We start from the raw sequence: 54,924 nt of genomic DNA on the forward strand, positions 1-54,924 counted from the left end.
CGTGGACCGGGAGAGCGCCGCCCTCGCGGCCCTGGAGCAGGCGGCCCGCTGGCTGCGCGCCGGCCTGGCGGATGCCGCGCTGGTCCTGGGAGCAGATGGCCTCTTCCCCCTGCTCCTCGACATCTGCTGCGGCGCCCGCCTGCTGGCCCGCCACGGCCATCCCGAGATCGGCTCCGGCCGGGGCTTCCTGCCGGGCGAAGGGGCCCAGGCCTTCCTGCTGGAGCGGCGCGACCGGGCCGAGGCCCGGGGCGCCCGCCCCCGGGCCGTCCTGCGGGCCCTGGCCTCGCGATCCACGCCGGGGGACGGGATCGAGGCCCGGGCCCGCGCCTTGGCCGAGGCATCGACACAGGCCCTCGGTGAGGCCGCTCCGACGCGCTGGATCGGCGGCAGCAACGGCCTGGGCCGGCTCGACGACCTCGAGGCCCGCCTGGCCGCCGCCCATCCGGACTGGCCCGCGGCCCGCTTCCCCAAGGCCCTCTGGGGCGAGTTCGGCGGCTCCGGCGGCCAGCTGCTGGCGGCGGCCCTGCTGGAGCCTGCGGACCGCGCCCTCGTCACCGCCCCCGCCAGTTCGGGCGCCCAGTTCGCGGCGCTGCTCGAAGGCGTTAGGCTGGAACGACGATGACCCAGCGCGACCAGATCAGCATCGGCAGCCAATCCATCCTCTGGGTGGCGGGTGTGGGCGTGGGCCTGGTCACCCTGGCCTTCGTCCTGGGTGTGCAGGTTGGCAAGCAGGGCGCCGCCCTGCGCCGCCCCGCCCAGAAAGGCGTGGAGGAGGAGCTCAGAGACCTTCCCGAGCCGCTGGTGGATCAGCTCAAGATCTTCGAGGGCGACAGTCCGGACAAGTTCGTGGCGGCCCCGCGGGTGGACGCCACGGCTCCCAAGCCGGAGCCCAAGGCTGAGCCCAGGTCCGAGGCCGCGCCAAGCGCGAGCGGCGCCTGGACCCTCCAGCTCGTGTCCACCTCCGATGCGGCCGAGGCCAAGCGTGTAGCCGACAAGGCCAAGGCCGCTGGCTTCGCCACCACCACCCTCAAGGACAAGGGCCATCTGAAGGTGCGCCTCGCCAAATCGGCGGACCGCGCCGCCATCGACAAGACCGCCGAGAAGCTCAAGAAGGCGGGCTTCAAGCCCTTCGCGGTGAAGGCGGAGTAGCCCCTCACAGCTTGGGCCCTCAGGGTTTGGGATAGACCCGGATCCCCACCCATTTTTTAAGGATCACCTTGCCCGGCGCGAAGCCGCGGGGCTTGCTGATGTCGGCGATGCGGGCGAGATGGACCTCCACCTTGCCGCCGTCCCGGGCCTTGCTGTGGTAGGCGGCCAGCTCGGCGGCGCGCTCCAGCACGTGACGCGGCAGTTCGCTCAGCTTGTCGGGATTGCGGATGACCACGTGGCTGCCGGGCACGCTGGCCACGTGCAGCCAGAAGTCCGTGTTGTCGGCCACCTTGAAGGTGAGCTGGTCATTCTCCGCATCGCCCTTGCCGATGAGCACCTCGAAGCCGTCCACCATGACGCTGCGGAAGGCAGTGCCCTTGCCATCCTTGCGTTTCACCTCCGCTCCGCCCATCCGCTTCGTCCCCTTGCCCTTCGCCGAATCTTTCGCGTTCCCCTTCGCACCCAGTTGTCGCGCGAGGGGCGGCTCCGGCGCAAGTCCCGCGGCCTCGGCTTCCAACCGCTTCGCCCAGGCGGCCCGCTCGCGGGCCAACTCCGCCTCCAGTTCCCGCACCCGCGCCAAACCCCGCTCCGCCTTCTTGGCCGCGGCGAACCAGGCTTGGGCAGCGTCTTCGGCGAGGCGTCCTTCCGGCAGAGACACGCGCGTCCCGTCCAGCAGCACGGCCTCGCCCGTGGCCCCCTTGAGGCGGTAGAGCTCTGCCGCCAGGCGCTGGGCCTGGACCTTGAGGGGCAACACGGCCTCGTGCTTCGCCCGGTCCCGGGCCAGGGCCTGGGCCAGGCGGTCCATGCGCGCGACCTCCGCCAGGCGCTTCCGCTCCGCCGCGGCCTTCGCGGGAGCCAGAATCAGCGCCTCGGCACGTCCCTCGGACCAGGCGTGATGCCGCTCCAGCAGGCCCCCATCGCCCTCCAGGACCTCGGGGATCTCCCCCGCCAGGGCCCGTTCCAGGTCCGCGCCCCAGCGCTCCCGCCAGCGACGGAGCGGGGGCGGATCCTCGGAGGGCGCCGGCGCCGCAGCGGGGAAGGGCGAGCCAAGCCCCAAGCGGGGGATCTGGGTGTCCAGGCCGTCCGCCCGGATGCCGGCCCGGCCGGGGATGGCCTGGAAGGCCAGGCGCACGGTCTCCAGGCGGCCCGTGATGGCTCGTCGTTGGAAGACGAGGCCCAGCCAGCGTTCCCGGGGATCCCCCTCCACGGCCTTCAGCCTCGCCCCCTGGAGCCAGGGGCCCCAGAGCTTCCCGCTGTCCTTCGGGGCCTCGGCCTGAAGGCGCGCCCAAGCGGGATGGCCCGTGTCCAGCAGCCAGAGTTCGGGCCTGGGCTGGAGCAGCAGCACCCAGCCCTCGGCGGCCTTCCGGCCCGCCCAGCGCAGGCCCAGGGCCCGGTTCGAGGCCCAGACGGCCTCGACGGGGAGCTCGCTCCGTTCCCGGAGCCAGGTCCGGCCCAGGGCCAGGATCAGGGGTGCATCCACGGACTCACCTTTCTCTGTTCTTTCCACCCGACGGTGGCCATCATGGGGCAGCCTCCCCCTCCAGCATCCCATGCCTGGCCCCCGGGAAGGTCCCTACCTCCGCCCTCATCCGGCTTTCCCCCACCACCTGACGCTGGACCCATGACGATTGCCGCTGCCAAGGCCACCAAGACCCTCCAGGTGCTCCTGGTGGACGACAATCCCATCCAGCTGAGCCTCCTGCATCACCTTTTCCAGCGGCACGGACACACCACCCTGGAAGCCAAGAACGGCGCCGAGGCCCTCATCGTCCTCGCCACCGAATGCCCGGACGTGGTGGTGAGCGACTGCGTCATGCCCCTGCTGGATGGCTACCAGCTCTGCCGCCTGCTGAAGGACGACCGGGCCACGCGCAACCTGCCCGTGCTCCTGCTGACGGCCCAGGGCGTGGGTCTGGCGCGCTTCTGGGCCAAGACCTGCGGCGCGGACCGCTTCCTCGTGAAGGGGCGGGACCTCGACCATGTGGTGGAGGCGGCCACCTCCCTGGTGGAGCAGACCGACCGGCTGCGGCCCCTTCCCGGCACCCCCCGGCTCGCCCAGGAGAACTTCGGCGTGGACGCCATCCAGCGCCGCCTGGCCATGGCCCTGGAGCAGCGCGTGGTGGAGACGGCGCTGCGCGACTCCATCTCCCGCCTCTACACCGTGGAGCACGACACGCTGCGGCTCATCCGCGGGTTCATCGAGATCCTCCAGGAGCTCGTGCTGCCCGGGGCCATCCTCGTCTCCTACATGGGCGAAGAGGGCACGGTCTGCCACGGCGCCCACGGCACGTCGGCCAGCGAGGAGGACCGCCGGGCCCTCGAGACCGCCCTCCTACAGCTCTCGCCCTCCGGGGTCCCGGCCGAGTGCCGCTGGCACCCCGTGGATGACGGGGACGAGCGCCGCCGCACCCTCCGGGACCCGGTGATGCGCGTGATGCCCGCCCTCATGCCCGGCTACCCGGCCGTGGGCGCCCTGGGCTTCTTCGCCGAGCGCCGCTCCGTCGAGGAGTACGAGCGGCTGTTCGAGATCGCCAACGAGGAGCTGGGCCGCCTCCTCACCCTGGAGGACTCCCGCCTCCGCCTCTACCACCAGGCCATCCGCGACCCGCTGACGGGCCTGTTCAACCGGCGCCACATCCTCGACATGCTCAAGATCGAGGTGGATCAGTGCGGCCGCTTCGGACAGAGCCTGTCCGTGATGCTCATCGATCTGGACCACTTCAAGGCCGTGAACGACCGCTTCGGACACGCCACGGGCGACCAGGTGCTCAGCGTCATGGCCCAGCGCATGTCCTTCGCCCTGCGCAAGGTGGACCAGCTGGGCCGTATCGGCGGCGAGGAGTTCCTGGCCTATGGGCCCCAGACCGAGCTGGAGGGCATCCGCGCCCTGGCGGAACGGCTCCGCGAGCAGGTGGTCCTCGAGCCCCTGCCGGGCCTTCCCAAGAACGACCGCGTGACGTTGAGCGTCGGCCTGGCCACCTGGGAGGGTCCCGCGGACAGCCTGGAGCGCCTGCTGGCCCGGGCCGACAAGGCCCTGTACAGGGCCAAGGCCGAGGGCCGGGACCGCGTCATCGGCTGACCTGCCGGGAAGATCGGGCCGCTTGACAGGGCCGGAACCGCCATTCCATGATTCCATACGCTTCCGTATGGAGATCTCATGGCCGAGCTTCCGCAGGATCAGTCCGCCTCACCGGATCTCACCGAGCGGGTGGCCCGCCTGGAGGCCCAGGTGGCCTGGCTCCTCCAGCGCCAGCAGGCGCCCGCGCCTCCGCCCGCCGCGCCCAGGCCCCGCAAGGTGCCCGCCGCCGCGCCCCGGAAGCCGATTTCCCCGGTGGTCTGGATCGCCGGCGCGGCGGCTTCCCTCTTCCTCGTGGGGGCCACGTTCTTCTTCCACTGGGCCATCCAGCAGGGGTGGCTCGGGGCCGAGCTGCGCTTCGCCCTTGGGCTGCTGGTCGGCGCCGCCATCGCTGGCACCGCGGGGAGACTCATCCTCGGCGAGGGGCGCCGCCTGGGTGTGGCCCTGCTCCTGGCGGGCCTGGGTACCTTGCAGTTCACCTTCCGGGCCGGGGCCATGGCCTACCACTTCTACCCCGCCACCCTGGGCCTGGTGGCCGCGGCCCTGGTCACGCTGGTGGCCGGCGGCCTGGCGGCCCGGGGCCGCAGCGGCGGCGCCCTGACCGTGGCCCTGGTCTCCGGCCTCGCCGCGCCGCTGGTCTTCAGCCAGGGCGGGCACCACGAGGTGGCCCTGGCGGTCTACCTGGCCGTGCTCATGGCCGCGGCGCTGGCGGTGCCCTACCTCGCCAAGGCCGGGGAGGCCTGGCACGGCGCCCGCTGGACGGCGCTCATCGGCACCTGGCTCCTGCTGCTCCCCGCCTGCACCGAGGTGCTGAAGGCCGATGCCCCAGCGCTGGCGGGCCTGCTGGCCCTCCATCTGGCCCTGGCCGGAGGCTGGGCCTGGCTGCCGGGACGGGAGGAGAAGCCGGGCACGCCGACCGTGCTCTGGCTGGTCGCCTCGATCCTGGCCACCACGTACGGCGGCCTGGTGTGGAAGCGTCTGGACCTCGCGCCCGAGGCCTTCGCCGCGCCGGTGCTCATCCTCGCCGCCCTGAACCTGGCCCTCGTGAAGCCACTGCGCCGGCGCCTGGGCGGGCGCCAGGCGGACTGGGGGCTGCTGGCCTTGGCGGCGGGGCATCTAGCCCTGGCGGTGCCCGTGGCCCTGGCCTGGCGCTGGGTGGGCCCACTCTGGGGCGTCTTCGCCCTGGGTCTGGCCTGGGCCTCCCGGAAGGCCGAGGAGGGCGAGTTCGCGCAGGAGGCCACCGCCCTGCGCTGGCTGGCAGCGGGGATGGCGCTGCTCACCACCTTCCGCTGGGCGTTCCACGGGCTGGACAGCCTGTTCTTCCATGGCAGCGGATCGGTGCCCTTCCTCCATGCCGCCTTCGTCGAAGGCGCCCTGGCCTCCGCCGCCTGGTTCCTGCTCACGCGGCGCGGCGGCCCCCTGGGCTTGGTCTCGTTCCTCGCTCTGGAGGTGACGGCCAACGTGACCCTGGCCTTCGAGGCGGCCCGGCTGGTGCAGTGGCTCCAGACCCCCGCCCCGGCCGCCTGGGGGCCCTCCCGCGCCGCCTCCATCGCCATGACGCTGGTGTGGGCCCTGTCCGGTGCCTGGCAGTGGATGCGCGGCCTGGGCCAGCGCGACACGGCCCGCCGCGCCCTCCTCGCCGCCGGCTACGCCTGGATGGGGATCGCCAGCTTCAAGCTCATCGTGTCGGATCTCGACCGCGCCGACACCCCCCTGCGCGCCCTGGCCTTCCTGGGGGTGGGCGCCATCGGCATGGCGGCCGCCATCCTCGCCCACCGGCACCATCCCGAGGGGAACGCATGACCTCCATCCGACGAATCGCTCCCCTGGGCCTCCTCCTGCTCGGCCTCGCCTGCGCCCGCGAGGACGCCGCAGCCCTGCGCCAGCGGCCCATCCCGGCGCCGGCCGCCAGCGGGTGGGCGCGCCTGCCCCTGGACGCGGATGCCCAGCGCCAGTTGAAGGGCGCCTGGATCGGCGATGCGGAGGGGCGGAGCGTCCCCTTCCTGGAGGCCCGCGAAGGTCTCTGGGAATCCCGCACCCTGGCCCTGGACCACCTGCTGACCGGGCGGGACGCCGAAGGCCGCCCCACGGCCGAATTCTCGCTGAAGCTCCCTGATGGTTGGCGGGTGGGCGAGCGGGAGACGCTGGAGCTCGACTTCGACCTCGACGGACATGCCCCCTGGGTGGCCCAGGTGAGGGCCGAGCGGCGACGCGAGGACGAGGGCGACGGCGGCGCCTTCATCGCCTACGATGCGCCCGTCGCCACGCACCTCTACGACCTGTCGCCCTCGGGCCACCGGCAGACGCTCCACCTCCCCTGGGACGGCCAGCGCTATCGCCTGGCGCTGGTGGCCACGCAGGGGGAAGCCCCGCGCATCCGCGGCCTCTCGGTGCGGGCGGAGACCCGGCCCGAAGCCCTGGAAGCGGAGCTGGCCCTCGAGGGCGCCCTCGCCCCGGAGCCGGGCCGGCCGCGAACCTGGCGGCTGACGCTGCCCGACACGGAGCGCATCGTGGGGCTCGACCTGGTGCTGGCGCCGCCGGCCGCGCCCCTCGCGCCGGACGTCCGGGTGGGAGAGCATGCCGAGACGGAGCGGCCCGGGATGGCGCAGACGATGGCGCAGACCTGGACCGGCACCGACCTCGTCTGGAACCTCCCGGCCCTGGGCACGCGCTCCAGCCGCATCGCCCTCGCGCCGACGCTGGCGAAGACGGTCACCCTGACCCTGCCCGACGGCGCCACGCCCCAGCAGGTGCGGGCCCTGGTGCGGCGGCAGACCCTGATCTTCCCCGTGGAGGCGGGACAGGCCTACGTCCTCCACCTGGGGGGCGCGGCCAAGCCCGCCCCCGGCAGCCTGGGCGCCCTGCCCTCCCTGCAGGTCCTGACCGCCGCCGCCCCCCTGACCCTCGGCGCCAGCGAGCCCGATCCCCAGGGCCTTCCCCGCCGGGTCGGCGCTGACGAGCGCGCCCGGCCCTGGATGCCCTGGGTGGCGGGGGTCGCGGTGCTGGTCCTGGCGGCCGTCGCCTGGAAGCTGCTGAAGGAGAGCCCCGCCGCATGACGCTCCGCGCCCTCCTGCCCGCGGCCCTCGCGCTGGCGGGGTTCGCGTGCCGCTCGCCCCTGGCCGACCTGCGGCCGGAACCCGGCGGGCCGGCGCTGGCCCTGGCGGTCCACGTCGAAGACCACAGCCGGAAGCTCGCCCGCCTGAAAGAGCCCGACGGAGAGGCCGACACGCCCGAGTCGCGCAGGGCCGCCCTCGAAGCCCAGCGCGCGGCCTTCGAGGCCGACCTGCGCGCCGAGGCCGCGGCCCGGAGCCTGCGCCTGGATCCTGCCTCGGACCTGCGCCTGGACCTGACCATCACCAGCCTGGGCGAGGTGCGGACCAAGTACATCGCCTGGGGCATCGCCAGCGGCGTGGGATGGGGCGTGGGGGTGGGCGTGCTGGCCCACGACCCGCGGCTGGCCGTGGGCCTCGGGGCCTACGAGCTGCTCGAGGAGAGCGCCTTCTGGATCGGCGGCTCGGTGCTCATGGGCCGCTGGTCCAGCCCCGCGGTGGTGGAGGCGAAGCTCCTCCGCGCCGACGCCGGGAAGCCGCTCTGGGAGGAGACCTACTACGTGCTGTGGGCCCGCCGGGAGCTGGGGGCCCTGGCCCCGGCCGAGCAGGCGAAGCGGGAGCGCCAGCTCCAGGCCTCCCTCCGCAAGATCGAAGGGAAGCTCTTCCACGACCTCGAGGCCATTCCCGGCTTTCCCCGCCCCGTCAGCCCTCCGCGGCCCCGGGAGTCGCCGGCCGCAGCTGCACCAGCGCCACCGCCCCCAGGATGATCGCCATGCCCAGGACCTGGCGCCGGCCGAAGGGCTCATGGAGGATGAGGCTCCCCAGCAGCACCGCCACCACCGGGTTCAGGTAGGCATAGGTGCCCATCTTCGCCGGCGGCCAGGCCTTGGCTAGGTAGACGTAGGCGGAGAAGGCCAGCATGGAGCCGAACAGGGCCAGGTAGACGGCGGCCCCCACGGCCTTGTGGGTGAGCGGTCCCCGCAGGAACCCGCCGGTGAGGGGCGCCACCGTGAGCCCGATGACCGCGGCGGTGGCCATCTGGATGCCCACGTTGGTGAGCAGCCCGCCGCCGTGGACGAAGTGCTTGCCGTGCAGCGTGCCCCAGGACCAGATGATGGGCGCCGCCACCAGGGCCGCCAACCCGCCCGCGTGAACGCGCGTGCCGCCCGAAGGCCACACCAGTACGCAGACACCGGCCAGCCCCAGCAGGAGCCCCATCCAGCCCTTGGGGCCCAGCGGCTGCTTCGCCATGGAGAAGACCGCCAGCCACAGGGGCACCAGGGCCGCCAGCACCGCCGCCAGGCCCGAGGAGACGTGCAGCTCGGCCCAGGAGACCAGCGCGTTGGAGCCTCCCAGCAGCAGGGCCCCCACGATCATGAGGTGGCCCACTTCCCGGGCCGGGGGCCAGGGCTCCCGCCGCAGCCGCCCCACCGCCAGGGCCAGCACCGACGCGAGGGAGAAGCGCGCCGCCACCAGACCATAGGGCGTGAAGGACTCCAGGCCCAGCGCGATGGCGAAGTAGGTGGAGCCCCACACCACGGCCACGGTGAGGTAGGCGAGCCAGGCGAGCATCAGGGCGTGCCCATGCCCGCTTCGCGCTCCACGCGGCAGACCCGCAGGTGGAAGGATCCGTACCACCGCTCCCGGCCCAGGCGCTGGGCCACGGCATGCTCGGCATGCGCCTTCCACGCGGCGATGGAGGCCTCGTCCTTCCAGTAGGACACGGTGATGCCGAAGCCCTCGGCATCCCGGGCGCTCTCCACGCCGAGGAAGCCGGGCTGCGCGCGGGCCAGTTCCACCATGCGGTCGGCCATGGCCCCGTAGCCCTGGTCCCCCGGGGTGCGCTGGCTGCTGAAGATGACGGCGAGGTAGGGCGGCTCGGGGGTTCGCGCGATCACTTCTTGGCCTTCTTCCCCGCGGTGTCGCCCGCCGGGAAGGGACTGGGACCGGCCTTCTCCCAGTGGGTCTCCAGCACGATGGTGGTGCGCGTGGTCACCATGGGACCCAGCGCGCGGATGCGGCGCAGGCGCTCGGCGATGCCCGCCGGCGTGTCCGCCACGACCTTCAGCATGAGGGCGTCCTCGCCGGCCACCGTGTGGGCCTCCAGGATGTCCGGCTCATCCTCCAGCGCCTTGATGAAGCGCTGCTCGATGGCCTCGTTGTTGTCCTTGTAGCGCACCGCCACGAAGGCCACGTTGGGCTTGTTCACGGCCGCCGGCGCCACGCGGGCGGCGTAACCCGCCAGGATGCCGTCGGCTTCCAGGCGCTTCACGCGGTCGATGATGGTGGGGCGGCTCACGCCGAGCCGCTCCGCCAGTTCCGCGTGGCTCATGCGGCCTTCCTGCTGGAGCAGGGCCACCAGGCGCCGGTTCAGATCGTCTTCCATCAACGTCTTCGCCATGCTGGACTCCGGAAATGGGGTTGATGAGAATCATTGAACACTGTGCTAGAAGGTTCGGCAATACGGATGACAACCCGTAAATGGCCCAGGTCGAGGTAAAATGCAGGCAGAGGTGCACATGGACTTCGCCCGACCCTTCACCGGCCAGAGCTTCTTCCTGATCGCGGGGCCCTGCGTCATCGAAAGCCGGGAGCATGCCCACCTGATGGCGTCGAGCCTGAGGGACCTGGCGGAGGCCCGGGGCATCCCCTTCATCTACAAGTCCAGCTTCGACAAGGCCAACCGCACCAGCCGGGACAGCCATCGGGGGCCGGGCATGGAGGAGGGCCTGGACATCCTGGCGGAGATCCGCAGCCGCTACGGCGTGCCCGTGCTCACGGACGTCCACGAGAGCAGCCAGTGCGGCCCCGCGGCCCAGGCCGTGGACGTGCTCCAGATCCCCGCCTTCCTCTGCCGCCAGACGGACCTGCTCCTGGCCGCCGCGGCCACGGGCCGCACCGTGAACCTGAAGAAGGGCCAGTTCCTCGCCCCCTGGGACCTCCAGCACGGCGTGGAGAAGTTGCAGTCCGTGCCCGGCCACGGCCCCGTGTGGGTGACCGAGCGCGGCTCCAGCTTCGGCTACGGCAACCTGGTGGTGGACTTCCAGAGCTTCCCGCACCTGCGCAAGACCGGCTGTCCCGTGATCTTCGACGCCACCCACAGCGTGCAGAAGCCTGGCGCCCTGGGCAAAGCCACCGGCGGCGCGCGGGAGATGATCCCCACCCTGGCCCGGGCCGCGGCCACGGCGGTGGACGGCTTTTTCTTCGAGGTGCACGACTGCCCGGAGAAGGCCTTCAGCGATGGCCCGAACGCCATGCGCCTGGAGCAGTTCGGCGCCCTGCTCGATGAGCTGCTGGTCCTGTGGAGGGCTGGCCGCGCCGCGGCGCAGCTCGATCCCGCCGGCAAGTGAGGGTCGCGATGCCGGAGGCGATCAAGGCCGGGCGCGCCCTGGAGCTGCGTCCTCTGTGCCTGCGCGACGCGCGCCCCTTGTTCGCGCTCGTGGACGCCAACCGGGACCGCCTGCGCCACTGGCTTCCCTGGCCCGACGACAACCGCAGCGTGCAGGATTCCCGCGCCTACATCCTGAGGGTGCGGGCTCAGGCGCGCGCGGGCACGGCCCTGCCCTTCGGCCTCTGGTGGAAGGATGACCTGGTGGGCGTGGCGGGTTTCGTGTGGCTCGATCCGGCCAATCGCAGCGGAGGCATCGGCTACTGGCTGGCCCGGGAGGCCGAGGGCCACGGCCTGATGACCGCCGCCGTGTCGGCCCTGGCCCGCCACGGCTTCTACACCCTCAAGCTCAACCGCGTGGAGATCCGGGCCGGCGTCCGCAACCGCCGCAGTCGCGCCATTCCCGAGCGCCTGGGCTTCCGCCACGAAGGCACCCTGCGCCAGGCCGAACGCCTCGTGGGCCGCTACGTGGATCATGCGGTGTACGGGATGCTGGCTGAGGAATGGCAGACCCGATAAGAGTGCCTAACCCGCCTGCGCCCCTGGCAGTAACCGGGACATGCGCCGCTGGATCCCTCTCCTCATCCTTTCCGCCCTCCCGCTGGAGGCCCAGACGGCCATGGTGTCGGTGATCCGCCAACCCAAAGCCACCGCCGCGGAATTCACCGTTCCCATCACCGACCTCCAGGTGCGGGACCAGGGCGATTTTGCGCACTTCCACCTGGGCGTCGGCCTCGGGGCCCGGCACTGGGACGACGGCGACACCAGCCTGCGGTTCGTCATGGACGCCAACGCCACCGCCAACGCGGTCTTCGTGGGATTCGGCGCCATCGTGGAGGTCCCGCCCGGCGAGGGCGCCTTCCTCGGCCCCCGACTCCGCGTGGGCTGGGCCTTCCACCCGGCCTGGGCCCTCAGCCTCGAAGGCGAGCACCTGGAGCGACCCTTCACCGACGGGATCACGCCCCGCCGGCGGAGCGCCCTGGGGCTGGCCCTCACCGCCCGATTTTGAATTCCGGCCCGGCCTTCAGCGGAGCCGGAAAGGCATCGTCAGGCGGAACCGGGCATACTGCGGCACCCCGTTGAGTTTGGCCGGCTCGAACCGCCAGGCCAGAGCGTAGCCGATGGCGGTGAACAGCAGGGGCACCGGCCCTTCCCGCGCCTCGGCCCGGACGGGCTCGCCCTGCGGATCGATGATCAGGTCCAGCACCACCGTGCCCTGCACGCGGGCCAGCTTCGCCGCGGTCGGGTACGGCGGCGCGGGCGGCTGGCGCTTCACGCGGATCTGGCTGAAGTCGAAGTCCACCACGCCCCCGGCCTTTTGCGCGGGCGCGGCGGAGGCGGGAGCGGGTGTCGATGGTTTCGCGGCCGCCTTGACCTCCCGGATCGGGGCCGGAGGCGCCAGGACCTCGTCCAGGCCCTGCCTGAGCACACCGGCGACCAGGTCCTGGAGGCCAGCATCGCCCTTCTGCCCAATCACCCGGTTGAAGAAGGCGATGTGGGGCGGTTTTCCGGGCTCGTTCTCGGCCAGGTCCCGGTCCTCCCAGAGCGAGCAACGCGCTCGGACCTGGCAGATGGCCAGGCCCTCCGCCCGGACGACCTGGATCTGCAGCCCAAGGTGGAAGGCGTCCTGCGGTCCCGCTTCCAAGGGCGCCACCCGGGTCAGGCCACTATGGTCCAAGAAGCGCCCGAGCTCAGCCTCCAGGCGGTCGGTCTCGAGGACGGCCGGTCCTTCCGTCGAGTTCTGCGCCACCTCCACCACCACCTTGGATGGCGGCGCCGAGGGGTGGGCCGCGCCTGGCGCGGCGCCGAGATGGAAGGGCACCCGCAGGTCACATTGCACCCGTGCGGGTGTCCCGTCGACGAGGACGGGCTGGAAGGTCCAGGCCTGGAGGTAGGCCGCCGCGGCCTCGCGAAGCAGCCTGGGGCCCTCCAGGGCCTCGGCCCGCTCCACCCATCCGGAGCGCGAGATGGTCAGCCGCAGCAGAACCTCACCCTCCAGGTTCGAGAAGCGGGCCAGGGGAGGGTACGGGGGCGAACCGGCCCGTTTCCGGACCACGAGACGCTGGAAGTCATAGGGCACCGGGTCCGTGGTCGCGGCGGGAGGCGCCGTCAGGGTGCCCGGGCCCGCCGGCGCAGGCTGGGCCAGGGCCGGGAGGAAGGGGCTGAGACAGACCAGGAGACCGGCGGCGGAGCGCATGGGAACCTCGGGAACGTCGGGCCAGGATAGGAGGCTCGGCGGAGGCCTACTCCACGCCCGCCGCGTAGGTGAGGTTCAGCAGGGCCATGGCCCGCGTGACCTTGCCCACACTGTTCTTCGTGGTGTCCGTGTAGAGGATGCCGCGGCGGTCCAGGGCCTCGTAGTCGAAGTTGCCGTCGCCGCTGAGGTCGAAGCAGAGGGCGCCGTCCTTGATCCAGTCCGTGCGGATCTGGTAGCCGGGGGCCGGCACGGCGCTCACGATGACGTCGGCCATGCGGACGAAGCCCTCGAGGTGGGTCGGGTTGGTGGCGGCATGGCAGAGGATGGGCGTGCCCTTGAGGTTGGCCACCATGGCCGTGAGGGGACGGCCGATGCGCAGGCTGTCGTTGATGACGAGCACGGTCTTACCGGCCATCCAGCCGTCGCCAAAGCCGCGCTTGAGGGTCTTCACGATGGCCCGGGCGGTGCAGGGCGTCATGCAGCGGTGTTGGGAACCGTCATCCAGGCGCTTCCGGTACTTGGTGAGGAAGCCGATGTTGATGGCGTGCAGGCCCTCGATGTCCTTGCCGGGGTCCACCAGGTCCATCACCTCGTCATCCTTGATCTCGGGGTAGCGCAGGGGATAGAAGATGAACACGCCGTGGGTCTTGTCGTCCTGGTTCAGGCGGGCGAGGAGCTTCACGAGCTGCATGCCGTTTTCCACCCGCAGGTCCGCCGCGTTGATGCCCAGGTCCTCGCAATCCTTCATGAGCCAGCGCTGGTAGGTGACGCTGCCAGGGTCGCTGCTGCCGAGGATCACGCCGAGGCCCGGGGAGAACCCGAGCTTCTTCACGTTCGAGCGCACCAGGTCCAGGTAGTGCCGGGCGGTCTCCTGGCAGTCGAGCTTCCCCGTGAGCGTGGTGGGCATGCGGCACCTCAACCCCTAGTTTAACAATCCGGCGGGCCAACCACCCTATCCTGGTCCCATGCGCGCCTCCCGACCCGACCCCGGTGAACTCCAGCGGCGGCTGCGCGCCGCCTACCCCGATGCCCGCTGCGCCCTGGACCACCGTGACCCCTACCAGCTGGTGGTGGCCACCATCCTCAGCGCCCAGTGCACGGACGCCCGGGTGAACCTCACCACGCCGGCCCTCTTCGCCCGCTACCCCGATGCGGCCAGCCTCGCGGCGGCGCGCACTGAGGAGCTGGAGGGCCTCATCAAGTCCACGGGCTTCTTCCGCAACAAGGCGAAGAACCTCATCGGACTCGGACAGGCGCTGATGGCGAAACATGGCGGCCGCGTGCCTTCGGATCCGGCCGAGCTGGGCGCCCTGCCCGGCGTGGGCCAGAAGACCGCCAACGTCGTCCTGGCCAACGCCTTCGGCGTGCCCGCCCTGGCCGTGGACACCCACATCTTCCGCGTGGCGCGCCGCCTGGGCCTGTCGAAGGCCGCCACGCCCGAGAAGGTGGAGGCGGACCTCTGCCGCCTCTTCCCCCGGGAGGACTGGATTGAGCTGCACCACCAGCTCATCTTCCACGGCCGCCGCACCTGCGATGCCCGCCGCCCGGACTGCGCCGCCTGCCCCCTGCTGGACCTCTGCCCCACGGGGCTGGGGCAGATGAAGGATCCGCACCTGGGGGTGAGGCTGACGGTAGATCCTGGGCCGAGCGCGCTGCGCCCTGCGGTGCCCCTGCCCCGATCAGGAGGCGCCAGGCAGGATCATCAGGCTCTGCCTGAAGAGCCTGCGGGGGCCCGGGGGGACATCGCGAGCGACGCGAGCAGGCGGTCCCCCCGGAGCATGTCTGGCCCCCAGCGCATCGTCAGTCTGGTGCCCTCGGTGACGGAGCTGCTGGTCCAGTGGGGCCTGGCGGCGCGGCTGGCGGGGCGCACGCGGTACTGCATCGAGCCGAGGTGGATCCGCAACACAGTGCCGGCCGTGGGCGGCACCAAGAACCCGGATCTGGACCGCATCCGCGATCTGGCGCCGGACCTGGTGATCCTCGAGCGGGACGAGAACCCGAAGGAGGTCGCGGATGCCCTCACGACCCTGGGCATCCCCTGGATGGCCCTGGAGATCCGGACCGTGAAGGACTGCGTGCGCGCCCTGCGCCAACTGGGGGAGCGCCTCGGCGCCGTCGAGGCCGCCGAGGCCCGCGCCTCGGCGCTGGAGGCCACGCTGAAGGGACGCCGCCGCAAGGGCCCCCGCACCCTGGCCCTCATCTGGAAGGATCCCTGGATGAGCGCTGGGCCCGACACCTACGTGGGCGATCTCCTTCGGTCGGGGGGCCTGGCGCCCGTCGGTCCGGACCGCTATCCGACGCTGACCGACGACGATCTGGAGGCCCTCGCGCCCGAGCTGATCCTCCTCCCCACCGAGCCCTACCGCTTCAACCGCCGCCATCAGGCCGAGCTGCAGCGGCGCTTCCCGGGAGCGGAGGTGCGCGTGGTGGATGGCCAGGCCCTCACCTGGTACCTCAGCCGGACGGAGCAGGGCCTCGACCTGGTGCGGAGCTTCCGATAGGGTGGTGGGCAATCCCCGCCGAGAGGTGTCCCGTGTCGCGTCCTCCGCTGTGCAGCCTTCTCCTGACCCTCTCCAGCCTCTCCCTGGGCGCCCAGGGCGTGTTCAACAACGCCAACAGCCCCAGCGACCCCACCTGCCCGAGGATCATGCAGGAGAAGACGGAGCTGAACCACAAGAGCCAGTACGGCCGCAACGGGGCGGACGCCTCCGCGGTCCGCTACTCGCAGCGGGGGGATCAGTTCTTCCCTCCGGCGGAGCGGAAGGATGTCTCCGCCTTCGCCGCCTACGACGAGAAGAACAGGGGCGTCTCCATCGCCAGCCTCAAGGGCAAGGTGGTGCTGGTCGGCCTCTGGAGCAAGAACTGCGACCCCTCCGCCAAGATGCTCCAGGAATTCGCCAGCCTCTATCCCAAGAAAGGCCAGTACGGCTTCGAGATCCTGGCGGTCAACTTCGATGAGAACCAGCAGGACAGCGGCATCGAGGGCGGGTGGCGGGCCATCAACAAGTTCATGAACCGGAACCGTCAGTTCTTTGAGAGCAGCCACATGCCCGTCTTCACGCCGGGCCTCGGCAAGGAGGGTCCCTCCAACTTCATGGACATGGTCTACTCCGTACCCGTGCTGTTCGTGGTGGACCGCCAAGGGAAGCTGGCCGAGCTGCACATCGGCTACCAGGACGGCTTCGTGGGCCAGGCCGTGATGCGGGCCCTGCGGGAGCGGGTCGCCCCCCCGACTCCGACTCCGGCCCCAGCCCCGGCTCCAGCGACGGCCCCACCGGCGGAACCGGGTAAGCCCGCCCAGCCTTGACCTCGTGAATCGAGGTATTCTGTCCGGCGAGCCTGACCGCCCGCCGGAGGATCCATGCCGCTACCCCTGATCTCCCTGATGATGGCCCTGCCCGCGCTCCAGGCACCCGCGCCAGTGGCCACGCCCATGCCCGCGCCGGTGCCCGGGCCCCAGGCCGTGCTGGAGGCCGCCCGGGTGAAGGCCAAGTCCGTGATGGAGGCCCGCGCCGCCTTCATGAAGGCCGGCGGCAACACCAAGGACTTCCGTGGCGACTGCGCGAAGGAACTGGCGGACCTGGACGCGCGCCTGGCCGTCGAAAAGGCCCCCGAGCTGCGCCAGGCCCTGCTGGTGAGCAAGCTGTTCCACCTGCAGCTGGCCAAGGCCGAGCCCACCCCCGCCCTCCTGGCCCAGGTGAAGCAGGAGGTCCCACCCACGGCGGCCGCCTGGACCCTGGACCCCGGCCTGCTCACCGCCCGCGCCGAGGCCGATCCCAAGGGCTGGAACGCCTACGTGGCCGAGGCCCGCGCGAAGCACGCCGACGCCGAGCTGCGCCGCACCCTGCTGTTCGAGCACTTCTGGGAGCGCCTGGACGCCAAGGACGAGGCCGCCTGGAAACCCGCCTACGAGACCTTGCAGAAGGACTTCGCCGGCAGCCGCCAGGCCAAGCAGGCCCAGGGCATCCTCGAGGGCGAGCTGAAGACGGGCCTGGGGCGCCCGGCGCCGGCCTTCAGCCTCAAGGCCCTGGGCGATCCGAAAACCACCTACACACTGGACACCTTCAAGGGCAAGTACGTGCTCATCGACTTCTGGGCCACCTGGTGCCCGCCCTGCCGCGCGGAGATGCCCTCCATGCACGCCGCCTGGGCCAGGTTCAAGACGAAGCCCTTCGAGATCCTCTCGCTCTCCTTCGACCGCCGCGTGGAGCACATCGCGCCCTTCCGGAAGCAGGCCGCCACGCCCATGCCCTGGAAGCACGCCTTCATCGAGGGCGGCTTCCAGAACCCCGTGGCCGACGCCTACGGCGTGAAGGGCATCCCCAAGCCCCTGCTCATCGGCCCCGACGGCAAGATTGTCGCCAGCGGCGCCCAGCTCCGCGGCGAGAACCTGGAGAAGACACTGGAATCCTTCCTGGGGAAGTGAGGGCGGCGGTCAACCCCGCTTGGGGATTTGCACATTGATGATCCCTGGGTTATGTTCCCTGCATCTGGAGGTCCAGAGCCCGGGGGATCCCATGGCCACGCCTTCGCCAGCCCGCACCGCCGCCGTATCGGGCGGGGCGCTCATCCTGCTCCTGGCCCTCCCGCTCCACGGGCAGGAACCGGCCCTGAGGCCCGACTGGGAGGGGTTCGTCGGACTCTCCCTCGTCTGGGCGGACTACAAGCCCGCCTTCCCTGTCGCCGGGGCGCCGGATTCCCGCACCACGGCCGGCTTCGCGCTGTACGGAGGGGGACGCTGGCGCCGGACCTGGGGGTTCGAGGTGGACCAGACCTACTACGGAGACTTCACGGTGATCGCCGGTGGGGTTCCGGAGGACCGGGACGTCGGCACCACCAGCCTCACGGGGATGGCCTGGCTTCCCCTCGGCTCCGCGTCTGCCTACGCCCGCGCCGGCGTGGCCTACTGGACCGCCACCCGGGGCGAGGGCTACGTCTTCCTGACGGATTCGGGTGAGACCACCACCTCGGGCTTCACCCCCCACCTCGGCGTCGGCGTCGAGGTGCCGCTCGGGAGGCAGTGGCTCCTGCGCCTGGACGGGAGCCTGTTCCCCCGGGTGCTGTCCCATCGCCTCGTCCGCGTGAGCGCGGGCGCGGCCTGGCGCTTCTAGGCGAGGCCGCCGTCCCTCACTTTCCTTCCAGCCAGGCTTTCATGGCCTCGGGTTTCTGGAAGCCCAGGATGCGGCGCAGCTCCCGGCCCTCCGCGTCCAGCAGGAGCACGGTCGGATAGCTGCGGATCTGCAGCTTCGCGGCCAGGTCCTTGCGCTTGGCATCGGTGTCGATGCGAATGGGCACGGCGTTCGCGGCGATCCACTGCTTCAGCGCGGCGTCGGGCCAGGTCTTCTCGTCCAGTTCCTTGCACTGGGCGCACCACTCGGCGTAGATGTCCACCAGCACGACCTTGTGCTCGGCCTTGGCCTTCGCCAGTGCCCCTTCGAGATCCTGCTCCATCCAGCCGGCGTGCTCGTCCGTCACGGCCGCCACGCCGCCCTTGGGCAACAGGTCCACCTTGAGGTAGGTCTCCACGGTGCGCACGCCCAGCAGCAGGGCCAGCGCCAGCATCAGCAGCGCCAGGCCCTTGCGCAGCTGGCCCACCAGGCCCGCGGCCGCCTCGAAGGCGCCGAAGACCGCCGCGCCCGCGAGCATCACCACGGTCCACATGGCGAAGTTGGCCCAGTCCGGCACCACGAGCCGCACGTTCCAGGCCGCGAAGCCCAGCACCACCAGGCCCATGCCCTGCTTGAACCGCGTCAGCCAGTCGCCGCTCTTGGGCAGGGCCGCCGAGAAGGTGCCCACGGCCAGGAACAGCACGCCCATGCCCAGAGCGAAGATAAAGAGCTGGAGGCCGCCCAGGAAGACGTCCCCCCGCTGGGCGATGCCCACCAGCACCGCGCCGATGACGGGGCCCACACAGGGGGCGGAGAGGGGCCCCAGCACCAGGCCCATGAGGAAGGCGCCGCCGAAGCCCTTGCGAGAGCCGTCGCCCTGCAGCTTCAGGGCGAGCCCCTGGGGCAGGGCGATCTCGAAGGCCCCGAAGAGGGAGAGCGCGAAGGCCGCGAAGAGCAGGGACACGGGGATGAGGAAACCCGGCTTCTGCGCGAAGGCTCCGAAAGCGGCGCCGCTGCGGGCCGCCAGCACGCCCAGCGTCGTGTAGGTGACCGCCATGCCCAGCACCAGCATGAGGGAGAGCGCGAAGCCCTTGGCCTTGCCGCTGCCCTTGGCCCCCACGATGGCCATGGTGATGGGGATCATCGGGTACACGCAGGGCGTGAGCGAGGCCCCCATGCCCGCCAGGAAGACCAGGAGCAGGGACCAGATCAGGCCGGAGTGCTCAGGTGGGGGCGCAGGCGTGGCCGCCTGCGCCGGGGGCAAAGATGGAGCCACGGGAGTCGCCGCCAGCTCTTCCTTTTTTTCCAACGGAGAAACCGCAGGTTTCTCCGCAGCAGCAGCCGCGGGGGCGGCAGCCGGAATGTCGGTGGCCTTCACCTCCAGCGTCCGCGTCGTCGGCGGGAAGCAGACCCCACCCTCGCCCTCGGTGCAGGGCTGGTAGGTGACCTCGAGCTTCACGGTGCCGCTGAGTCCCTCACTGCGCAGGGGGATGCGCACGGTGCCGTGCCACACGCCGTCACCGATCTCGTCCTGGGCGTCCGTGGCGGGCAGGGGGCCCACCTTCAGCGTTCCGGCGCCGCCCTTCTTCGCCACCTCCATGAACGAGGCCTTGAGGTGGGCGCCTGGCGGCACCGTGAGCACCACGGCCCCCTTCTGGAACGCCAGGCTCACGCTCTTGATCGCATCGAAGGAGGGATCGGCCTTCTGGGCCCAGGCGGTCGCCGCCAGCAGAACGGAGCAGAACAGGGACTTCAGGTACCGCATGGACACTCCAGGCGTGCCGTGGGGCACCCTCCATGATCCCCTGGGCGGACCGCCCTCCGCCAGCGGCCACTGCGATGGCAGGGGCCGGCGATCAGGACAGGCCGCCCGCGGCCCGCTGGACGAAGTTCTGGAGGCCCATCTGCCCGATGAGGTCGAGCTGGGTCTCCAGCCAGTCCACATGTTCCTCCTCGCTCTCCAGGATGTCCTGGGCGAGGTCGCGGCTCACGTAGTCACGGATGCCCTCGGCATAGGCGATGGTCTCGCGCAGGTCCTTCATGGCGTCCATCTCCAGCGCCAAGTCCCCCTCCAGGACCTCCTTGGGGTTCTGGCCGATGCGCAGCTTGTGCAGGTCCTGCATGCTGGGCAGGCCTTCCAGGAAGAGGATCCGCTCGATGAGCCGGTCGGCGTGCTTCATCTCGTCGATGGATTCCCGGTACTCGTGCTCTCCCAGCTCCTTCAGGCCCCAATTGCGGCACATGCGGGCGTGGAGGAAGTACTGGTTGATGGCCGTGAGTTCGTTGCGGAGGAGCCGGTTCAAGTGCTGGATGAGGGTCGCATCGCCTTGCATGGGGCCTCCCGTGAAAAGGCCCTCACCATAGCCACCTTTGCCGGTTCTTCACAAGGATTTCAGCCAGCCTTGGCGACCTCCGCCGGGCCCCAGGCCAGATCCGAGGCCGGGCCCCAAGCCGGGGTCGTGGCCGGGTCCGACGTCGGCCCCCAGGTCGGGCGGCAGCGGCCCCGGCAGCCCCAGGGCGTGGTCCGGAGATCCAGGGCAGGATCCAAGGCGGGATCCAGAGCCACCCCCACCGGCTCCCCGGCCCGGATGGCCAGCACCGCCTCGGCCATGGCCCCAAGGCAGCGCCCGCAGTCCGGCTTGGCCTCCAGGGCCTCGAAGACCGCCTTCACCGACGCCGCGCCGCGCTCCCGCACGGCCCAGACGACCTGGTCTTCCGTGATGGCGTTGCAGACGCAGAGATACATGCCCGACCTCAGGGATCCATTTTAGACAAAAGAGAAAGAGTCTCAATATTGAATTCTGTGATCTCCGCCACAAACCCCGGCCCCGGCGGCTGGATTAGGCTGGAACCATGACGCCGAGCCCTTCCTTCCCCTGGTTCGCGCCCCTGATGGCGCGCCTTCGGACCCATCTGGCCGCCGAGCCCTTCCCCCGGGACGCCGCCCACGACCTGGGCCACATCCTGCGGGTGGCGCGCCTGGCGGCCGCCCTGGCCGCCGAGGAGGGTGCCGATGCCGAGGTCTGCGTGGCCGCGGCCCTGCTCCACGACCTGGTCTACCGCCCCAAGAACCACCCGGAGTCGCCCCTCACCGCTCGCATGGCCGCGGACCTGGTGCCCCAGTGGTGCCGGGAGACGCCGGGGCTGGAGACGAAGGCCGAGGCCATCGCCGCCGCGGTGGCCACCCACAGCTGGAGCGGAGGCCAGGCCCCCGGCAGCCTGGAGGCCGCCGTGCTGCAGGATGCCGACCGCCTGGAGGCCCTGGGCGCCATTGGCATCGCCCGGGTCTTCGCCACGGGCGCCAGCTTCGGGGCTGGCCTCTGGCACCCGGAGGACCCCTGGGCCGAGGGCCGCGACCTGGATGACAAGGCCTGGAGCCTGGACCACTTCGAACGGAAGCTCCTCAAGCTGGCCGCCGGCATGACCACCGCCGCGGGACGCCGCCGCGCCGGGGCCCGGCAGGCGGTCATGACCGCCTACCTGGCCGACCTCCGCGCGGAGCTGGGAACGGCGACCGAGCCCTGATCGCCGTTCCTCATGTCCGCAGTCCCATGGCCGATAGCTATACTCAGCCATGCCTTTCACCCTCTCCCTCCGACGCCCCTTTGTGGCCGATCATTTCCACGACCTTCCTGGATTCCAGGAGGATCGGCATGGGCACAACTGGGAAGTCGAGGCCACGGTCGAGCTGGTCTCCGAAGCCGATGAGGCCGCCTTCGCCAAGGCCCTGGACGCCTGGCTGGAAGCCGTGGACTACCACCTGCTGAACACCCTTCCCCGACTGGAAGGGAGGAACCCCACCGCCGAGATCCTCGCCGAATGGGCCTTCGAGCACCTGCGGGAGGCGGACCTGCAGCCGCACAGCGTGAGGATCCGGGAAAAGGCCAACTACTGGGCGCTCTGCCGGGGAGACGCCACGTCATGAGACCCGCCCGCAGGCCAGGTCCGGGCCCAAGTCGGCGCATGGGCCTCTGCATAGGCCTGTGCTCGGGGCTCTTCCTGGTCTTGACGGGCTGTGGGCGCCAGGCGGCCCAGGAGGCAGCTTCGCGGCCCGCTCCCCCGCCCAGGCCCGCCACCTCGGCCCGGAAGGACTGGTCCTGGCGCCCCGTGGGGGGGTTGGCCATCCTGGAAGGCGAGCTGGCCTCTCCTGCGGAGCTGGTGCTGGAGGGACGCTCCATCCGGGAGACCCGCTTCGCCGAGGCAGGTCCGGTGCGCTGGGAGCTGTTCCGGCCCCCCGTGGGCGAGACCGCCCTGCTGCGCACCGGTTCCGGCCAGATCCTGGCCCGCTTCGAGTTCGTGCTGCCTCCGCCGGCCAGGATCGCGCCGCCCCCGAAACCCAGTGCCCGCGCCACTTCCGCGATCCCGTCCAAGAGGCCGCATGCCGATCCGCCGGCCCGACCTCCGAGAGCCTTGCCGGCATCGCCCGCGCCGACCCCCGATCGGGCCGCTCCCCTGCCAAGCCCCACCCCGTTCCTCCTTCCCCGCGCCGCTGCTCCAGCCCCGGGCTCGGGCCCCTGGCCCGGGATGGGCGAGGCGCTCAACCTCACCCGCGGCCCCGGGGGACAGAAGCGGCTGCTGCTCAGCTTCGATGGCGGCTCCAATGCGGAGGTCGCCACTGAGATCCTCGACACCCTGAAGGCCCGGGGCGTGCACACCACCATCTTCCTCACGGGCGCCTTCATCCAGCACTTCCCGGCCCTGGTGAAGCGCATGGCGGCCGAAGGGCACGAACTGGGCAACCACACCATGAACCATCCCCACTTCGCGCCGGGCATGAAGCGCGATCCCAAGTGGACCAAGGAGCGGGTGCAGCGGGAGCTCCTGGAGGCGGACGCGGCCATGGTGCGCCTCCTCGGCCGCCCCATGGACCCCTACTGGCGGGCGCCCTACGGCGAGCAGACCGCCGAGATCCGCCGCTGGGCCGAGGAACTGGGCTATCGCCACGTGGGCTGGAGCGAAGGCGCGGACACCCTGGACTGGGCGACACCGAAGGAGCGCCGCCTGTACCGCAGCGGCGACGCCATCCTGCAGCGTCTCAGGCAGCGCCTGGACCGCGATGGCGACGGCCTCATCGTGCTCATGCACCTGGGCTCGGAGCGGGCCGAGAAGGACCGGCCCTCCGCGGGGCTGGGGGCCTTCATGGACCGCGCACGGCGGGAAGGCTGGGCCTTCGTGCCGGCCAGCGCCTTCCTGCACGACCTCGGCAAGCCCGCCTGGAACCCGCAGCTCCGCCTGGCCTTCCTGCAACCTCCGGCCCCCGCGCCCCAGGCCCGCTGAGCGCCGCGTCCCTGGGCTACACTGAAGCCCAGACACCTTGGAGGCGCGTTGCAGGGGATCGGCCGTTGGATGCTGAGGGCAGGACTGGGCTTCGTGGCCCTGGTGCTGCTGCTCTCGCTGGCCAGCTTCCATCCCCTGGACCCGCACCCCTTCACCCAGGGCGCCGCCGTGGCGGGCGTGCAGAACCTCTGCGGCACCGTCGGGGCCACCATCGCGGGCCTGCTCCAGACCCTCATGGGTATGGGCGCCTGGATCGTCCCGCCCTACCTGCTCTGGGAGGCCTGGCCCCGGGAGGAGCACCGCTGGCCCGGCCGCCTGGCTTGGCTGGGCCTGGCCCTGGCGGTCTGGACGGCCCTCGGCGCCTTCGGCAGCCGGTCCTGGCCGGGCCTCGATGGCGTGGGCACCGTGGAGATCCGCTGGGGCGGCTGGCTGGGAAGCACCCTCTGGCCCGCCCAGCGCCACCTCCTGGGCCCCGTCGGACTGCCTCTCTTCCTGGCCCTGGTGATGCTCACCTGCGCCCTCGTCCTGGCTCCGTCCGTGACGCGGAGCATCGGCCGGCTGCTGCACCGCTGGCTGGGCGAGACCGCCTGGCCCTGGATGAAGCCCATGCCCGCCAAGGGCTTCCAGGGTTTCCTCGGCATGGTGAAGCGGCCCTTCCTTCGGGGCCGCAACCCGGACCAGCCGGACCTGGATGCGGCGGATGGCGCGGCCTTGCTGGCCCTGGCCCAGCGCCAGGACGCCCTGGAGGCCCAGCGCGAAGCCCTGCTCAAGGCCGAGCTGGAAACGGCGGAGATCCGCAAGAAGCAGCCCCTCATCCGGGCCGAGGACCTGCTTCCGCCCATCCAGTCCATCAACCTCGACGCTGCCCAGACCCTCATCGACGCGCAACCACTCCCCACCTCCGCACCGACACCCCCGCTGGCCGCCGACGCCCCCTTCCGCGCCAAGCTGCTCGCCGAGGCCCCGCCGCCGCCCAAGCCGAAGCCCACCGTGGCCAAGGTCCAGGTGGCCAAGGACCGCTTCGGGCGGGAGATCGTCCAGCCCCCGCTGCCCCTCACGGAGCCCACCCCGGCGCGCCCCCTGCCCGCTCCGCCGCCAGAGCCGGAGCCGGGCCCGGCCTCCCGCGAGACCCTGCCTCCGCGCCGGCTCTTCGATCCGCCCGGCCAGCACGCCAAGGCCGACCTCGCCGCGCTGGAGTCCATCAAGGATGTCATTGGACAGAAACTGTCCGAATTCAAGATCAAGGGCGCCGTCACCGGCATGCAGCCCGGCCCCGTGGTCACCGTCTTCGAGTTCCAGCCCGACCCCGGCATCCCCCTGTCGCGCATCCTGGGCATGGAGGAGGACCTGGCCCTGGCCCTCCAGGCCGAAGCGGTGCGCATGGACCGCATTCCCGGCAAGAACCTGGTGGGCATCGAGGTGCCCAACCCCAAGCGCGAGATCATCACCTTCCGCGAGGTCATCGACAGCCCCGCATTCCGCGACGCGCCAGGGCTTCTCCAGCTGGCGCTCGGTAAGGACATCGCCGGTAAGCCCGTGGTGGCCGACCTCAACAAGATGCCCCACCTGCTCATCGGCGGCAGCACCGGCAGCGGCAAGAGCGTGGGCGTGAACGCCATGATCTGTTCCTGCCTCGTGCGCGCCCTGCCCGACGAGGTGAAGCTCATCCTCGTGGACCCGAAGATGGTGGAGCTGGGCGTCTACGAGGACATCCCCCACCTGTGGGCGCCGGTGGTCACGGACATGAAAGAGGCGGGCCGCGTGCTCAAGTGGGTGGTGGCCCAGATGGAGGACCGCTACCGCCGCCTGGCCCTGCTCAGCGTGCGCGACCTGAAGGGATTCAACACCAAGATCACCGACGCCGGCGGAAGCCTGGATATCTCCGAGCGCACGCCCAACCCGCGCTGGCCCGACCGTCCCGCGGTGCTGGACCCCATGCCCCACGTGGTGGTGGTCATCGACGAGCTGGCGGACCTCATGATGGTGGCCCGCAGCGAGGTGGAGGACAGCATCGCGCGCATCGCCCAGAAGGCCCGCGCCGTGGGCATCCACCTCATCCTCGCCACCCAGCGGCCCAGCGTGGACGTGGTCACGGGCGTCATCAAGGCCAACCTGCCCAGCCGCCTCAGCTACCGCGTGCGCACCAAGATCGACAGCCGCACCATCCTGGATTCCGGCGGCGGCGAGCAGCTGCTGGGCGCGGGCGACGCCCTCTTCCTGCCCAACGGCGCCAGCCACCCCCGGCGCATCCACGCGCCCTTCCTCACGGAGGACGAGACCCTGCGCCTCGTCACCTGGCTGCGGGAGCGCGGCCGGCCCGATTACAACCAGTCCCTCGTCAGCGCCATGGAGACCGAGGAGGAGACGGCCCTATTCGACGAGGCGGAGATGGGCGGCGGCGACGACATCTACGTGCGGGCCCTCGCCGTGGTGAAGCGCGAGCGCAAGGCCAGCACGAGCCTCCTCCAGCGCAAGCTCAACCTCGGCTATGGACGGGCGGCGCGGCTCATCGACCGCATGGAGGAAGAGGGCATCGTGGGGCCGGACCGGGGCGCGGGTAAGCCGCGGGAAGTGCTGGTCGAGGCCGAGTAGTCACGAGCGTGTGGGTTCCTGTCCCAGGGCTAAAGAGCTGGAACGCAGAGGACGCAGAGAAAAGCAAAAAGCCTTCTGCCAGTGATGCACGGTGATGAAAAGATCATCTGCACACATGCTCCGATTGCGTGGATCGGCAGCATCAGCACGGGCACGCCGTGAAGCCCATGCGCAGCTTGCAGCTGCCAGAGGCAGGACCAGGCAGCTCCCATCACCGTTCATCACGGTTCATCGCCGGCTGTCTTGGCATTTGAACCTGGGTGTGGCCGAAGCACGGGAGGGCGCGACCATGCCTTCTCGGACCAGAACTGATTTCGGGCCCAGTGGCAGGCCGCACCTGTATTTTCACTCCCCCGTCAGGTGGGCTGAAGCTTCCACCGAGGTGTCCGTAGACCGTGGTCACAATCCATCTGCATGCATGGCCAAACAACCATAGACTCCATTCGTACATGACCACGGGAGAGTCTATGGCAATCCACCACCCCTTCATCCTTCCGCTGGCCGCCGCCTGCGCCCTGGCTACCGCCCAGGCCCCGGCCCCGAAGCCCGCCTCCGCGAAGATCTGCACCACCTGCCACACCACGGCCGCCGACAACCTCCGCGGCCACTTCGACAACCTGGTCCTGAAGAACGCCTCCTTCCAGCTCAAGATCGACGAGCGCACGGAGGTGCTGCGCTTCGATAAGGCCACCCTGAAGGTGGTCACGCCCGAGCCCGCCGCCAACGCCGAGGCGGCGCTGAAGTCCATCGCCAAGGGCCACGAGGTGCGCGTCCAGTTCACCGAGAAGGATGGCGTGAAGACCGCCGTGGCGGTGTTCGCCAAGCCCCCCGTCAAGCTGGCCGCCAGCGAGATCATGACCCTCGACGAGCTCCAGAAGCTGGTGGCCACGGGCCCTGAGAAGGGGAAGTACTTCCTCTTCGACTCCCGGCCCGCGCCGCGCTTCATGGAAGGCGCCATCCCCACGGCCGTGAACCTGCCCTTCCCGGCCTTCGACAAGAACGTGGACAAGCTGCCCGCCGACAAGGGCGCGCTGGTGATCTTCTACTGCAGCGGGAAGACCTGCAACATGAGCCCCGGGTCGCTCGCCAAGGCCAAGAAGCTGGGATACACGAACGCCAAGGTGTTCGTGGACGGCATGCCCGCCTGGACGAAGAAGGCCTACGGCGTGCTGAGCCCCGCCTCCCTGAAGGCCGCGTTCCTCGACACGCAGACGCCCCTGGTGATCCTCGACGCCCGCCCCGCCCCTGAAGCCTCCAAGGGCTTCATCAAGGACGCCGTGGCCGTGGATCCCGCGAAGACGGCCGACCTGCTCAAGACCTTCCCCTCCGCCAAGCTGAAGCCCCCGGTGGTGGTGGTGGATGAGACCGGCGGCGACGCGGCGAAGGCCGTGGCCTCAGATCTCGTGAAGGCCGGCTACGTGGGCGTGAATGTCCTCTCCGGCGGCTTCAAAGCCTGGCAGGCCGCGTCGATGCCGGTGGAGACGGGAACTCTGGCTACCAAGGCCACCTTCGTGCCGAAGCCCCGCCCGGGCGCCATCGCCCCCGCGGACTTCACGAAGCTCGCGAACCTGGCCCCCGCCGAGCGCGGCGCCGTGATCCTGGACGTCCGGAACCCTGACGAAACGAAGAACGGCATCATCAAGGGCGCCCTCACCATCCCCGAGCCCCAGCTCTTGGCCCGCCTCGCCGAAGTTCCCAAGGGCCAGAAGGTGGTCTGCCACTGCTCCACGGGCATCCGCGCCGAGCTGGCCTACCACCTGCTGAAGGAGAAGGGCTACGACGTGCAGTTCCTCCCCACGGAGATCACCATCATCGACAGCGGAGAGTTCACCCTCGACTGACGGCACCTCGCGCATAAACAAGGCCGGCCCCAAGGCCGGCCTTGTTTATGTTTCTTCCGGAATTTCAGTGAAAGCAGGCTCACAGAGGGATCTGCAGAAGACACCGAGAACCGCAGCAGCGAGGTTCCACAGCAAGAACCAGCCAATCCTCCCCCTTCATGCTGGTCACGGAGGACACGGAAACAAGCCGGAAGGCACGGAATAAGAGCAGGGGCGTCCGCTCCGAAAGCACGGGGTGCATCCCGGAGGCGGCGAGGGCCTGGCCCCTTCCGTGCCTTCCGTGGAATTCCGTGGCTTCCGTGACCAGCTATTGGCGCGATACCCCTGTGAAGTACCGCCTTTGCGTTTCTGGTCACGGAATTCTCAGAAGAATCTTTTTATTGCCACCGACGATCAGGCAGCACTCAAGTTCGGCCCGGCCGGACCGATAACGGAAGGCATAAGGATCCGCCATGGACGCCAGCCTCGCCCCCTACCACCATCACCACCAGGAGCTGCGGCGCCTGGCGCGCGAGCATGAGGCCCGCCTAGCCCCGGCCTTGGTGCGAAGCCATCCGGAGGTCTGCCTGGCCGGCGCGCAGGCCCTCCTCACCACGGTCAAGGCCCACCTGTCCATGGAGAACACGGTCCTGTACCCGGCGCTGCTGGAGGCCGTGGACGCCGACATCCAGGCCACCGCGAGGGGGCTGGAGGCAGGCCTGGAGGAGCTGAAGACCCGCTTGCGCCAGTTCAGCCACCACTGGCCCAGCGCGGAAGCCATCCGGCTGGCGCCGGAGGCCTTCATCGAGACGTCCAGGGATCTGCTCCAGGTCCTCCGCCGGCGGATCGACCTGGAGGAAGCCCGGCTGTTCCCTCTCGTGGAGCGGGCCTAGTCGCGGCTCAATTCTCGGAAACGGCCTTCAGGCGCGGCACGCGCCAGCGGCTGCGCTGCGCGGGATCGGCCATGCCGCCGGCGTGGCACGCCTTGCAGGCCTCCAAGTGGGTGTTCTGGTTCCGCCAGTAGGCCCGGGCCTCGCCGTCAGTCTCCTGGCGACGGTCGATGGGCACCTGGGGCCAATAGAAGGTGAGCGCGGGCGTCTCGCCCTTCATCTCCAGGGAGTAGAGGGGACCAGGTTCGGTGCTGGGGCGGCCCCAGCGGTCCTCCAGGGTGCTGAGCACCACCAGGGAGCCCGGCGGCAGGGGCCGGCCGGCCCGGTAGGCGGAGGCGGCGGTGGGATTGGCCCAGGCGCGGATCCACCGGCCGCCGTGAGCGGGGGACTTCACGGGCTCGGCGTGGATGGCCTCGAGGGAGGCGAAGTCCAGGGCCCGCACGGGAGCCTGGGCTTCGGGATCCACCGGCGGCGCGGGGGGCGCCTGGACGACCTTCACGGGCGCGGGGGGAACGGGCCGGCCCGGATGGGCCAGGCCGTAACCGGAATAGCCGGTCGCCAGGAGCGCGCCGGACCAGGCGAGACCCAGCAGCAGCGCAAGGATGCCCAGACTCTGGTGATCCTTCCGCGGCCGGTTCATGGACCAGAGCGCGGGCACTGAGAGGAGCGCCGCGGCGGTGGCGATCACCGCATGGCGGAACAGCAGGGCATCCGCCCCCAGACCCGAGGCCGGCAGGGGGAAGATCCGCCCGGCGGGGATCAGTGAGGAAAGGCGGCCCAGCGCGGGGCCGCTGACGAGCGCGGCGATCAGGCCCAGCAGGCCGACCCAGCCCAGGTACCGGCACACGGTCCACCAGGGGCGCATGCCCCGGCCCGCGCGCTGGGAGGCGAACAGCGCCCAGGGCAGAAGCAATCCGGTCGCCACCGGGAGGTGGGCCAGCAGGGCGTGTTTGAGGGCAATCCAATCCATGGGATCCACGCTCGGAAGGGGCAAGGCTCCCCGCAGTCTGCCAGTGTCTGGGAAATCCTGGGAGTGGAATTCCTGTCACAATCGGCGGCATGAAGCAGATCCTCCTCCAGCACGTCCAGGAGTCCGTCCAGCTCAAGCAGGCCTTTTTCGCCCAAGAGATGGATCACCTCCTCGCCCAGGCTGACGACATGGCCGAGCGGCTGCGGCGGGGCGGCCGCATCCTCGTCTGCGGCAACGGGGGCAGCGCCGCCGACGCCCAGCACCTGGCCGCGGAGCTGAGCGGGCGCTACCTCAAGGAGCGGCGCGCCCTCGCGGGCATCGCCCTCACCACCGACACTTCGGCCCTCACGGCCATCGGCAACGACTACGGCTTCGACCAGGTCTTCTCCCGGCAAGTGGAAGCCCTGGGCCGCCCCGGCGACCTGCTCATCGGCATCAGCACCAGCGGCAACAGCCCCAATGTCATCCGGGCCGTGGCCTCCGCGAAGGAGCTGGGCGTCCGCACCCTGGGCCTGCTGGGCCGCGACGGCGGCAAGCTGGTGGGCCTGATGGACGACGCCCTCGTGGTGCCCTCCACCGTGACGGCGCGCATCCAGGAAATCCACCAGATGATCTACCACTTCTGGTGCGAGGCCCTTGATGGCCAGTTCTGAGGCCTTCGGGTGATCGCCGCCGCGGGACTGCTCGTCTTGGCCCTCCTGGGCCAGCCTTCGCGAACCTACTACTGGCGCGATGCCGGCGGGCAGACCCACATCACCAACACGCCGCCGCCGGCCGACGCGGAGATCCTGGAGCCCCCGCCCCCGCCTGCGGTGGAGCCGGGCCGCCCCCACCAGGCCCAGGCCGGTTCCCAAAACCTGATCCCCCGCGGCTACCGCCAGGTGACGCTCACTCCCACCCAGAAGCAGGCATGGGAAGCCCTGGACCAGCACCTGCTCCGGGCCCGGACCGCCAACGACCGCCGCACACTCGAAGCCGTCACCGATTCCCTCATCCACGACTGCCTCTGGGGCAATGGGCTGTGGGCCATGCCCTTGGTCCCGCTCCTGGCGCTGGTGCTCATGGTCCTCATGGGTTGGTGGCTGGCCCTGGGGCTGGGCACCGCGCTCCGCCTGCCGGTGGTGGGCGGCTTCCTGATCCTGGGCCTCGCCTTCGGCCACCTGCTCCTGAACGTCTTCCTCTACCACCCCCAGGCGGCCCGCCTCCAGCAGAACCTCGAACTGCTCGAGCTCCACATGGGCGGGCGGATCCCCCGGCCCGAACGCCAGGCCTTCCTGCAGCAGCGGTACCAGGCCCTGGAACAGGCCGCGGAGCCCACCCAGGCGCCCTGGCGTTTCCCGAAGGAAGTCCGGACCCTGCGGGAGGCCGTGAAGCAGGTGATGGTTGACCCCTGACCTTCCGCCCCCCCTGGCGGAGAGGCTGCCGGCGCTCAGGGCCGCCGCACACGCGGAGCCGCTCGGGCTCTACCTGCACATCCCCTTCTGCCTGGACCGCTGCACCTACTGCTCCTTCACCACCACCCGGGACCGCGACCTCCAGCCGGCCACGATCCGGCGCCTGACGGCCCAGGTCCGGGCCTGGGGCGCGGCCCTGGATCGACCCGCCGTGGACACGCTCTACCTGGGCGGGGGCACCCCCTCCCTGCTCTCCCCGGAGGAGTTGGCGACGCTCACGGCCGCCCTCCGCGAGGCCTTCGACCTCTCGCCCCTGGTGGAGGCCACCTTCGAAGCCAACCCCGGCACCGTGGACCTGGCCTGGCTTTGGCAGGCCCGGGACCTGGGCTGGGACCGCGTGAGCCTCGGCGTGCAGGCCCTGGACGACGCCCTGCTCGCCCGACTGGGGCGCATCCACGGCGCCACGCAAGCCCTGGAGGCGCTGGACCTGGCGGAGCGTGCCGGTTTCCGCCGCCGCAGCGCCGACCTCATGGTGGGCATTCCTGGACAGTCACTGTCCAAGGTGATCGGGGACGCCCGCACCCTCGCCGCCACGGGCCTCGACCACCTGAGCGTCTACCTCCTGGACCTGGACAAGGCCTGCCCCCTGCGGGCCGAGATTGACGCCGGCCGCCTGGCCCTGCCCTCCGAGGACGAGGTGGCCGACGTCTTCGAGGCCCTCCAGGCCGAGCTTCCGCCGCTGGGCCTCGCGCCCTACGAGATCAGCAACTACGCCCGGCCCGGCGGCGAGTCCATCCACAACACCCGCTACTGGGAGCGCCGCCCCTACCTGGGCCTGGGCCCCAGCGCCGCCTCCCAGATGGGGGCCTTCCGTTGGACGGAGACCTCCGTCATCCCCGCCTGGGCCGAGGGCCGTGGCGAGATCGACCTCCAGGAGCTGGACGCGGCGGAAGCCCTTTCGGAGGTCCCCCTGCTGGGCCTGCGCCTCCACCGCGGCGTGGACTGGGGCGCCCTGCGGCGGCAGGCGGAGGATCTGAACCTGCGGCCCCTGACGGATGGGTGGGAGGCGCGGCTCCGGGCCCTCGCGAAGGAGGGGCTCACGGTCTGGGAAGGCGACCGGGTGCGCCTCAGCCCCCGCGGCATGCTCATGAGCAACGGAATTCTGCAGATGTTCGTATGACGTACCTCGGCGAAAGCGCCGCCCTGCTGACCTCCGCGTGCTGGGCCCTCAATTCGGTTTGCTTCACCATCGCGGGCCGGCGGGTGGGGTCCGCCAGCGTGAATCTGGTGCGGCTGCTCATGGCCTGGGCGCTGCTGATCCTGCTGCACCTCGCGCTCTATGGCCAGGCCTTCCCCTGGCAGGCGGGGACGGCACGCCTCGGCTGGCTGGCCGTCTCGGGCCTCACCGGCTTCGCCGTGGGCGACGCCGTGCTCTTCGAAGCCTTCGTGCTCATCGGCGCGCGGCTGGCTATGCTGTTCATGACCCTCTCACCCATCTTCAGCGCCCTGCTGGCCTGGCTGTTCCTGGGCCAGAGCCTGAGCCTCCCGAAGATCCTGGCCATGGCCATCACCCTGGGCGGCATCGCCTGGGTGGTGTGGGATGGTGGCGATCGCGAGCCCCATCCCCATCTCTGGCGCGGCGTGGCCCTCGGCGTCGGCGGAGCCCTGGGCCAGTCCCTGGGCCTCCTCTTCAGCATGAAGGGTCTGGCCGGGGGCTTTCCGCCCATCTCCGCCAACCTCATCCGGGTGACCGCGGGCCTGGGGGCCCTGGGGCTCTATTTCATCGCCACGGGCCGGCTGCGCGACCGGCTGGGCGGCCTCCGCGACGGCCGAGCCGCGGCCTACATCGGCCTCGGCGCGGTCACCGGCCCCGTGCTGGGTGTGGTGCTGTCGCTGGTGGCCATCGCCAGGGCCCCCATGGGCGTGGCCGCCACCCTCATGTCCCTGTCGCCCGTCATCCTCCTGCCCGTCTCCCATTTCGGGTTCAAGGAGAAGGTCGGCTGGCATGCCATCCTGGGGACGCTGCTGGCCCTCGCCGGGGCGACTACATTGTTCTTCGTCTAGGAGTCCCGATGACCCTGCGCAAGGATCCCGTCAGCTGGCTCTACCCGGCCCTCGAGCCCACCCGAGTGCTGCGCCTGAAGGTGTCGGACCTGCACGAGCTGCATGTGGAGGAGAGCGGCAACCCCGCCGGCAAGCCCGTCATCTTCCTCCACGGCGGGCCCGGCGGCGGCACCAGCCCCAAGCACCGGCGCTACTTCGATCCGGACAAGTACCGCATCATCCTCTTCGACCAGCGCGGCTGCGGCCAGAGCACGCCCTACGCCGAGGTGCGCGAGAACGGCACCTGGGACCTGGTGGCCGACATCGAGCGCATCCGCGTGGAGCTGGGCATCGACCGCTGGATGGTCTTCGGCGGCTCCTGGGGCGCCACCCTCGGCCTGGCCTACGCGGAGACACACCCGGAGCGCGTGACCGAGCTGATCCTCCGCGGCATCTTCCTGCTGCGCCAGCGCGAGGTGGACTGGCTCTACCAGGAGGGCGCCAGCCGCATCTTCCCGGACGCATGGGAGCCCTACCGCGACGCCATCCCCGAGGCCGAGCGAGGCGACTTCCTGCAGGCCTACGCCATGCGCCTGCTCAGCGACGACCCGGCCGTGAACCTGCCCGCCGCCAAGGCCTGGAGCATCTGGGAGGGCGCCACCAGCAAGCTGATTCCGGACCCCGACTTCATCGCCTCCTACGGCGACGAGGCCACCACCCTGGCCTTCGCCCGCATCGAGTGCCAGTACTTCCTGAACAAGGGCTGGATGGACGAGGCCCAGCTGCTGCGTGACGCGCCGCGGCTGAAGGGCATCCCCGGTGCCATCATCCAGGGCCGCTACGACATGGTCTGCCCCATCGAGAGCGCCTGGGCCCTGTCCAAGGCCTGGCCCGAGGCAGACCTCGTCATCGTCCCCGACGCCGGCCACAGCGCCTACGAGCCCGGCATCTCCAGGGCCCTAGTCGCTGCGACGGATCGCTTCGCCTGATGGAAAAGCTGGGACAGGATTAACAGGATGAAAAGCTGGATTAACAGGATTAAAGCATTCACTGAATTGATTTTTTTGAATCCTGTTAATCCTTCTAATCCTGTTAATCCTGTTCCCGTTTTTCAGCCTTTGGCCCTGTTCTTGAAGTGGTCGTACACGAACCACGCGACGCCAGCCACGATGAGCACGCCGATGACGGCATCGAGCTTGTGGAAGTACTGGCCGAGGGTGTTCCACTTCTCGCCGAGCTTGTAGCCGACCCAGGCGAGACCCAGGCACCAGGGCAGGCTGCCCACGAAGGTGTAGAGGTGGAAGCGGGTGCGGTTCATGCGGGCGATGCCGGCGGGCAGGGCGATGAAGGTGCGCACCACGGGCAGCAGGCGGCCCAGGATGATGGCCTCGGAGCCGAACCGCTCGAAGAAGCGGTGGGCCTGGTCCAGGTGGCCCGTGTGCAGCCAGACGTACTTCCCGTACTTCTCGATGGCCCGGCGACCGCCCCAGGCGCCCACCTCGTAGGCGGGGATGCTGCCCAGGTTGCAGCCCAGGGCACCGAAGATCCCGGCGATCCAGATCTGCGCCACAGGGCTGCCGGCGCCGAGGCCCAGGAAGGTGAGCTTGCCCTGGAAGGCCAGGTAGCCCGCGAAGGGCATGATGACCTCGCTGGGCAGCGGGATGCAGGCGCTCTCGATGGCCATGAGCAGCATGACGCCCAGGGGCCCCATGGCGGCCATGAGGGCCACCATCCAGGCGATGATCGGGGCGAGGAGCTTCTGCAGCATGGCGGCGTCCCAAAAGGTCCAGTCTACCGGGCGGGTACACTGGGTGGATGTCCGAAGACCTCGTCCGCAACCGGAAGGCCCTGCACAACTACCACGTCCTGGAGACCTGGGAGGCGGGGATCGCCCTGCAGGGCACCGAGGTGAAGGCCCTGCGGGCGGGCCTGGGCCAGTTGCAGGACGCCTACGTGGACGCGGTGGATGGGGAGCTGTGGCTGAAGCAGGCCCACATCTCGCCCTACGAGTTCGGCACCTACGCCAACCACGATCCCCTGCGCCCCCGCAAGCTGCTGCTGCACAAGGCGGAGATCACCAAGATGACCGCGAAGGTCGTCCGCAAGGGCCTCACCATCATCCCCCTGGCCATCTACCTGAATGAAAAGGGAACGATCAAGGTCAAGGTGGCCCTGGCCGAAGGCAAGGCCGTGGGCGACAAGCGCGAAGCCCTGAAGCAGCGCGAGCAGAAGCGCGAGATGGACCGCATCCGCAAGGGCGCGCGGGAGTAGGCGAAAGCGGCTGGTCACGGAAGACACAGAGGATCGCGGAAGACACGGAACAAGCCACGGCGCCCCGGATCCGGCTCGTGTCTTTATTCCGCGTCTTCCGGCTGGTTTCCGTGCCTTCCGTGACCAGCGTTTTCCTAGACGTTCCACCCGCCCTGGGCGAACCTGGCGAGTTTCTCGTCGCTGCCGCGGAGGGCCAGGGCTCGGGCCACGAAGCGGCCGACGGGATCGGCTTCGAGGTTCACGGGGTCGCCGGGACGCATGGCGTCCAGGGCTGTGCGCGTGACGGTCTCGGGGATGAGGGCCGCGGTGAACCAGTCCGGGCCGCAGTCCACCACCGTGAGCGAGATGCCGTCCACGGCGATGGAGCCCTTGGCGGCGGTCATGGGCGCCAGCTCCGGGGGCATGGCGAAGCGCCAGATGCCCTCGTCGATGCCACCTTTGGCGCGGGGCCGCTCCAGCAGCCGGCCCACGGCGTCCACGTGGCCGGAGACCAGGTGGCCGTCGAGGGGATCGCCCACGCGCAGGGCCGGCTCCAGGTGCAGGGTCGCGCCCAGGGGCAGGCGGCCCAGGGTGGTCTTCGCCAGCGTCTCCTCGCTGAGGTCCGCCTCCCAGGCGCGCCCGTCCACGGCCACGCTGGTGAGGCAGGCGCCGTTCACGGCGATGCTGGCGCCCAGCTCCGCCCGGGCCAGCAGGTCCGCCGGGGCCGCGATGCGCAGGCGCGCCCCGCCGGGCCGAGAGGACCGGGATTCGAGATGACCGATGTGGCGGATCAGACCGGTGAACATGGGGACAGCTCCGGATCCATCATCGCGCAGCTGGCGTCTCCAGGCGGCTGTTCCGCGAGCCGAAGAAGAAGTAGATCACCAGCCCGATGCCCAGCCAGCCGAAGAAGCGGTACCAGGTGATGGCGGGCAGGCCCCTGGCGATCCAGAAGCAGCCGAGGATGCCCAGAGGCGCCACGATCCAGGCGAAGGGCATGACGAACTTCCGGGGCGCCTCCGGCCGGCGCTTCCTCAGGATGAGCACGGCGGCGCAGACGATGACGAAGGCGAAGAGGGTGCCGATGTTGGCCAGCTCCACCACCTCGTCGATGTTGAGCAGCGCGGCGGGGATGGCCACCAGGAAACCCGTCAGCACCGTGGCGGTGGAGGGCGTCTTGAACCGCGGGTGGACCTTGCCGAACCAGGATCCCAGCAGGCCGTCGCGGCTCATGCTCAGGAAGATGCGGGGCTGGCCCACCTGATAGACGAGGAGGGCCGCGGTGGTGGCGATGACGGCGCCGAAGCTGATGACGGCGGCGATGCCGGCCATCCTGTGCTGGGTGAAGATGTAGGCTAGGGGATCCGCGATGCCCCCCAGCTTCGTGTAGTGCAGCATGCCGGTCACCACCAGGGCCACGGCGGCGTAGATGACGGTGCAGATGACCAGGGAGCCCAGGATGCCCCGGGGCAGGTCGCGGCCCGGATCGCGGCATTCCTCGGCCGTGGTGCTCACGGCGTCGAAGCCGATGAAGGCGAAGAAGATGATGGCGGCGCCGGCCTGGATGCCCCGGAACCCATGGGGCACGAAGGGATGCCAGTTGTCCGGGCTGATGAACTTCACGCCGAGCCCCACCACGGCCAGCAGGATGATCACCTTGATCACCACCATGACGCCGTTCACCCGCGCGCTCTCCTTGATGCCGATGTAGCAGAGCCAGGTGATGACGGCGGTGATGATCACGGCGAGGAGGTTGATGGTGATGGGGAAGTTCCCCACTGTGGGCGCGGCCTTCACCACGTCCCAGTTGGCGAAGGTGGCGGCGCCGTTGATGAGGCCCGCCTTGGCCTGGGCCAGGGCCTGGAGCTTGGCGCCGAGGTCCATGGCCGGCACGCCCTGGACCAGCTTGAGGGCGCTGCGGGGGTCCATGCCCAGCCAGCCGGGGATGTCCACGTGGAGCACCGTGGAGAGGAAGCTGCGGGCGTAGTCGCCCCAGGAGATGGCCACGGCCACGTTGGAGATGGCGTACTCCAGCAGCAGGTCCCAGCCGATGATCCAGGCCATCAGCTCGCCGAGCGTGGCGTAGGCGTAGGTGTAGGCGCTGCCGGACACGGGGATCATGGAGGCCATCTCGGCGTAGGCCAGGGCGGTGAAGCCGCAGATGACCGCCACGATGAGGATGCTGAGGACCAGGCCCGGCCCCGCCGGGAGGCGTCCGTCGGCCATGTTCCCGGCGGCGGCGGTGCCGATGCTCGAGAAGATGCCCGCCCCGATGATGGCGCCGATGCCGAACATGGTGAGGTCGAAGGCCCCCAGGTTCTTCTTGAGCTGGTGCTCCGGCTCGTCGGCGCTGGCGCGGAGCTGCTCCAGGGTTTTCGTGCGAAGAACACGTTCCAGCATGGGAGGCCTTGTGGGGATGAGGGACCATGCTAGCAGGCGGATTTCCGGCCGCGTGGCGAGGTAGGCTGGAGGCCATGCAACTGTGGAGCGACCGCCGCCTTCGCCTCTCCCTGACGGGGTTGGGCGCGCAGTGCCTGCTGGCCCTGCTGGCCGTGGGCGCCTTCTCCGTGAACACCGGGAACAATCTGCTCTACCTGGTGTTCTCCCTGATGCTGGGCCTCTTCCTGGTCTCCGGGGTCCTGAGCCGCCGGGCCCTCCAGGGCCTCGGGGTCGTCGGCCTCGAGGAGGGCAACCTCTTCGCCCGCGTCCGAGGCGGCCTCCGCCTCCGCATTCGGGACAACGGCCGCGGCCGGATCCGGGGCCTGGAGCTCCACCTCACCCTGGAGGATGGCCAGGTGGAGCCCGGCTTCCTGGGCCGGACCACCTCCGACGGCGAGATCCTGGTGGTCCTCCAAGCCCGTGCCGGCCACCGAGGCTGGACCAAGGCGCGCCGGCTGGAGCTCCGCACCCGCTTCCCCTTCGGCCTGGTGGAGAAGGCCCGCTTCATCGACCTGGATCAGGACCTGCTCATCCTGCCCCACCCCCGCACCCCGCCGGCTCCTCCCGCGGGATGGCGGGGCGAGGGCCATCGCACCGTCACCCAGGAGGGGACCAGCAGCCCGGAGGGCGCGCGCCCCTGGCGGGCGGGAGATCCCCCGGGCCGGGTCCACTGGAAGCGCACGGCCCAGCGGAGCCAGCTCTGGGTGCGCACCTTCCACGAGGAGCGCCCTCAGGGCCTGCACCTGCGGCTCGACCTCGCCGCCTGGGCCCCGGGCCGGCCCTTCGAACGGGAGCTGGAGCGCCTCTCCGGTGCGGTGCTCCAGGCCCGCCTCCAGAAGCGGGAGGTCAGCCTGGAGCTCCAGGGCGCCCTGGAGACCCGGGAGGTGCGGGGGCACACCCCCTGCTGGCGCGCCCTGGCCCTCGCCCAGGCCGAGGGTTCCGGAGACCCAGCGGCCCCCGAGAACCTCCGCTAATCTGAACGTGACGGAGGCGCCGGTGTTCGACGATCCCCAATCCCCATCCTGGACGCCCCTGCTGGAGGCGGCCTGGAAGGCCCGGGCGAATGCCCACGCCGCCTACTCCCACTTCCAGGTCGGGGCGGCGCTGCTGACCGCCTCGGGGGACGTCGTGGCCGGATGCAATGTGGAAAATGCCGCCTACCCCGTCACCCTCTGCGCCGAACGGGGGGCCCTCAGCGCCGCCGTGGCCGCCGGCCTGCGTCCGGGAGGCCTGGTGGCGGCCGTGGTGGTGACGGACGTGGACCTGCTGACGCCGCCCTGCGGCGCCTGCCGGCAGGCCCTGGCCGAGTTCGCCGAGCGCCTGCCGGTCCTCCTGGCCAACCGCCAGGGCCGCGAGCTCCACCGCCTGGAGGACCTGCTGCCCCACAGCTTCACGGGACGCAATTTCGCCTAGACCACAGGATCTATCCAAGTGGGCCCCCGCCGCCTACACTTTCCGAACCATCAGGCATCTTGAGGAAGTGAATGGCCATTGATCGCGTCAAAGTCAAGAAGGAAGCCGACAAGCTCTTGACGGCGGGGAAAGTCGATCGGGCCATCGAGGAGTTCCACAAGCTCGTCGAGGACAACCCCAAGGACTACGCCACCCTGAACCAGATCGGCGACCTCTACGTGCAGATCGGGCGCGCGCGGGAGGGCGTGGAGATCCACAAGCGGCTCGGCGGGGCCTACGAGCGGGACGGCTTCCACGCCCGCGCCGCCGCAATCTTCCAGAAGGTGGTGCGCAACGCCCCCGAGGACATCGACGCCGCCCAGCGCCTGGCGGACCTCTACCGCCAGATGAACAAGGTCACCGACGCGGTGAAGGTCCACCTGCAGGTGGCCGAGCACTTCCAGAAGAAGGGCCTCATCAAGCGGGCCCTGGAAGAGTTCAACAAGGTCGTCGACCTGGACCCCAAGAACCTGAAGATGAAGGTCAAGCTGGCCGACCTCTATAACAAGGAGGGCATGAAGGACCGCGCGGCGGGCATCTACCTGGAAGTGGCCGAGTCCCTGGCCATGGAGCAGATGCACGGGGAGGCCAACCAGATCCTCGAGCGCGCCAAGTCGATGATCTCCACGCCCCATGTGTTCCTCACCCAGAGCCGGCTGGGGGTGATCCAGGGCGACTATGCCCTCGCCGCCCAGCACCTGCGGGAGGGCTTGGCCAGCAACCCGCGCGACACGGAGCTGCTGGAGGCCCTCGCCGAGATCGAACTCCGCAGCGGGCACCCCGACCGCGCCCTGGAGGCCCTGGGGGAGATCGCCCAGCTCCCGGAGAAATCCCTTCCGCTGGCCGAGAAGGCCCTCCGCAATCTGGTGAACGCCGACCGCGGGAACGAAGGCCTCCGGCTGTTCGCACCCATCGCCCGCGAGCTGGCCCGCCGGGGTTCCGGCGACATTGTGGGCCGCAGCCTTCGGGGGGCCATGCAGAGCGCCATGAGCCTCGAGGCCTGGACCCTGCTCGCCGAGATCGCCCACCAGAGCGGCAACCGGACCGACCAGGTCCATGCCCTGCAGAATGCCTACAGCCTGGCCCACCAGGCCAATGACCAGGCGCAGATCGGACAGCTCGCCAACCAGCTCCGCGGATTGGGCGTGGTTCCCGATGCCTCGGCGCCGCCGCCAAGCCCGCTCCAGCCCTCTTCCCCCGCGGGCTTCCAGGCCCCGGCGATCATGGAGGCCACCCTTCAGGGCGGTGGGGTCACGGAGCTGGATCCCGTCCGGCGCCTCCGCATCGAGCAATTTTCCCGGGAGGCCGAGGCCCTGCTGCGCGGCGGCAGCCACGACCGCGCCGTGGAAAGCTACAAGAAGGCCCTGGAGCTCGATCCGTCGGATCTCGCGATCATCGAGGCCATCGTCGCCGTGCACCGGACCACCGGGCACCTCACCAAGGTGCAGATGCAGTACGTGCAGAGCGCCCAGGCCCTCAACCAGCTCGGCAGGAAGCGCGAGGCCGCCCAGCTGCTGGACATGGCCGAGCAGCTCTTCCCGGGATCGACCCGCATCCACCGCCGGACCCTGGGCCTCCCCGAACCCGGCGCCCGCCTGCCCGAGCCTCCGGCCCCTCCGCCGATTCCCGTGCCGGCCCCGCCTGCGCCGCGGCCGGCCATCCCCCTCGCCGCGCCAGCCCCCATCCCCGCGCCGGCGCCTGCACCCATCCCCCTACCCGAGCCCCTGCCCGAGCCCTCCCTCTCCCTGGAACAGCCCATCGAGCTGGAGGTTCCCGATCTCGCTCCGGCGCCGCCAGCCAAGAAGCCCCTTCCCTCTTCACGGGAGCCCATCCCCCTGGGCGAAGGCCTGCCCGTGCGGCCGGAGCCCGTCCTCCCCGCCGCGGCCCTGCCTTCGGCGCCCATGGCGGCGGCGGTCCCGCCCGCGGCGCTCGATGCCTCCGACCTGAGCTGGATGGACGAGACGCTGTCCGATCTGAGCGCCGGATCGGATGCCGTCTCCTCCCCCACGCTACAACTCCCCCCCATGCCCACGGGCGTCCTCTCGCCGGAGGTCGTCGAGGCCCTGCCGCCGCTCTCGGCCGCCGAGCCCTGGGCGCCCCCGGTGGAGCCGGCCCTTCCGGATGAGCTGGTCGGCCTCCTGGGCGACATCGACTTCCAGCTGGACTACGGAAGCCCGGAGGAGGCGGACGTCGAGATCCAGGCCGCCCTCAAACAGTTTCCGGGGCACCCCGAACTGGAAGCCCGCATGGAGCGGGCCTCCATCGCCCTCCAGAAGCTGGGCCACGCCCCCAAGGCCAACGCCCTGGAGGAAGGCGACTTCGCCAATTCCTTCTTCGACCTCACGGACGTGCTGGGCACCGCCCTCCTGGATACGGGCGAAGGCGAGGAGATGCACGACGCCACCCATGTGGTGGAGAAGATCCAGAGCGTCGACGAGCTGTTCAGCGCCTTCCGCGAGGGCGTGGAGAAGCAGGTCAAGGGCGACGACTACGACACCCACTACAACCTGGGCATCGCCTACAAGGAGATGATGCTCATCGATCCCGCCATCGAGGAGTTCAAGATCGCCATGGGCGACCCCGAGCGGACCCTCGAGTGCTGCTCCATGCTCAGCATCTGCGAGCAGAGCCGGGGCGATCTCCAGGCCGCCGTGGACTGGCTCCGGCAGGGCGTCGAGGCCCCCGGCTTCCCGCCCGAGGACAGCATCGGCCTCCGCTACGACCTGGCCGAGATCTACCTCCAGCAGGGCCAGGCCGCCCTCGCCGCCACCGAGTTCAAGGTCGTCCACGACATGGACCCCGACTACCGCGATGTCGCCGCGCGCCTGGCCTGAAAAGCGGGGACAGGATTAACAGGATGAAAAGCTGGATTAACAGGATTAAAGCCTTTGCTTTTGAATCCTGTTAATCCTTTCTAATCCTGTTAATCCTGTCCCCGCTTTTTTCTCTCAGCCGAGTACCCGGCTGCCGCTGGCGCCCCAGGGCTGGAGGGCCTGGAGCGCGGGCTGGACGGGCTTGCCGGGCCGCTGGAGCTGGGTGAGTTCCAGGGCGCCCTCGGGGGTGGTGAGCCAGGCGCCCTCCTTGCCCCATAGGAGCTGGCCCGGGTCGCGGTAGCAGGTGCGCAGGGCCCCCACGCCGCAGACCTTGAGGGGCTGGCCCTCCATCTGCAGCTCGGATCCCGGCCAGGGCCAGAGGGCCCGCACCTGCCGGTGGAGCTCCGCCGCCGGGCGGTGCCAGTCGAGGTGGCCCATGTCCTTGCGGAGCTTCGAGGCGTAGGTGGCCTCCTCGTGGCGCTGCTCCACCGGCCGGCCGCAGCCGCAGAGCAGCAGGGGCAACTGGTCCTTGAGCAGCTCGGCCGCGTCCTCCGCCAGGGCCGCCAGCAGGCTCTCGGCCGTGTCCCCATGCCCGATGGCGCGGCGGGATTGGGCCAGGATGGGCCCTTCGTCCAGCCCCGGGGTGAGGCGCATGAGGCTGACGCCCGTTTCCTCATCCCCCGCCAGGAGGGCGTGGTTCACGGGCGCCGCACCCCGCCAGCGGGGCAGCAGGGAGAAGTGCAGGTTCCAGACGCCGTTGGGACAGGAATCCAGCATCCAGGCAGGCAGCAGGTGGCCGTAGGCCACCACCACGGCCAGGTCGATCTTCAGGGAGTCCCACAGCTCGCGGGTCTCCGGCGCCTTCCAGGTCGGGGGCTGGTGGACGGGCAGGCCCAGCTCCAGGGCCGCCCCCTTCACCGGCGGGGCTTCCAGGTGGCGCCCCCGCCCCGCGGGCCGGTCGGGATTGCAGAACACCGCCTCGATGCCTTCCTCGGCCAGGGCCCGCAGGGCCGGGACGGCCGCGCGGGGGGTGCCGAGGAACGCGATGCGTGTCATCCCCGTGCCTGCTTCTGGTACTTGCGTTGGATGACCTGGCGCTTGACCGGGCCGAAGTACTCCACGAAGAGACGGCCGCGCAGGTGGTCGATCTCATGGCAGAAGGCCCGGGCCAGCAGGTCCTCGCCCTCCAGCTCATGCCAGCTGCCGTCCTTGGCCCGATTCCGGATGGCCACCTTCTGGGGGCGCTCAAGCACTTCCCGGATGCCGGGAATGGACAAGCAGCCCTCCGGCCCGACCTGGCTGCCCTCGGTCCGGACGATCTCAGGGTTGATGAGGACCAGCTTCTGGGCCGGATCCTCACCGCAGGAGCAGTCGATGACGGCCAGGTTGAGGTTCACGCCGATCTGCGGCGCCGCCAAGCCCACGCCCTCTTCGTCGAGGGCCGTTTCGAACATGTCGGACACGAGCTGTTCCAGCTCGGGGGTCCATTCGCCCACATTCTCGCTGTTCTTCTTCAATCGGGGATCGCCCCAGGTCAGTACGGGCAGGACGGCCATGCATTCGCTCCAGCATTCCAGTGTAATCCATTGCCGTTCCCGAGGTAATCTGGGAGGTCCGTGCTCCGGAGCCCCGCATGCTGCGTTCCTTCCGCCAGGTCTTCAAATCCAACCGTACCCCCATGGCCGCGATCATGATCGTGGTCCTGCTGGGCCTGGTGGCCTATCTGGCCCCCTCCGGGCGGGTGGATACGCCAGATACCGTCGTGGCGAGGGTCTACGGCCGCGACGTGCTGCTGCGCGACCTGGCCGAGCACATGCAGGAGCTCTACCAGCGCTATGGCAAGCAGGCCAGTCCCGAGGCCCTCAAGCCCTTCGTCCAGTCCCAGGCCCTGAAGGACCTCATCAACCAGAAGCTCATGGAGGAACTGGCGGAACGGCACCACGTGGTGGTGACGGACGAAGAGGTGGGCGCCCGCCTCCGGGCCTTCCTGAAGCAGTACCCCGTCCTCCTGGACGCCAACGGCAACCTGAAGTCCACGGCGGAACTGAAGCAGATCTTCCAGGACACCGGCTTCAACCCGGCCATCCAGGAGCGGAACCTGCGCAGCGAGCTGCTGCGCACCAAGCTCATCCAGCAGGCGGCCGTCCAGGTGCCCGTGGACGAGGCCTGGCTGGCGGTGGAGAACCGGCTGCGCAACGAGAAGGTCGCCTTCCAGCAGGCCACCCTGGCCGTGGATCCCGCCGCCGTGGCCGATCCCGGCGACGCTCCCCTGGAGGCGTTCTACAAGGCCGGCGGTCAGCGCTTCCTCCAGCCCCCCCGCCGCGTGATCCAGTACGTGGCCGTGGATCGCGCCGCCCTGGGCAAGGACCTCCAGGTGGACGACGCCACCCTCAAGGCCGCCTTCGAAGCCCGGAAGAACGACTTCATCGAGTTCAAGGCCCGCCACATCCTCTTCAAGGCCGAAGGTGACACGCAGATGCAGGAGGCCACGGCCAAGGCCGAGCTGCTGCGGGGGCGCCTCGTGAAAGGGCAGGACTTCGCCAAGGCCGCCGAGGAGCTCAGCGAGGATCCCAGCGCCAAGGGCAATGGCGGCGACCTGGGCTGGTTCAACGCCTCGAAGATGGTCAAGCCCTTCTCGGATGCCGCCGCGACCCTCAAGCCCGGCGAGATCAGCCAGCCCGTGCGGACCGTCTACGGCGTCCACCTCATCAAGCTGGAGGGCCGCCGGGAGAAGCGGTTCGAGGAGGTCAAGGACCAACTGGCCCGCGAGATCTCGGAGGACCGGTTCAACGCCCGCGCCCAGGAGCGCCTGGAGCAGATCCGCAAGCGCGCCAACGGGGGCGATCTCGCCGCCGCGGCCAAGAGCTTCGCCAGCCAGGCCCAGCTCAGCCAGCCCTTCAGCAATGAGCCCGGCGCCCAGTCCGAAGGCCTGCCGGAACTGCCCCAGATCGCCGGCGAGGCCTTCCGCCTGAAGGTGGGCGAGGTCTCCAAGCCCATGCGGTTCGCCGATCGCCACATCCTCTTCCGCGTGCAGGAGGAGCTGCCCGAGGCCGTGCCGCCCTTCAAGGAGATCCGCGCCAAGGTGCTGGCCGCCTACCGCCTGGAGGAATCCCGCAAGCAGGCCCTGGCCAAGGCCGAGCAGGCCATCAAGACCGGCGGCCTCCAGGCCGTGGGCCCCGTCTCCGACCAGGCCGCGGCTCCCCTCAGCGGCCTGCGCGACCTGGTGTCCCACCCCGGCATCCGCAAGGCCCTGCTGGACACGCCCGTCGGCCAGATCACGCCCCTGCTCTGGGCGCCGGACGGCAAGCTGTGGGCGGCGCGAATCGTCTCGCGGGAGCCCGCCCCCGCCCTTGACTTCGAAAAGCGCCGGAGCCTCATCCAGGAGGTCCAGACCTCCGAGGCCCAGAAGCTCCTCTCCGCGGAGCTCCAGTCCCTGGACCAGGAGGGCCGCCTGCGCCCTGGCCTCAGCAGCTTCTGGGGCCACTTCGGCGGCATCTACGTGAACGCCAGCGCCGTCCAGGTGCCGGTGGAGGAGTAGCGATCAGCTGTCGGCTCTCAGCTGCCAGTCACTGATAGCTGGGAGCCGATGGCCGACAGCTCCATCGCCCGATCGCACAGGACCTCCACGACTACCTGATCGTGGCTGGCCAGCAGGAGGGCCGTGCCCTCGGCCTTGAGGTCCAGGAGCAGGGCCAGCAGGTGGCCCGCCAGGGTGGGATCCAGGGCCGAGAAGGGCTCGTCCAGCACGAGCAGAGCGGGATCCAGCATGAGGGCCCTTCCCAGACAGAGCCGCTGGGACAAGCCCCCGGACCAGGCCGCGGGCCGCTGGCCCAGGGCCGCCTCCGGGAACTTCACACGCCCAGCCATGGCCGCCGCGGCCTCCCGACGGGATGACTCCGTGCCCCGATTCCAGATGGCGAGGGGCTCCTGGAGGATCTCCCAGCCCGTGCGGTGCGGCGGCAGGCTGGCCAGCGCATCCTGGAACACCGCCTGGATCCGGGATCGGCGCCCCCGCCGTTCCCGCTCCGGCAGGGGCGACCAGGGCGTGCCCTCCAGGAGGATCCGGCCTTCCGTGGGCTCCAGCAGGCCCAGCACGAGGTTCAGGAGAGTCGTCTTTCCCGCCCCGCTCGCGCCGACCACGCCCAGGGCTTCGCCCTGGGCGATGGAAAAAGAAACATCCCTGAGCACATCCTTCCCCATGCGCTGAAGGCGCAAGCCTTCAGCGCAAAGGACGGGCCCTTCCCTCAGCGGATCACCTCGGCGCCGAGGTAGGGCCGCAGGGCCTCGGGCACGACAATGCTGCCGTCCGGCTGCTGGTAGTTCTCCAGGATGGCCACCCAGGTGCGGCCCACGGCCAGACCGCTGCCGTTGAGGGTGTTCACGAAGGCGGGCTTGCCCTCCTTCCCCTTCATGCGGATGTTGGCGCGCCGGGCCTGGAAGTCGCCGAACCAGCTGCAGGAGCTGATCTCGCGGTAGGTGTTCTGTGAAGGCAGCCAGACTTCGAGGTCGTAGGTCTTCTGGCTGCTGAAGCCCATGTCGCCCGTGCAGAGCAGCACGCAGCGGTAGGGCAGGCCCAGGGCCTCCAGGATGGCCTCGGCGTTCGAGGTGAGCCGCTCCAGCTCAGCCTCCGCTTCGTCGGCGGCGGCAAAGGTGACCAGCTCCACCTTGTGGAACTGGTGCTGGCGGATGATGCCCTTGGTGTCCTTGCCGTAGCTGCCGGCCTCGCTGCGGAAGCAGGGCGTGAAGGCGCAGTGGCGCAGAGGGAGCGTCTCCGCCGGCAGGATCTCGTCGCGGTAAAGGTTGGTGACGGGCACTTCCGCCGTGGGGATGAGGTAGAGCGGCGCGCCGTCCCCGCGGCTGGTCCTGAAGAGATCCTGCTCGAACTTGGGCAGCTGGCCCGTGCCGTACATGCTCTCGGCGTTCACCAGGTAGGGCGGGATCACCTCGGTGTAGCCGGCCGCCGTCTGGCGGTCGAGCATGAAGGCGATGAGGGCCCGCTCCAGCTTGGCGCCCAGGCCCTTCAACACGGCGAAGCGCGCGCCGCTCAGCTTGGCGGCGCGGTCCAGGTCGAGGATGCCCAGGGCCGTCCCCAGCTCCACGTGGTCCTTCGGCGCGGCGATCGAGGGGACCTGACCCCAGCGCTTGACCTCGACATTCGCATGCTCGTCGCGTCCCGAGGGCACGCTGGCGTGGGGCGGGTTGGGGATGCCGGCCAGGAAGTCCCGGAAGGCCGCTTCGATCTCGCGCTCGGCGGCCTCCAGGGCCTTGAGCTTGTCGCCCACCTCGCGCTGCTGGGCGATGAGGTGGTCCGCGTTCTCCTTGGCCCGCTTGAGACGCCCCACCTCTTCGCTCACGCGGTTGCGCTCGGCCTTGAGGGTCTCCGCTTCCTGGAGCGCGGCCCGGCGCCGCTGGTCCAGCTCCTGGTAGCGCGCCCGATCCAGCGCGTAGCCGCGCTCGGACAGGCGCGCCGCCACGGCGTCGAGGTCGTTGCGCAGGAGGTTGGCGTCGAGCATGGTGTGTCCCTAGCGATTGATCAGTTTACCTAGCTCCAAAACGCGCCATGGGCGCGTTTTGGAGCTCATCAGGCCAGAAGCTCAATCCTGCGACCACGCCCCCTCCGGTATGGGCTCCCCGGCCCAAGCCGCCCCGAAGGCCTCCCGCACCGCCTCGATGCCGCCACCGGCGCCCAGGACCAGGCCCATCTTGGCCAGAGCCGCCCAGCGGGTGTGCAGGCCGCCGGAGATGGCGCCCATCGCCTCGATCTGCCGCCCCAGCTCGTAGGCCGAGAGGTCCACGCCGCCGTAGGGGCACTGGGAGATCACCACCACGGGCAGCCGTCGCTGCCGCGCGTCCTCCAGCATGGCCCGGAGGTCCGTCCGTCCCATGGGCAGGTTGCCCGCGCCGAAGGCCTGGATCAGGACCGCCCTGGCGCCCGCGGGGGCCAGGCTCCAGGTCATGCCCGGGTGGGGCGTCAGGGTGTGGATGGCCAGATCCAGCCGCGCTCCCACGCCTTCCGGCACCTGCCGGATGAACTGGCCCACGTCCGGGTGGAGGCGGATCTCCGCCCCGATCTCCGCCAGAGGCGGCAGGTTCGGGCTCTGGAAGGCCTCGAACTGGTGGACGCTCAGCTTGTCCGCGGCCACCCCGCGGATCCAGTGGGTGCCGAAGCAGATCCCCACCTCGGGGATGCCGCGGCAGGCCAGGTCCACCGCGTTGACGAGGTTGCTGCGGGCGTCGCTGCGCACGAAGGCGAGGGGGCGCTGGCTGCCGGTGATGACCACGGGCTTGCCCAGGTCCGCCAGCAGGAAGCCCAGGCAGGAGGCCGTGAAGGCCATGGTGTCCGTGCCGTGGATGATCACGAACCCGTCGAAGTCCTGGGCCGCGGCCCGCACGCGGGTGGCCAGCGCCAGGATGTGTTCCGGCTCCAGACAGGAGGAATCCTGGTTGAAGGGGACCTCCACGGAGAGCTTCGCCATCTGGCCCAGCTCCGGCACCTGCTCCAGCAGGTGGTCCAGGAAGCGCCCCGGCGCCAGCGAGGCCGGTTCCCCGCTGGGCATCATGCCCAGGGTGCCACCCGTGTGGAGGAGGAGGATCGTCCGCATGCTTCCACCCTAATCGAAACGGGCCGGACTTCTCCATGGGGCGCGGCGCGACGTCTGCGCTCCGGTCCCGGGTTGGCCCGCGCGCCTTCCGGATGGTTAACTGGACTGGGACCTTCGCCACGCCATGCGCCGTATTCCCCGCTACCTCCAGCTGATCGCGGGCCGCTATCTCCGGCGGCTGCTGAGGGGCCGTCTGTCCGGCCGGCAGCTGCAGACGGCCGTGGAGACAGCCATCGCCACCCTGCCCATCCAGGAGAAGCTCCTGGTGCGCGAGGGAGCCCTGCGTTCCGAGACCCTGAACCGCCAGCTGGCCTGGGCCATGGCCTTCGTCGCAGGGGCGGTGAACGCCGGCGGCTTCCTGGCCGTGAGCCACTACACCTCGCACGTGACCGGCGTGGTCTCCTCCATGGCCGACGAGCTGGCCGACGGGGACCTGGCCACGGCCTTGGCGGCACTGGCCATGATGCTGAGCTTCCTGGCGGGGGCCTTCGTCTGCACCACCCTGATCAGCTTCGGCCAGCGCCGTCGCATGCGCAGCCGCTACGCGCTGACCCTCGTGTTCGAGGCCCTCCTGATGATGGTCTTCGGGCTCATGGGCAACCGCCTCCAGCAGGAGATCCGCTTCACCCTGCCCAGCACCGTCATGCTGCTCTGTTTCATCATGGGCATGCACAACACCGTCACCTCCATCATCTCCGGCGCCGCGGTGCGCACCACGCACCTCACGGGCACGGTCACGGACATCGGCATCGAGCTGAGCCGCCTGACCTACGTGAACGTCCACCACCGGCACGGCCGGGAGCGCATCGTCGCCAACCGGCAGAAGCTCACGCTGCTCCTGCTGATCCTGGTCTCGTTCATCGTCGGCGGCGTGTCGGGGGCCCTCGGGTTCCGGCACATCGGCTTCAAGGTCACGGTGCCCCTGGCCCTGTTCCTGTGCTTCCTCGCGGCCCGCCCCCTGCTGCTGGAGATGCGCCTCCTGCTGCACCGCCTCCGCCGCCAGTGGGATCCGGACCACACGGCACCCTGACCTCCGGCCCCTCGGGCACGTCGGGCCGCGAACCGCAGGCGACGACGCGAGTTACAACGAGAGCTGCAATGCGGCGTACAGCGCGACCTACAGCGCGACCACGGCCGCCTTCAGCTCGTCGAAGCCCTGGTCGCAGGTGCAGCTGATCACCACGGCGCACTGGCCCGGCTGGCTCGGCGGCAGATGAACCTCGCCGTCGAAGTGGCCGTCGCTGCCCGTGCGCCCGGTCAGGAGGCTGGTGGCCTTCTTGAGGCTGGACACCAGCTTCACGGAGACCTCGGCATCGGCCACGGGGCTCTGGCTCTGGCTGAGGCGGGCCCGCAGGCGCACCCGGAAGGGGGCTCCGAAGGCCGGCTTCAGGGGCTGGTCCAGCACCAGCTCCAGCGTGTCCACATCGCCCTCCAGCTGGAGGAACTCGAGGATGGCCTGATCCAGGGGCCGCTCGTTGAAGGCCTGCTTCTCCAGCAGATCCGGCGGCGTCTGGTCGTACTTGCCGTTCTTGATGTCCCGGATCACCGCGCGGTGCTGCTCATCCATGCGCTCCTGGACGGCGGCATCGGACACGGGCGGGGCCGAGATCAGGTCCTCGTAGGAAGACCGGTAGTTGTCCAGGATCTCGCCGCCCACGTAGATGAGGGTCTCGATCTTGGGGTTCGACATGCCCTTGTCTTCGGTCTGCACGTGGTAGACGCGGTTCCCATGGCGGACATCGGTGTTGTAGCCGGTGATCATGGGAGGAACCCGGAAGACGAAGGGGCAGGGCGGATCATGAGCCTACCTCTGCAATCTTCCAGCCAGTTCCGGCATGACCTCCCAGGCAATCTCGCGGATCACCTGATCACCCATGCGGGCCACCAGGGCCTTCACCAGGGCGTCCATCAGCGCGGGATCGGCCAGGAGCGCCTGGACCTGGCCGGGCGTGAGGGCCGCCTGCCCGGGTGCGGCAGGCGCCTGCCCAGGCGCGGCAGTGGCCAGCTCCACCGGGGCGGCCACGACGGGCATGATCGGCGCGGCAGGCGGCGCGAACGGGACCACCGGTGGAATTCCGGCAACCGGGAGCACCGGGAGGGGAGGCTCCATGACCGGGGCCGCCGGGGGTTCCGGTGCGGCCTGGTGAGGGGACGGGTGAGAGGCCTCGTGAGCAGGCTGGTGATCCTCATGCGACCGCCCCAGCAGACCAGCGGCCCCGGCCGCCAGGCCGGCGAAGGCGACGCCCGCCACGGGAAGGATGGGAGGCCGCTCGGCGGCGGCGGGCGGCTCGGGCAGAGGCGGCAGCTCGAGGGTGCCTCCCAGGTCGTCGAGGGTCTCGATGCCCGAGAAGGCGGGCAGGCTTTCCTCGACCAGGGCCTCGGCATGGGCGGGCTCGGGCATCGGGGGAAGCGCCGAAGGCACCGGCAGGGGCTCGGCCACCGCGGGTATGACGGCCGGCAGGGGGGGAAGCGACTCGGTGCCCAGGCCATGAAGACTGTCCAGGTCCAGTTCCTCCAGGTCGAGGTGGACCTGGGCCACGGCTGTGGGCTCGGGGGCCAATGCGGCAACCGGCGCAGGAATTGGCTCGGAAACCGGTTCAGGAGCGGGCGCGGGGGCCACCTCGGCCGCCACATCCTCGGGCCAGAGGTCCTCGGCCGTCAGGACCAGCAGGTCATCCTCGGCCGTGTCGGCGAGGGCGATCGGCGGAGGCGCGGAGCTGGTGTCAATGGCAGGATGACTGGCGTCCAGGGCAGGAAGGCCAGCGGGCAGGGCAGGAAGGCCAGCGGGCGGGGCAGGAAGGCTGGCCTCCAAAGCCGGGGGCGGGAAGACCGGCTGGGCGAATTCGGCCGTCTTCGCGGGCTCCGGCGTCGGGGGGGCCATGGCGGCAACCGGTGCGGCGACAACAGGCGCAGCGGCAACAGGCGTGGCGGCAGGCGCAGCGGCCACCGGGGTCGCCAGCAAGGCCTTCACGCGGTCCGCCAGCTCGCGGAGCTCGATGGGCTTCTTCAGGAAGCCCTGGATGGGAGCCCGGGCCAGCTTGGCGGGATCCACCGGGTCCAGCACGCCGGCCATCATGGCGATGGGAAGGCGGGCGGTGGCATCCATCTCCCTCAAGCGGGCCAGCAGGGCCCACCCGTCCATGCCGGGCATGGCCGTATCCACCAGGGCCACGTCGAACCGTTCGCCCCGGGCGATGCGGTCCAGGGCCTCGGCGGCGGAGTCGACACAGACCACTTCCACATCCGTGGGAGCCAGCAGGGATTCGGCGATGCGGTGGATGCTGGGATTGTCGTCCACGAGGAGGAGGCGGGGCATCTGGTTACCTCGGGAGGCCGGGAGGAAGAAAGAGTGGCTGGGCACAACGCTACCAGAAATCTGCACTTCCAACGCAAGCGAATGGGCCGGAGGCGTGTCTGGAATCTGACGCTAGCGCAACAGCTTCTTCAAGACCCGTACCCGTTCCACTTCCACCAGGCGGACCAGCAGGACCCGGTCCCCCACCCAGATCCAGGCGACGCCCAGGGGTTCGCGCAAGGCGACCTCGGGGCCTCCGGGCAGCCAGCCCTTGACGGAGACGCGCAGGTTCAGGGCGGCCCGCCAATCCGGGCGGAAGGCCTCGCTCAGCGCCTGGCGCTGGCGCTCCGGCGGCAGGGCGCTCTCGTTCCACCGCTGGTCCCAGGCATCGAAGGCCCCGTTGTCCCGCCAGGCCCAGGCCGCGTCCCAGGCGGGCCAGGGTAGCGTCCCGTCGGGCACCGGGATCCAGTCCACCCCGGTCACCGGGCTCGTGCGGCGGGCCATCCCCTCGTCGGCGAGAGGCGAGGTCAAGGCCATGCGCTGGGGCGGATGGGCCGTGAGCAGCCCTGGCCCCGCGGCGGCGCGGCGCCACCGGCCCTCCTTCAGGACCCAGGCGACCCACCCCTGGACGCCTCCGTACCAGAGGCGGTCCGCCCGCGGGAACCAGAGCCGGTCCCCCGCATGCCAGGGCAGCTCGATGCGGGCTCCGGGCAGGTCCCGGCCATCGTCCGACAGGGCTTCCGGCTTCGTGGCCAGGCCCCGGGGCGGAGCGGGAAGGCCCGCTTCGTCCCAGCCGGCGAGGGTGGATTCCCCCAGATCGGTCTCCAGGGGCAGGACGCCGACCAGCAGGCGGGATTCCGCCCGGGGGTCCGCCTTTTCGAAGAATCCCAGCAGCACGGCCTTTCCGTCCCAGCTGAACCGGCTCCAGGGCCCCGACTCCGTGGACCAGATCACCCGACCCTCGGGCACCTCCAGCAGCCGGGTCTCGTAGCGACCGTCCCCCATCTGGAGGGTGACCAGCAGGCGGTTGCCCTTGGCCGGATCCAGCCGGGCGGAGGCAAGGGGGGCGTCGAACCGGTACCGCCGCCATTCCAGACCGCGCCAGAGGACGACCTCGCTCCGTCCCTGGGGACCGTTCAGGGCCAGGCCCTGGTCGCCCAGGTAGGGCGAGGCCGGCTCCCAGGGCGTGCCGAAGCCGCCTTCGAAGGGCCAGGGCTCGGACTGGTCTGGGTCGAGGGCCCCCTGGAAGCGCGGCGCCCAGCCATCCTGCAGCCTGAGCTCGGCGAGGGTCTCGCTGCCGCCAAGGCTCATGACGGCCGGTGCATCTGTGACCGTCACGCCGCCCGAGGTCACCGGACGCGGCGCCTGCACCACCGCGAAGAGCAGCAGCATGGCGGCGATGAAGAGGGTGGCGATGATGTACCGTTGTGGGATCACGATGGGACCGCAGAGACAGCACCATCATGCCTGATCGGAGGCGCGCCGCGATGAAGCACAAACCCGCCGTGGAGACCGAGCTCAAGCTGCGCATCCCGGCCACGAGGCCCTACCGCGCCCTGCTGGAGGCCCTGGGCTTCCACGAGGTCGTTCCCGCCCAGGCGGAGGTGAGCGTGCTCTGGGACCGGGATGGCGAGCTGCGGGCCGCGGGCTCGGCGTTGCGGACACGACGCTTCGCCGGGGCCTTCCGGCTGACCTGGAAGGGCCCCAAGGTGCCGGACCCCATGCTCAAGATCCGCCCCGAGCACGAGGCGGGCATCGACGACGGGGAGTCCCTGGAGGCCATCCTCCGCGCCCTGGGCTTCGCGCCCGTGCTGCTCATGGAAAAGGTGCGAGCCGTCTGGGAGCGGGAGGAGCTGGAGGCCTGCCTCGACGAGACCCCCTTCGGCTGCTACCTGGAGCTGGAGGGAGATCCCCAGGCCATCCGCGCCGCCATGGAGGGCCTGGGCCTCGCCCCCGACCGCGCCGAGACCCGCAGCTACCCGGAGCTGTACCAGGCTCACGGGCTGGGCTAGATTTCTGGAAAAGAAGAACCGCCAACCGCAGAGAACGCGGAGAGCGCAGAGAAAAGCTCTTTGGCTTTTTCCTCTGCGTTCTCCGCGTTCTCTGCGGTGAATCAACCGCCCGGATGGGTCGGCGCGATTCAGACCTTCAGGATCTGTTCCAGGTCCTCGATGAGGTCCTGCACGTCTTCCACGCCCACGCTGAGGCGCAGGAGGTTGTCGTTGATGCCGAGGCGCTGGCGGTCCGCCTCGGGCACGCTGCCGTGGGTCATGCTGGCCGGGTGGCAGACGAGGCTCTCCACGCCGCCCAGGCTCTCGGCCAGGGAGAACACCTTGAAGCTGGAGGCCATGCGCCGCGTGCGCTCCGCGTCGCCCGTGTCGAAGCTGACGATGCCCGAGAAGCCCTTCATCTGCTGCTTGGCGAGGGCGTGCTGGGGGTGGGATTCCAGTCCGGGGTAGTAGACGGCCTTCAGGTCCTTGCGGGCCTCCAGCCAGCGGGCGATCTGGAGGGCGCTCTGGTTGTGGCGCTCCATGCGCAGGTGCAGCGTCTTGGTGCCCCGGAGGATGAGCCAGGACTCCATGGGCGAGAGGATGCCCCCGGCGGCCTTCTGGTGGAAGCGCAGGCCCTCGGCGATGTCGTCGCGGCTGGTGATGGCGATGCCGCCGATGGTGTCGCTGTGGCCGTTCAGGTACTTGGTGGTGGAGTGGAAGACCAGGTCGGCCCCCAGCTCCAGGGGCCGCTGGTTGTAGGGCGTGGCGAAGGTGTTGTCCACGGCCAGCACGGCCATGCAGCCGGCTTCCGTCATCACGCGGCGCGCGCCGGGGATGTCCGTGAGGCCCAGCATGGGGTTGGTGGGCGTCTCCAGCATCACCAGCTTCGTGTTGGGACGCAGCGCCGCCTTGAAGGCCGCCAGGTCGCCGGTGTCCACCTGGGTGTAGGTGAGGCCGAAGCGGGTCATCACCTTGTCCAGCAGGCGGAAGGTGCCGCCGTAGACGTTGTCGCCCAGCACCACGTGGTCGCCGCTGGAGAGCTGCTCGAAGATGGCCTGCACCGCCGCCATGCCCGAACCGAAGGCCATGCCGTGGGCGCCGCCCTCGAGGGCCGCCAGGTTCGCCTCC

53 protein-coding genes (2 of these 53 only partly in view) are annotated in these 54,924 nt (G+C 70.4%); 31 read left to right on the forward strand and 22 right to left on the reverse strand.

Annotated elements, in window-relative coordinates; all coding sequences use genetic code 11:
- On the forward strand, window positions 1–622 hold the 3' portion of the coding sequence (locus MLE64_RS11270) for a beta-ketoacyl synthase N-terminal-like domain-containing protein (protein WP_243317822.1). 467 nt of this gene lie to the left of the window's left edge; only the last 622 of its 1,089 coding nucleotides appear in the window; the start codon falls outside the window, past its left edge; it ends in the stop codon at window positions 620–622.
- A complete protein-coding gene (locus MLE64_RS11275) occupies window positions 619–1,149 on the forward strand; it encodes an SPOR domain-containing protein (protein ID WP_243317823.1) in 531 nt (176 codons plus the stop codon). The genes MLE64_RS11270 and MLE64_RS11275 overlap by 4 nt, the downstream gene beginning before the upstream one ends.
- A gap of 19 nt (window positions 1,150–1,168) precedes the next feature.
- On the opposite strand, the gene MLE64_RS15965 is transcribed toward MLE64_RS11275, so the two are convergent.
- On the reverse strand, window positions 1,169–2,629 hold the full coding sequence (locus tag MLE64_RS15965; protein ID WP_243317824.1) for an NFACT RNA binding domain-containing protein: 1,461 nt from the start codon (window positions 2,627–2,629) through the stop codon (window positions 1,169–1,171).
- A 141-nt stretch (window positions 2,630–2,770) separates the two neighbouring features.
- Here MLE64_RS15965 and MLE64_RS11285 point away from each other — a divergent pair, with 141 nt between their 5' ends.
- The 4 genes from MLE64_RS11285 (at window position 2,771) to MLE64_RS11300 (ending at window position 8,042) form a co-directional block, all read left to right on the forward strand.
- Window positions 2,771–4,228, forward strand: coding sequence for a GGDEF domain-containing response regulator (locus tag MLE64_RS11285; protein WP_243317825.1), 1,458 nt, complete (start codon window positions 2,771–2,773; stop codon window positions 4,226–4,228).
- 78 nt (window positions 4,229–4,306) lie between these two features.
- Window positions 4,307–6,028, forward strand: coding sequence for a DUF2339 domain-containing protein (locus tag MLE64_RS11290; protein WP_243317826.1), 1,722 nt, complete (start codon window positions 4,307–4,309; stop codon window positions 6,026–6,028).
- Complete coding sequence (locus tag MLE64_RS11295) at window positions 6,025–7,281, forward strand: hypothetical protein (RefSeq protein ID WP_243317827.1); 1,257 nt, start codon at window positions 6,025–6,027, stop codon at window positions 7,279–7,281. Before MLE64_RS11290 ends, MLE64_RS11295 begins: the two co-directional genes overlap by 4 nt.
- Window positions 7,278–8,042 (forward strand): hypothetical protein, encoded by a 765-nt coding sequence (locus MLE64_RS11300; protein WP_243317828.1) that lies wholly within the window; start codon window positions 7,278–7,280, stop codon window positions 8,040–8,042. The genes MLE64_RS11295 and MLE64_RS11300 overlap by 4 nt, the downstream gene beginning before the upstream one ends.
- Here MLE64_RS11300 and MLE64_RS11305 read toward each other — a convergent pair.
- The 3 genes from MLE64_RS11305 to MLE64_RS11315 are packed head-to-tail and all read right to left on the reverse strand — an operon-like array spanning window position 7,978 to window position 9,676.
- Window positions 7,978–8,847 carry an EamA family transporter gene (locus tag MLE64_RS11305; protein WP_243317829.1) on the reverse strand — a complete coding sequence of 290 codons (870 nt, stop codon included), beginning with the start codon at window positions 8,845–8,847 and terminating at the stop codon, window positions 7,978–7,980. The two genes, MLE64_RS11300 and MLE64_RS11305, sit on opposite strands and share 65 nt — an antisense overlap.
- Complete coding sequence (locus MLE64_RS11310) at window positions 8,847–9,173, reverse strand: antibiotic biosynthesis monooxygenase family protein (RefSeq protein ID WP_243295046.1); 327 nt, start codon at window positions 9,171–9,173, stop codon at window positions 8,847–8,849. The genes MLE64_RS11305 and MLE64_RS11310 overlap by 1 nt, the downstream gene beginning before the upstream one ends.
- Window positions 9,170–9,676: an Lrp/AsnC family transcriptional regulator gene (locus MLE64_RS11315; RefSeq protein ID WP_243317830.1), complete on the reverse strand. Its 507-nt coding sequence runs from the start codon at window positions 9,674–9,676 to the stop codon at window positions 9,170–9,172. The genes MLE64_RS11310 and MLE64_RS11315 overlap by 4 nt, the downstream gene beginning before the upstream one ends.
- 118 nt (window positions 9,677–9,794) lie before the next feature.
- On the opposite strand from MLE64_RS11315, the gene kdsA reads away from it, so the two are divergent.
- The 3 genes from kdsA to MLE64_RS11330 are packed head-to-tail and all read left to right on the forward strand — an operon-like array spanning window position 9,795 to window position 11,672.
- Window positions 9,795–10,625, forward strand: coding sequence for a 3-deoxy-8-phosphooctulonate synthase (gene kdsA / locus MLE64_RS11320; protein WP_243317831.1), 831 nt, complete (start codon window positions 9,795–9,797; stop codon window positions 10,623–10,625).
- Between the two features lie 8 nt (window positions 10,626–10,633).
- On the forward strand, window positions 10,634–11,182 hold the full coding sequence (locus tag MLE64_RS11325; protein ID WP_243317832.1) for a GNAT family N-acetyltransferase: 549 nt from the start codon (window positions 10,634–10,636) through the stop codon (window positions 11,180–11,182).
- Window positions 11,183–11,222: 40 nt separating this feature from the next.
- A complete protein-coding gene (locus MLE64_RS11330) occupies window positions 11,223–11,672 on the forward strand; it encodes a hypothetical protein (RefSeq protein ID WP_243317833.1) in 450 nt (149 codons plus the stop codon).
- A 15-nt stretch (window positions 11,673–11,687) separates the two neighbouring features.
- On the opposite strand, the gene MLE64_RS11335 is transcribed toward MLE64_RS11330, so the two are convergent.
- Both MLE64_RS11335 and MLE64_RS11340 read right to left on the reverse strand, forming a co-directional pair.
- A complete protein-coding gene (locus tag MLE64_RS11335) occupies window positions 11,688–12,860 on the reverse strand; it encodes an energy transducer TonB (RefSeq protein ID WP_243317834.1) in 1,173 nt (390 codons plus the stop codon).
- A gap of 46 nt (window positions 12,861–12,906) precedes the next feature.
- Window positions 12,907–13,767: a bifunctional 5,10-methylenetetrahydrofolate dehydrogenase/5,10-methenyltetrahydrofolate cyclohydrolase gene (locus tag MLE64_RS11340; RefSeq protein ID WP_243317835.1), complete on the reverse strand. Its 861-nt coding sequence runs from the start codon at window positions 13,765–13,767 to the stop codon at window positions 12,907–12,909.
- Window positions 13,768–13,825: 58 nt separating this feature from the next.
- Between MLE64_RS11340 and nth the strand changes: the two genes are divergently transcribed.
- The 4 genes from nth (at window position 13,826) to MLE64_RS11360 (ending at window position 17,971) form a co-directional block, all read left to right on the forward strand.
- Complete coding sequence (gene nth, locus MLE64_RS11345; protein ID WP_243317836.1) at window positions 13,826–15,361, forward strand: endonuclease III; 1,536 nt, start codon at window positions 13,826–13,828, stop codon at window positions 15,359–15,361.
- Window positions 15,362–15,393: 32 nt separating this feature from the next.
- The gene (locus tag MLE64_RS11350) at window positions 15,394–16,167 is read left to right on the forward strand and encodes a TlpA disulfide reductase family protein (protein WP_243317837.1); all 774 of its coding nucleotides are present in this window, start codon (window positions 15,394–15,396) and stop codon (window positions 16,165–16,167) included.
- A gap of 54 nt (window positions 16,168–16,221) precedes the next feature.
- Window positions 16,222–17,286, forward strand: a complete 1,065-nt coding sequence (locus MLE64_RS11355) for a TlpA family protein disulfide reductase (protein ID WP_243317838.1) — start codon at window positions 16,222–16,224, stop codon at window positions 17,284–17,286.
- Window positions 17,287–17,377: 91 nt separating this feature from the next.
- Window positions 17,378–17,971: an outer membrane beta-barrel protein gene (locus MLE64_RS11360; protein ID WP_243317839.1), complete on the forward strand. Its 594-nt coding sequence runs from the start codon at window positions 17,378–17,380 to the stop codon at window positions 17,969–17,971.
- Between the two features lie 16 nt (window positions 17,972–17,987).
- Here the strand turns inward: MLE64_RS11360 and MLE64_RS11365 are convergent, their stop codons facing one another.
- The 3 genes from MLE64_RS11365 to MLE64_RS11375 form a co-directional block, all read right to left on the reverse strand.
- Entirely contained in the window at window positions 17,988–19,733 is a 1,746-nt protein-coding gene (locus MLE64_RS11365) for a protein-disulfide reductase DsbD family protein (protein WP_243317840.1), read from the reverse strand.
- 91 nt (window positions 19,734–19,824) lie between these two features.
- Window positions 19,825–20,301, reverse strand: coding sequence for a bacterioferritin (gene bfr, locus MLE64_RS11370; RefSeq protein WP_243287252.1), 477 nt, complete (start codon window positions 20,299–20,301; stop codon window positions 19,825–19,827).
- Between the two features lie 59 nt (window positions 20,302–20,360).
- Window positions 20,361–20,714, reverse strand: a complete 354-nt coding sequence (locus MLE64_RS11375) for a (2Fe-2S)-binding protein (RefSeq protein ID WP_243317841.1) — start codon at window positions 20,712–20,714, stop codon at window positions 20,361–20,363.
- Between the two features lie 107 nt (window positions 20,715–20,821).
- Here MLE64_RS11375 and MLE64_RS11380 point away from each other — a divergent pair, with 107 nt between their 5' ends.
- From MLE64_RS11380 to MLE64_RS11405, 6 genes are all read left to right on the forward strand, one after another.
- Complete coding sequence (locus MLE64_RS11380) at window positions 20,822–21,493, forward strand: HD domain-containing protein (protein ID WP_243317842.1); 672 nt, start codon at window positions 20,822–20,824, stop codon at window positions 21,491–21,493.
- A 49-nt stretch (window positions 21,494–21,542) separates the two neighbouring features.
- The gene (locus tag MLE64_RS11385; protein WP_243317843.1) at window positions 21,543–21,893 is read left to right on the forward strand and encodes a 6-pyruvoyl trahydropterin synthase family protein; all 351 of its coding nucleotides are present in this window, start codon (window positions 21,543–21,545) and stop codon (window positions 21,891–21,893) included.
- Between the two features lie 38 nt (window positions 21,894–21,931).
- Window positions 21,932–23,245, forward strand: coding sequence for a polysaccharide deacetylase family protein (locus MLE64_RS11390; protein WP_243317844.1), 1,314 nt, complete (start codon window positions 21,932–21,934; stop codon window positions 23,243–23,245).
- A gap of 48 nt (window positions 23,246–23,293) precedes the next feature.
- Window positions 23,294–25,837, forward strand: coding sequence for an FtsK/SpoIIIE family DNA translocase (locus tag MLE64_RS11395; RefSeq protein ID WP_243317845.1), 2,544 nt, complete (start codon window positions 23,294–23,296; stop codon window positions 25,835–25,837).
- Between the two features lie 467 nt (window positions 25,838–26,304).
- The gene (locus MLE64_RS11400; RefSeq protein ID WP_243317846.1) at window positions 26,305–27,678 is read left to right on the forward strand and encodes a rhodanese-like domain-containing protein; all 1,374 of its coding nucleotides are present in this window, start codon (window positions 26,305–26,307) and stop codon (window positions 27,676–27,678) included.
- 452 nt (window positions 27,679–28,130) lie between these two features.
- The gene (locus MLE64_RS11405; protein WP_243317847.1) at window positions 28,131–28,550 is read left to right on the forward strand and encodes a hemerythrin domain-containing protein; all 420 of its coding nucleotides are present in this window, start codon (window positions 28,131–28,133) and stop codon (window positions 28,548–28,550) included.
- A gap of 7 nt (window positions 28,551–28,557) precedes the next feature.
- Here MLE64_RS11405 and MLE64_RS11410 read toward each other — a convergent pair whose 3' ends face one another.
- Window positions 28,558–29,517 carry a hypothetical protein gene (locus MLE64_RS11410; protein WP_243317848.1) on the reverse strand — a complete coding sequence of 320 codons (960 nt, stop codon included), beginning with the start codon at window positions 29,515–29,517 and terminating at the stop codon, window positions 28,558–28,560.
- An 89-nt stretch (window positions 29,518–29,606) separates the two neighbouring features.
- Between MLE64_RS11410 and gmhA the strand changes: the two genes are divergently transcribed.
- Genes gmhA through pip form a run of 5 tightly spaced genes read left to right on the forward strand, consistent with a single transcriptional unit; the run spans window position 29,607 to window position 33,943 of the window.
- Entirely contained in the window at window positions 29,607–30,170 is a 564-nt protein-coding gene (gene gmhA / locus MLE64_RS11415; protein ID WP_243317849.1) for a D-sedoheptulose 7-phosphate isomerase, read from the forward strand.
- A 9-nt stretch (window positions 30,171–30,179) separates the two neighbouring features.
- Window positions 30,180–30,911: a DUF4124 domain-containing protein gene (locus tag MLE64_RS11420; protein ID WP_243317850.1), complete on the forward strand. Its 732-nt coding sequence runs from the start codon at window positions 30,180–30,182 to the stop codon at window positions 30,909–30,911.
- Complete coding sequence (locus tag MLE64_RS11425; RefSeq protein WP_243317851.1) at window positions 30,901–32,091, forward strand: coproporphyrinogen-III oxidase family protein; 1,191 nt, start codon at window positions 30,901–30,903, stop codon at window positions 32,089–32,091. Before MLE64_RS11420 ends, MLE64_RS11425 begins: the two co-directional genes overlap by 11 nt.
- Window positions 32,088–32,975 (forward strand): DMT family transporter, encoded by an 888-nt coding sequence (locus MLE64_RS11430; RefSeq protein WP_243317852.1) that lies wholly within the window; start codon window positions 32,088–32,090, stop codon window positions 32,973–32,975. The genes MLE64_RS11425 and MLE64_RS11430 overlap by 4 nt, the downstream gene beginning before the upstream one ends.
- Before the next feature lie 8 nt (window positions 32,976–32,983).
- Window positions 32,984–33,943, forward strand: a complete 960-nt coding sequence (pip, locus tag MLE64_RS11435) for a prolyl aminopeptidase (protein WP_243317853.1) — start codon at window positions 32,984–32,986, stop codon at window positions 33,941–33,943.
- Between the two features lie 122 nt (window positions 33,944–34,065).
- Here the strand turns inward: pip and MLE64_RS11440 are convergent, their stop codons facing one another.
- Window positions 34,066–34,722, reverse strand: coding sequence for a DedA family protein (locus MLE64_RS11440; RefSeq protein ID WP_243317854.1), 657 nt, complete (start codon window positions 34,720–34,722; stop codon window positions 34,066–34,068).
- 47 nt (window positions 34,723–34,769) lie between these two features.
- Between MLE64_RS11440 and smpB the strand changes: the two genes are divergently transcribed.
- Window positions 34,770–35,225: an SsrA-binding protein SmpB gene (smpB, locus tag MLE64_RS11445; protein ID WP_243317855.1), complete on the forward strand. Its 456-nt coding sequence runs from the start codon at window positions 34,770–34,772 to the stop codon at window positions 35,223–35,225.
- Between the two features lie 134 nt (window positions 35,226–35,359).
- On the opposite strand, the gene MLE64_RS11450 is transcribed toward smpB, so the two are convergent.
- Together MLE64_RS11450 and MLE64_RS11455 are read right to left on the reverse strand one after the other, a co-directional pair.
- Window positions 35,360–36,010: a riboflavin synthase gene (locus tag MLE64_RS11450; protein ID WP_243317856.1), complete on the reverse strand. Its 651-nt coding sequence runs from the start codon at window positions 36,008–36,010 to the stop codon at window positions 35,360–35,362.
- A 19-nt stretch (window positions 36,011–36,029) separates the two neighbouring features.
- Window positions 36,030–37,604 (reverse strand): amino acid permease, encoded by a 1,575-nt coding sequence (locus tag MLE64_RS11455; protein ID WP_243317857.1) that lies wholly within the window; start codon window positions 37,602–37,604, stop codon window positions 36,030–36,032.
- 74 nt (window positions 37,605–37,678) lie between these two features.
- Between MLE64_RS11455 and MLE64_RS11460 the strand changes: the two genes are divergently transcribed.
- The 3 genes from MLE64_RS11460 to MLE64_RS15820 all read left to right on the forward strand — a co-directional run bounded on the left by MLE64_RS11460 (window position 37,679) and on the right by MLE64_RS15820 (window position 41,929).
- Window positions 37,679–38,617, forward strand: a complete 939-nt coding sequence (locus tag MLE64_RS11460; protein ID WP_243317858.1) for a DUF58 domain-containing protein — start codon at window positions 37,679–37,681, stop codon at window positions 38,615–38,617.
- 22 nt (window positions 38,618–38,639) lie between these two features.
- The gene (cdd, locus tag MLE64_RS11465; RefSeq protein ID WP_243317859.1) at window positions 38,640–39,056 is read left to right on the forward strand and encodes a cytidine deaminase; all 417 of its coding nucleotides are present in this window, start codon (window positions 38,640–38,642) and stop codon (window positions 39,054–39,056) included.
- 71 nt (window positions 39,057–39,127) lie between these two features.
- Complete coding sequence (locus MLE64_RS15820) at window positions 39,128–41,929, forward strand: tetratricopeptide repeat protein (protein WP_279343065.1); 2,802 nt, start codon at window positions 39,128–39,130, stop codon at window positions 41,927–41,929.
- Window positions 41,930–42,043: 114 nt separating this feature from the next.
- On the opposite strand, the gene fmt is transcribed toward MLE64_RS15820, so the two are convergent.
- Together fmt and def are read right to left on the reverse strand one after the other, a co-directional pair.
- A complete protein-coding gene (gene fmt / locus MLE64_RS11485) occupies window positions 42,044–42,964 on the reverse strand; it encodes a methionyl-tRNA formyltransferase (protein WP_243317861.1) in 921 nt (306 codons plus the stop codon).
- Entirely contained in the window at window positions 42,961–43,464 is a 504-nt protein-coding gene (gene def / locus MLE64_RS11490; RefSeq protein WP_243317862.1) for a peptide deformylase, read from the reverse strand. The genes fmt and def overlap by 4 nt, the downstream gene beginning before the upstream one ends.
- Before the next feature lie 77 nt (window positions 43,465–43,541).
- On the opposite strand from def, the gene MLE64_RS11495 reads away from it, so the two are divergent.
- Window positions 43,542–45,446, forward strand: coding sequence for a peptidylprolyl isomerase (locus tag MLE64_RS11495; RefSeq protein WP_243317863.1), 1,905 nt, complete (start codon window positions 43,542–43,544; stop codon window positions 45,444–45,446).
- 17 nt (window positions 45,447–45,463) lie between these two features.
- Here MLE64_RS11495 and MLE64_RS11500 read toward each other — a convergent pair whose 3' ends face one another.
- The 3 genes from MLE64_RS11500 to MLE64_RS11510 form a co-directional block, all read right to left on the reverse strand.
- Window positions 45,464–46,123 (reverse strand): ATP-binding cassette domain-containing protein, encoded by a 660-nt coding sequence (locus MLE64_RS11500; protein ID WP_243317864.1) that lies wholly within the window; start codon window positions 46,121–46,123, stop codon window positions 45,464–45,466.
- A 29-nt stretch (window positions 46,124–46,152) separates the two neighbouring features.
- On the reverse strand, window positions 46,153–47,421 hold the full coding sequence (gene serS / locus MLE64_RS11505; RefSeq protein WP_243317865.1) for a serine--tRNA ligase: 1,269 nt from the start codon (window positions 47,419–47,421) through the stop codon (window positions 46,153–46,155).
- Window positions 47,422–47,502: 81 nt separating this feature from the next.
- Complete coding sequence (locus MLE64_RS11510) at window positions 47,503–48,510, reverse strand: asparaginase (RefSeq protein WP_243317866.1); 1,008 nt, start codon at window positions 48,508–48,510, stop codon at window positions 47,503–47,505.
- Between the two features lie 124 nt (window positions 48,511–48,634).
- Between MLE64_RS11510 and MLE64_RS11515 the strand changes: the two genes are divergently transcribed.
- Complete coding sequence (locus MLE64_RS11515) at window positions 48,635–49,540, forward strand: YoaK family protein (RefSeq protein ID WP_243317867.1); 906 nt, start codon at window positions 48,635–48,637, stop codon at window positions 49,538–49,540.
- Window positions 49,541–49,627: 87 nt separating this feature from the next.
- Here MLE64_RS11515 and MLE64_RS11520 read toward each other — a convergent pair whose 3' ends face one another.
- The 3 genes from MLE64_RS11520 to MLE64_RS11530 form a co-directional block, all read right to left on the reverse strand.
- On the reverse strand, window positions 49,628–50,272 hold the full coding sequence (locus tag MLE64_RS11520) for a hypothetical protein (RefSeq protein ID WP_243317868.1): 645 nt from the start codon (window positions 50,270–50,272) through the stop codon (window positions 49,628–49,630).
- A 42-nt stretch (window positions 50,273–50,314) separates the two neighbouring features.
- Complete coding sequence (locus MLE64_RS11525; RefSeq protein ID WP_243317869.1) at window positions 50,315–51,826, reverse strand: response regulator; 1,512 nt, start codon at window positions 51,824–51,826, stop codon at window positions 50,315–50,317.
- 111 nt (window positions 51,827–51,937) lie between these two features.
- Window positions 51,938–53,242, reverse strand: a complete 1,305-nt coding sequence (locus MLE64_RS11530) for a hypothetical protein (protein ID WP_243317870.1) — start codon at window positions 53,240–53,242, stop codon at window positions 51,938–51,940.
- A 50-nt stretch (window positions 53,243–53,292) separates the two neighbouring features.
- On the opposite strand from MLE64_RS11530, the gene MLE64_RS11535 reads away from it, so the two are divergent.
- Window positions 53,293–53,817, forward strand: coding sequence for a class IV adenylate cyclase (locus MLE64_RS11535; protein WP_243317871.1), 525 nt, complete (start codon window positions 53,293–53,295; stop codon window positions 53,815–53,817).
- A gap of 128 nt (window positions 53,818–53,945) precedes the next feature.
- On the opposite strand, the gene MLE64_RS11540 is transcribed toward MLE64_RS11535, so the two are convergent.
- Window positions 53,946–54,924 carry the 3' portion of a trans-sulfuration enzyme family protein gene (locus tag MLE64_RS11540; RefSeq protein WP_243317872.1) on the reverse strand. Its footprint extends 176 nt past the window's final position, so only the last 979 of its 1,155 coding nucleotides appear in the window; its start codon lies beyond the right edge, outside the window; the stop codon is at window positions 53,946–53,948.

The sequence above is a fragment of the Geothrix paludis genome (genome assembly GCF_022808815.1).
Classification (GTDB): domain Bacteria; phylum Acidobacteriota; class Holophagae; order Holophagales; family Holophagaceae; genus Geothrix; species Geothrix paludis.

Excerpts from the sequence above, each read along its gene's own strand:
- MLE64_RS11275 (WP_243317823.1), top strand. The coding sequence starts at position 619 with ATGACCCAGCGCGACCAGATCAGCATCGGCAGCCAATCCATCCTCTGG.
- MLE64_RS11285 (WP_243317825.1), top strand. The coding sequence starts at position 2,771 with ATGACGATTGCCGCTGCCAAGGCCACCAAGACCCTCCAGGTGCTCCTG.
- MLE64_RS11290 (WP_243317826.1), top strand. The coding sequence starts at position 4,307 with ATGGCCGAGCTTCCGCAGGATCAGTCCGCCTCACCGGATCTCACCGAG.
- MLE64_RS11295 (WP_243317827.1), top strand. The coding sequence starts at position 6,025 with ATGACCTCCATCCGACGAATCGCTCCCCTGGGCCTCCTCCTGCTCGGC.
- MLE64_RS11300 (WP_243317828.1), top strand. The coding sequence starts at position 7,278 with ATGACGCTCCGCGCCCTCCTGCCCGCGGCCCTCGCGCTGGCGGGGTTC.
- MLE64_RS11305 (WP_243317829.1), bottom strand. The coding sequence starts at position 8,847 with ATGCTCGCCTGGCTCGCCTACCTCACCGTGGCCGTGGTGTGGGGCTCC.
- MLE64_RS11315 (WP_243317830.1), bottom strand. The coding sequence starts at position 9,676 with ATGGCGAAGACGTTGATGGAAGACGATCTGAACCGGCGCCTGGTGGCC.
- kdsA (WP_243317831.1), top strand. The coding sequence starts at position 9,795 with ATGGACTTCGCCCGACCCTTCACCGGCCAGAGCTTCTTCCTGATCGCG.
- MLE64_RS11325 (WP_243317832.1), top strand. The coding sequence starts at position 10,634 with ATGCCGGAGGCGATCAAGGCCGGGCGCGCCCTGGAGCTGCGTCCTCTG.
- MLE64_RS11330 (WP_243317833.1), top strand. The coding sequence starts at position 11,223 with ATGCGCCGCTGGATCCCTCTCCTCATCCTTTCCGCCCTCCCGCTGGAG.
- MLE64_RS11335 (WP_243317834.1), bottom strand. The coding sequence starts at position 12,860 with ATGCGCTCCGCCGCCGGTCTCCTGGTCTGTCTCAGCCCCTTCCTCCCG.
- MLE64_RS11340 (WP_243317835.1), bottom strand. The coding sequence starts at position 13,767 with ATGCCCACCACGCTCACGGGGAAGCTCGACTGCCAGGAGACCGCCCGG.
- nth (WP_243317836.1), top strand. The coding sequence starts at position 13,826 with ATGCGCGCCTCCCGACCCGACCCCGGTGAACTCCAGCGGCGGCTGCGC.
- MLE64_RS11355 (WP_243317838.1), top strand. The coding sequence starts at position 16,222 with ATGCCGCTACCCCTGATCTCCCTGATGATGGCCCTGCCCGCGCTCCAG.
- MLE64_RS11360 (WP_243317839.1), top strand. The coding sequence starts at position 17,378 with ATGGCCACGCCTTCGCCAGCCCGCACCGCCGCCGTATCGGGCGGGGCG.
- MLE64_RS11365 (WP_243317840.1), bottom strand. The coding sequence starts at position 19,733 with ATGCGGTACCTGAAGTCCCTGTTCTGCTCCGTTCTGCTGGCGGCGACC.
- bfr (WP_243287252.1), bottom strand. The coding sequence starts at position 20,301 with ATGCAAGGCGATGCGACCCTCATCCAGCACTTGAACCGGCTCCTCCGC.
- MLE64_RS11375 (WP_243317841.1), bottom strand. The coding sequence starts at position 20,714 with ATGTATCTCTGCGTCTGCAACGCCATCACGGAAGACCAGGTCGTCTGG.
- MLE64_RS11380 (WP_243317842.1), top strand. The coding sequence starts at position 20,822 with ATGACGCCGAGCCCTTCCTTCCCCTGGTTCGCGCCCCTGATGGCGCGC.
- MLE64_RS11385 (WP_243317843.1), top strand. The coding sequence starts at position 21,543 with ATGCCTTTCACCCTCTCCCTCCGACGCCCCTTTGTGGCCGATCATTTC.
- MLE64_RS11390 (WP_243317844.1), top strand. The coding sequence starts at position 21,932 with ATGGGCCTCTGCATAGGCCTGTGCTCGGGGCTCTTCCTGGTCTTGACG.
- MLE64_RS11400 (WP_243317846.1), top strand. The coding sequence starts at position 26,305 with ATGGCAATCCACCACCCCTTCATCCTTCCGCTGGCCGCCGCCTGCGCC.
- MLE64_RS11405 (WP_243317847.1), top strand. The coding sequence starts at position 28,131 with ATGGACGCCAGCCTCGCCCCCTACCACCATCACCACCAGGAGCTGCGG.
- MLE64_RS11410 (WP_243317848.1), bottom strand. The coding sequence starts at position 29,517 with ATGGATTGGATTGCCCTCAAACACGCCCTGCTGGCCCACCTCCCGGTG.
- gmhA (WP_243317849.1), top strand. The coding sequence starts at position 29,607 with ATGAAGCAGATCCTCCTCCAGCACGTCCAGGAGTCCGTCCAGCTCAAG.
- MLE64_RS11430 (WP_243317852.1), top strand. The coding sequence starts at position 32,088 with ATGACGTACCTCGGCGAAAGCGCCGCCCTGCTGACCTCCGCGTGCTGG.
- pip (WP_243317853.1), top strand. The coding sequence starts at position 32,984 with ATGACCCTGCGCAAGGATCCCGTCAGCTGGCTCTACCCGGCCCTCGAG.
- MLE64_RS11440 (WP_243317854.1), bottom strand. The coding sequence starts at position 34,722 with ATGCTGCAGAAGCTCCTCGCCCCGATCATCGCCTGGATGGTGGCCCTC.
- smpB (WP_243317855.1), top strand. The coding sequence starts at position 34,770 with ATGTCCGAAGACCTCGTCCGCAACCGGAAGGCCCTGCACAACTACCAC.
- MLE64_RS11450 (WP_243317856.1), bottom strand. The coding sequence starts at position 36,010 with ATGTTCACCGGTCTGATCCGCCACATCGGTCATCTCGAATCCCGGTCC.
- MLE64_RS11455 (WP_243317857.1), bottom strand. The coding sequence starts at position 37,604 with ATGCTGGAACGTGTTCTTCGCACGAAAACCCTGGAGCAGCTCCGCGCC.
- MLE64_RS11460 (WP_243317858.1), top strand. The coding sequence starts at position 37,679 with ATGCAACTGTGGAGCGACCGCCGCCTTCGCCTCTCCCTGACGGGGTTG.
- MLE64_RS15820 (WP_279343065.1), top strand. The coding sequence starts at position 39,128 with ATGGCCATTGATCGCGTCAAAGTCAAGAAGGAAGCCGACAAGCTCTTG.
- fmt (WP_243317861.1), bottom strand. The coding sequence starts at position 42,964 with ATGACACGCATCGCGTTCCTCGGCACCCCCCGCGCGGCCGTCCCGGCC.
- def (WP_243317862.1), bottom strand. The coding sequence starts at position 43,464 with ATGGCCGTCCTGCCCGTACTGACCTGGGGCGATCCCCGATTGAAGAAG.
- MLE64_RS11495 (WP_243317863.1), top strand. The coding sequence starts at position 43,542 with ATGCTGCGTTCCTTCCGCCAGGTCTTCAAATCCAACCGTACCCCCATG.
- serS (WP_243317865.1), bottom strand. The coding sequence starts at position 47,421 with ATGCTCGACGCCAACCTCCTGCGCAACGACCTCGACGCCGTGGCGGCG.
- MLE64_RS11510 (WP_243317866.1), bottom strand. The coding sequence starts at position 48,510 with ATGCGGACGATCCTCCTCCTCCACACGGGTGGCACCCTGGGCATGATG.
- MLE64_RS11515 (WP_243317867.1), top strand. The coding sequence starts at position 48,635 with ATGCGCCGTATTCCCCGCTACCTCCAGCTGATCGCGGGCCGCTATCTC.
- MLE64_RS11520 (WP_243317868.1), bottom strand. The coding sequence starts at position 50,272 with ATGATCACCGGCTACAACACCGATGTCCGCCATGGGAACCGCGTCTAC.
- MLE64_RS11525 (WP_243317869.1), bottom strand. The coding sequence starts at position 51,826 with ATGCCCCGCCTCCTCCTCGTGGACGACAATCCCAGCATCCACCGCATC.
- MLE64_RS11535 (WP_243317871.1), top strand. The coding sequence starts at position 53,293 with ATGAAGCACAAACCCGCCGTGGAGACCGAGCTCAAGCTGCGCATCCCG.